The organism is Specibacter sp. NPDC057265 (assembly GCF_042668835.1).
Classification (GTDB): domain Bacteria; phylum Actinomycetota; class Actinomycetes; order Actinomycetales; family Micrococcaceae; genus Specibacter.
The window spans coordinates 1-44527 of the sequence record NZ_JBHUYE010000025.1 but is presented as its reverse complement, the minus strand read 5'-3'; the positions used below and the strand labels follow the sequence as shown (position 1 = coordinate 44527).

General features: G+C 56.9%; 37 protein-coding genes and 3 tRNA genes. 20 read left to right on the top strand and 20 right to left on the bottom strand.

Annotated features, from left to right (window positions below; genetic code table 11):
- Positions 1-1763: 1763 nt before the first annotated feature.
- From ACFUCV_RS13900 to rpmH, 10 genes are all read right to left on the bottom strand, one after another.
- Positions 1764-2006 (bottom strand): hypothetical protein, encoded by a 243-nt coding sequence (locus ACFUCV_RS13900; RefSeq protein ID WP_380816716.1) that lies wholly within the window; start codon positions 2004-2006, stop codon positions 1764-1766.
- Positions 2007-2274: 268 nt separating this feature from the next.
- A complete protein-coding gene (locus ACFUCV_RS13895) occupies positions 2275-2697 on the bottom strand; it encodes a hypothetical protein (protein ID WP_380816714.1) in 423 nt (140 codons plus the stop codon).
- 2248 nt (positions 2698-4945) lie between these two features.
- Positions 4946-5959 (bottom strand): ParB/RepB/Spo0J family partition protein, encoded by a 1014-nt coding sequence (locus ACFUCV_RS13890; RefSeq protein WP_380816722.1) that lies wholly within the window; start codon positions 5957-5959, stop codon positions 4946-4948.
- Between the two features lie 84 nt (positions 5960-6043).
- Positions 6044-7093 (bottom strand): ParA family protein, encoded by a 1050-nt coding sequence (locus ACFUCV_RS13885; RefSeq protein WP_380816712.1) that lies wholly within the window; start codon positions 7091-7093, stop codon positions 6044-6046.
- A gap of 73 nt (positions 7094-7166) precedes the next feature.
- Positions 7167-7805, bottom strand: coding sequence for a 16S rRNA (guanine(527)-N(7))-methyltransferase RsmG (gene rsmG, locus ACFUCV_RS13880; RefSeq protein ID WP_380816710.1), 639 nt, complete (start codon positions 7803-7805; stop codon positions 7167-7169).
- Between the two features lie 91 nt (positions 7806-7896).
- Complete coding sequence (locus tag ACFUCV_RS13875; RefSeq protein WP_380816708.1) at positions 7897-8427, bottom strand: protein jag; 531 nt, start codon at positions 8425-8427, stop codon at positions 7897-7899.
- Entirely contained in the window at positions 8427-9395 is a 969-nt protein-coding gene (yidC, locus tag ACFUCV_RS13870; RefSeq protein WP_380816705.1) for a membrane protein insertase YidC, read from the bottom strand. The genes ACFUCV_RS13875 and yidC overlap by 1 nt, the downstream gene beginning before the upstream one ends.
- Positions 9396-9413: 18 nt before the next feature.
- Entirely contained in the window at positions 9414-9944 is a 531-nt protein-coding gene (gene yidD, locus ACFUCV_RS13865) for a membrane protein insertion efficiency factor YidD (RefSeq protein ID WP_380816703.1), read from the bottom strand.
- Positions 9832-10230, bottom strand: coding sequence for a ribonuclease P protein component (rnpA, locus tag ACFUCV_RS13860; protein WP_380816701.1), 399 nt, complete (start codon positions 10228-10230; stop codon positions 9832-9834). The genes yidD and rnpA overlap by 113 nt, the downstream gene beginning before the upstream one ends.
- A 55-nt stretch (positions 10231-10285) precedes the next feature.
- Positions 10286-10423 carry a 50S ribosomal protein L34 gene (rpmH, locus tag ACFUCV_RS13855; RefSeq protein ID WP_011776797.1) on the bottom strand — a complete coding sequence of 46 codons (138 nt, stop codon included), beginning with the start codon at positions 10421-10423 and terminating at the stop codon, positions 10286-10288.
- Between the two features lie 574 nt (positions 10424-10997).
- On the opposite strand from rpmH, the gene dnaA reads away from it, so the two are divergent.
- The 12 genes from dnaA (at position 10998) to ACFUCV_RS13795 (ending at position 24051) form a co-directional block, all read left to right on the top strand.
- Positions 10998-12464, top strand: a complete 1467-nt coding sequence (gene dnaA / locus ACFUCV_RS13850; RefSeq protein WP_380816699.1) for a chromosomal replication initiator protein DnaA — start codon at positions 10998-11000, stop codon at positions 12462-12464.
- A 447-nt stretch (positions 12465-12911) separates the two neighbouring features.
- Positions 12912-14036 carry a DNA polymerase III subunit beta gene (gene dnaN / locus ACFUCV_RS13845; protein WP_380816697.1) on the top strand — a complete coding sequence of 375 codons (1125 nt, stop codon included), beginning with the start codon at positions 12912-12914 and terminating at the stop codon, positions 14034-14036.
- Between the two features lie 33 nt (positions 14037-14069).
- Positions 14070-14972, top strand: coding sequence for a phosphogluconate dehydrogenase (NAD(+)-dependent, decarboxylating) (gene gnd / locus ACFUCV_RS13840; RefSeq protein ID WP_380816695.1), 903 nt, complete (start codon positions 14070-14072; stop codon positions 14970-14972).
- Between the two features lie 22 nt (positions 14973-14994).
- Positions 14995-16236 carry a DNA replication/repair protein RecF gene (recF, locus tag ACFUCV_RS13835; protein ID WP_380816693.1) on the top strand — a complete coding sequence of 414 codons (1242 nt, stop codon included), beginning with the start codon at positions 14995-14997 and terminating at the stop codon, positions 16234-16236.
- A complete protein-coding gene (locus ACFUCV_RS13830; RefSeq protein WP_380816691.1) occupies positions 16229-16864 on the top strand; it encodes a DUF721 domain-containing protein in 636 nt (211 codons plus the stop codon). The genes recF and ACFUCV_RS13830 overlap by 8 nt, the downstream gene beginning before the upstream one ends.
- 379 nt (positions 16865-17243) lie before the next feature.
- Positions 17244-19280, top strand: a complete 2037-nt coding sequence (gyrB, locus tag ACFUCV_RS13825; protein WP_380816720.1) for a DNA topoisomerase (ATP-hydrolyzing) subunit B — start codon at positions 17244-17246, stop codon at positions 19278-19280.
- 73 nt (positions 19281-19353) lie between these two features.
- Positions 19354-21999 carry a DNA gyrase subunit A gene (gyrA, locus tag ACFUCV_RS13820; RefSeq protein ID WP_380816689.1) on the top strand — a complete coding sequence of 882 codons (2646 nt, stop codon included), beginning with the start codon at positions 19354-19356 and terminating at the stop codon, positions 21997-21999.
- Positions 21996-22613, top strand: coding sequence for a DUF3566 domain-containing protein (locus ACFUCV_RS13815; RefSeq protein ID WP_380816687.1), 618 nt, complete (start codon positions 21996-21998; stop codon positions 22611-22613). The genes gyrA and ACFUCV_RS13815 overlap by 4 nt, the downstream gene beginning before the upstream one ends.
- 117 nt (positions 22614-22730) lie before the next feature.
- Positions 22731-22804, top strand: a tRNA-Ile gene (locus tag ACFUCV_RS13810).
- 35 nt (positions 22805-22839) lie between these two features.
- Complete coding sequence (locus tag ACFUCV_RS13805) at positions 22840-22959, top strand: DLW-39 family protein (RefSeq protein ID WP_380816685.1); 120 nt, start codon at positions 22840-22842, stop codon at positions 22957-22959.
- Positions 22960-22999: 40 nt separating this feature from the next.
- Positions 23000-23075, top strand: a tRNA-Ala gene (locus ACFUCV_RS13800).
- Positions 23076-23184: 109 nt separating this feature from the next.
- Complete coding sequence (locus tag ACFUCV_RS13795; protein WP_380816683.1) at positions 23185-24051, top strand: DMT family transporter; 867 nt, start codon at positions 23185-23187, stop codon at positions 24049-24051.
- A gap of 92 nt (positions 24052-24143) precedes the next feature.
- Here the strand turns inward: ACFUCV_RS13795 and ACFUCV_RS13790 are convergent, their stop codons facing one another.
- Complete coding sequence (locus ACFUCV_RS13790) at positions 24144-25181, bottom strand: hypothetical protein (RefSeq protein ID WP_380816681.1); 1038 nt, start codon at positions 25179-25181, stop codon at positions 24144-24146.
- A 136-nt stretch (positions 25182-25317) separates the two neighbouring features.
- Between ACFUCV_RS13790 and ACFUCV_RS13785 the strand changes: the two genes are divergently transcribed.
- Positions 25318-25860 carry a peptidylprolyl isomerase gene (locus ACFUCV_RS13785; protein ID WP_380816679.1) on the top strand — a complete coding sequence of 181 codons (543 nt, stop codon included), beginning with the start codon at positions 25318-25320 and terminating at the stop codon, positions 25858-25860.
- Between the two features lie 92 nt (positions 25861-25952).
- Positions 25953-26810: a rhomboid family intramembrane serine protease gene (locus tag ACFUCV_RS13780; protein ID WP_380816677.1), complete on the top strand. Its 858-nt coding sequence runs from the start codon at positions 25953-25955 to the stop codon at positions 26808-26810.
- Here ACFUCV_RS13780 and ACFUCV_RS13775 read toward each other — a convergent pair.
- Complete coding sequence (locus ACFUCV_RS13775) at positions 26800-27351, bottom strand: flavin reductase family protein (protein ID WP_380816675.1); 552 nt, start codon at positions 27349-27351, stop codon at positions 26800-26802. The genes ACFUCV_RS13780 and ACFUCV_RS13775 overlap by 11 nt on opposite strands.
- Before the next feature lie 888 nt (positions 27352-28239).
- On the opposite strand from ACFUCV_RS13775, the gene ACFUCV_RS13770 reads away from it, so the two are divergent.
- Both ACFUCV_RS13770 and ACFUCV_RS13765 read left to right on the top strand, forming a co-directional pair.
- Positions 28240-30867, top strand: a complete 2628-nt coding sequence (locus tag ACFUCV_RS13770) for a LuxR C-terminal-related transcriptional regulator (RefSeq protein ID WP_380816674.1) — start codon at positions 28240-28242, stop codon at positions 30865-30867.
- Positions 30868-30982: 115 nt separating this feature from the next.
- Positions 30983-31315, top strand: coding sequence for a hypothetical protein (locus ACFUCV_RS13765; RefSeq protein WP_380816672.1), 333 nt, complete (start codon positions 30983-30985; stop codon positions 31313-31315).
- Here ACFUCV_RS13765 and ACFUCV_RS13760 read toward each other — a convergent pair.
- Positions 31312-31566 carry a cell division protein CrgA gene (locus ACFUCV_RS13760; protein WP_380816671.1) on the bottom strand — a complete coding sequence of 85 codons (255 nt, stop codon included), beginning with the start codon at positions 31564-31566 and terminating at the stop codon, positions 31312-31314. The genes ACFUCV_RS13765 and ACFUCV_RS13760 overlap by 4 nt on opposite strands.
- A gap of 333 nt (positions 31567-31899) precedes the next feature.
- On the opposite strand from ACFUCV_RS13760, the gene ACFUCV_RS13755 reads away from it, so the two are divergent.
- Entirely contained in the window at positions 31900-32610 is a 711-nt protein-coding gene (locus ACFUCV_RS13755) for a class E sortase (RefSeq protein WP_380816718.1), read from the top strand.
- 165 nt (positions 32611-32775) lie between these two features.
- Positions 32776-33414, top strand: coding sequence for an anthranilate synthase component II (locus tag ACFUCV_RS13750; RefSeq protein WP_380816669.1), 639 nt, complete (start codon positions 32776-32778; stop codon positions 33412-33414).
- Positions 33415-33426: 12 nt separating this feature from the next.
- Here ACFUCV_RS13750 and pknB read toward each other — a convergent pair whose 3' ends face one another.
- Genes pknB through ACFUCV_RS13715 form a run of 7 tightly spaced genes read right to left on the bottom strand, consistent with a single transcriptional unit; the run spans position 33427 to position 43123 of the window.
- The gene (pknB, locus tag ACFUCV_RS13745) at positions 33427-35394 is read right to left on the bottom strand and encodes a Stk1 family PASTA domain-containing Ser/Thr kinase (RefSeq protein WP_380816667.1); all 1968 of its coding nucleotides are present in this window, start codon (positions 35392-35394) and stop codon (positions 33427-33429) included.
- A 57-nt stretch (positions 35395-35451) separates the two neighbouring features.
- The gene (locus ACFUCV_RS13740) at positions 35452-37251 is read right to left on the bottom strand and encodes a protein kinase (protein WP_380816664.1); all 1800 of its coding nucleotides are present in this window, start codon (positions 37249-37251) and stop codon (positions 35452-35454) included.
- Complete coding sequence (locus ACFUCV_RS13735) at positions 37248-38720, bottom strand: penicillin-binding transpeptidase domain-containing protein (protein ID WP_380816662.1); 1473 nt, start codon at positions 38718-38720, stop codon at positions 37248-37250. The genes ACFUCV_RS13740 and ACFUCV_RS13735 overlap by 4 nt, the downstream gene beginning before the upstream one ends.
- Positions 38717-40123: an FtsW/RodA/SpoVE family cell cycle protein gene (locus ACFUCV_RS13730; RefSeq protein ID WP_380816660.1), complete on the bottom strand. Its 1407-nt coding sequence runs from the start codon at positions 40121-40123 to the stop codon at positions 38717-38719. The genes ACFUCV_RS13735 and ACFUCV_RS13730 overlap by 4 nt, the downstream gene beginning before the upstream one ends.
- The gene (locus ACFUCV_RS13725; RefSeq protein WP_380816657.1) at positions 40120-41829 is read right to left on the bottom strand and encodes a PP2C family protein-serine/threonine phosphatase; all 1710 of its coding nucleotides are present in this window, start codon (positions 41827-41829) and stop codon (positions 40120-40122) included. Before ACFUCV_RS13725 ends, ACFUCV_RS13730 begins: the two co-directional genes overlap by 4 nt.
- 2 nt (positions 41830-41831) lie before the next feature.
- Positions 41832-42317 (bottom strand): FHA domain-containing protein, encoded by a 486-nt coding sequence (locus ACFUCV_RS13720; RefSeq protein WP_380816655.1) that lies wholly within the window; start codon positions 42315-42317, stop codon positions 41832-41834.
- On the bottom strand, positions 42314-43123 hold the full coding sequence (locus ACFUCV_RS13715) for an FhaA domain-containing protein (RefSeq protein ID WP_380816653.1): 810 nt from the start codon (positions 43121-43123) through the stop codon (positions 42314-42316). Before ACFUCV_RS13715 ends, ACFUCV_RS13720 begins: the two co-directional genes overlap by 4 nt.
- Before the next feature lie 375 nt (positions 43124-43498).
- Between ACFUCV_RS13715 and ACFUCV_RS13710 the strand changes: the two genes are divergently transcribed.
- Both ACFUCV_RS13710 and ACFUCV_RS13705 read left to right on the top strand, forming a co-directional pair.
- A tRNA-Leu gene (locus tag ACFUCV_RS13710) sits at positions 43499-43581 on the top strand.
- A gap of 167 nt (positions 43582-43748) precedes the next feature.
- Positions 43749-44126 (top strand): hypothetical protein, encoded by a 378-nt coding sequence (locus tag ACFUCV_RS13705; RefSeq protein ID WP_380816651.1) that lies wholly within the window; start codon positions 43749-43751, stop codon positions 44124-44126.
- Positions 44127-44527: the final 401 nt, after the last annotated feature.

Below are 44527 nucleotides of genomic sequence, written 5' to 3'. Positions count from 1 at the left end.
TCAGCCCGGTCGCCTACGAAAACCAGGTCAAGCTCGACCAACTTCAGACGGCAAAAGCCGCCTGACCAACCGTCCACGATTTGCGGATAACCTCACCACGACCAAGAACACTGGCAGCACTGGGACGCGACCCACCCGTCCTGGGACATCCCACCCGAAGAACACATCCCACCCACCTGGACCCCAGACACCGTCCCCCAACCACCCCCAGGCATGTTCCCCGACGAAGAAGAACACGCCAGAGCGAGCGACCATTAACATGGTCATTCATTGTTGTTGGCGTTGCTAAGCTTCGAAGATATGCGTTGAGTTGCCTAAATGTTCTGTTTCACGTGAAACCCCTAGGTTCCCCATTCCGACGTCTATCTGGAACGGTTCCCTAACTAACTGACTAAGAAACGGATGATGGCTGGCACTCGTTACATTCGCTTCCTCGTCGCTCTCAGACATCAAAGAATCAATACATGCATTCATTTCTATGTCACAAATATTGCTGATCGACGCCGGCACAGCAGAGCTCTTCTTGAACGTCCACGGATCTAGGGCTGGGCTGATGGACATACTCCTCCGAGGTTCGTCCCCTGTGGCCAAGGGGGCAACGCTACGACAACTCCAGGTTGCGGTCTTCGTGCGAAGCGAGCCAAGAAGACATCGACAACTTTCTACATATATGAGTCCAACCAGGGTTGGTCACAACAGACGGTCTTAGCGGCCTTCGCCAGCACCATCCTCGCTCGATGAGTATTCGACGTCTTGGGAACCGTGCATTATTGCAATTGAAAACCACAGGTATTACCGCTGGGGGCCAGTACCGTTCAGCATGGGAGCCACCGTCGGCCTCCCGCGGGTCCAGTCTATTCTGGACCGCGGGGATTTTCTGATGGCACGTGTGTTTTCTGCTCAGCGCAGGATGGCGTAGGGGCGTCAGGAGCCCCGGCTCTCCTGTGCGTGGCCGCTGGGGCCGAACCTCTAACGTTGACCTTCTGCAGACGCAGCGTGCAGAACACATAGGGCCGGTCACCCGCGGCGTTCCCGAGGCGCGGACTGCCTACGGAGACGCATCCCATCAGGGCTCCAAGTGTAGGCTGCTCTATCCTCAGCCGGATGGAGTTCGTCGTGGGTTGTCCATGGTAGGCAATACCTGACTGCCTACAAGGGCGAGCGGTCCAGACAGGACCTACTCATGTCGCCGCGCCGGTCACCCCGCCGGCAGATCGGCTCCCGGCAATACCCCTGATGGCTCCCACGGACAATATTTGAGTTTTCCCGTGGTGGTCCTGCGAACAATATTGCGGGCCCCTAAACTGCCAAATATCCACTCGATCGTCCACATGGGTTGGTCATCCAACGAGTTAGCGCAGACGCCTTTCGAGTCAAGGCTAGGAGGATACAGCTAATTAACACCCAAATGTTCCAGTTGCTTAGCCGACAAAAATTCTGATTGCTATGGAAACCCGCATTAGGAATTCTCCCTTTTCACACAGTTAAATGTCGACGTATCGCTGGTTCTTCGTGCTGCCGAGCCGGAAGGAATCTGCTCCCGTGTCGATGACGATTCCTTTGAGTATGTGGCGGTCCACGTTGGCTGCACAGAGGTGTGGATCAGCAAATGCTTTCGTTCCACCGGTGAATGGCTTACCTGATGCAATGGCCGCTGAGCGAGCCGTGGCCAGGGTGTTGATCGTGGCCGGGTTGATGCTCGGATTCTCCTCATAGTCAAAGTCGTCTAACCATTTATCGTTGGGAAAGTTCGCTGTTTTCGCTCACCGGACGGAAGAGCGCCGGTCTCTGTCATCACACTCAGCCAGTAGCAGCCCGGCGATGAATCCCTGGCAGGAGAGTTGTTCCTTCCCGGCCGCGGCCAGGGCTTCCTTGAACACGGAACTGGTCGTGGAAAACCGCGACTGCCGGCGGGCGTGGTCAACGGCAGCAGTGGCAGCCTGCTCGGTCAGGCCACGGCACCGGCGAAGCGTTTGCGAGACAATGCCCGGGGCGCTGGGACTCATGAAATCTCCTACTTAGAAGATGGGTTTAGTGATGGTCGAGGACGGAGTCTGAGTGGTTCGTCGTAACCAGCCGCTCATGGCAACGGCCGTCTATTTGTCGGCAGTCCAGCGATGGTAGCTGCCGAGTCTGCCAGGCGGCGTTGCGTGAGACTGACAACCCGGTGCTCGGGGACTTGGACTTTTGCCTTGGGATGGTAGTCGTGGCGGGCCCACCCAGCATTCCCTTCGAACGCCACCCACTTGGCTTCAACAGCGACAACATCAGCACTTAACCCACCGACAATAAGCGCGGTAGTAATCCCGCCGGGTGGCATCGCAAGCTTCCATGCAACGGTGGAGCAGTAGGACTTCGATAAGCTCTTTTAGTTGCAGTGGTGTCCCCCATCGGTTCTTCGCGCAGCGGCCCAGAAAGCTTCATAAGTGGGAGTAAAGACCCCGGATTCTCGTGCTTGTGCCGGGGCCTGGATCCAGGCAAGGCGCCGGGTTTGATCTGCAGGACCTGCAGGTAGTGATCGACTTGCACGCACTGCCCGCCCCTGGCCGGGGTCCGTGGATGGATGGCGATCAACGTCCTGCCATCGAGGATCATTACCTCGGTAGCACGCAAAGACACCCGGACTTTCCGATTGACATACCGCACCGGCACCAAATACTTCGCTGAACGCACTGTAACCAGGGCGAACCGACCCATGGAATTAGCACCAGACCGGGATCTAACTCTCTACCGGTAATGGTGCCAACAAAGGTTGAGCGAATTTTTGCCCTACCGTGCGAAGTCGGTGGGAGGTCCGGCGCTGATCCTCACCCTAGTCCCAGACCCGCAGCTTTGCATTGGTCTCCACCAAGGAATCAACGATCGGAACCGGTTTGAGGAAGTTTCGGCGGGAATTGTCCCGCCTCCCTTCAACACCACCCATTTCATGGGCGCCCTTGATTCGTGGTTCGCAATAGAAAGAACTAAGACCATGACGAGAACGAAAGCGTACCCGCCGCTCATTCGACACCCGTTGCCTGCCAGCTTTTTACACAACTAGCATGACGGCGGATGGCGTTGTACACGTGGCGCATCCCAGCCCATAATCTACATCCGATCAATCATCGTCCGAAAATGGTTCATTTCCCGAGCTTGTCGGACAGGAAATACTGCCTGAAGCCTGGTCCGCCCGTGCGGGCCTACGAATCGGGTACCTAGTCCCGGGCGTCCTGACGGATGCCAGCGATTATCTCCACCCCCAACTCCATCATGGCCCTCCATCGTTTGAAACACTTGATGAAATCATGCCGGGGTGGACTCAGCCGGCAATGCGATTCGACGCCCTGGGGGCGCCCAGCGGGTCCCAGAGCTGTTAAGGAAGAGTCTCCCAGTAGGCGAGCACCATCAGTTACTAGGAGATTGGAGAGCTCCTGCCCGGCCATAGGCGCCTTATAGAGGGGTTGGGAAGCTACTGTAGTGCTGAGACGCCGTACCCAGCCCTTCTGGCGCCGTAGAGCCTGTCATGGGCCCACCAGGACTTTAGGAATAGTCGGCATAGTCCTGTTGATTTCCGGCCCAGTTTGGTCTTCTGCCCTTAACGCAAGGCTTGGAGTGCCCGACTACAATGCGGGCATGCAGTGGTCATTACAGCAGCTACTGATTCACGGACCAAAAAATGACAACATTGGTCGTTCCCAAGAAAACTGCACGCGAGCAGAGCGGGGTATCCCCTACCGCAAGCAGAAGACCATGCCTTTGATTCAACGACTGGTCCAACGGCCTTACTGCGATTGCATATTTGCTCGCAAGGCGCGCCATCATTGGAAATGAAACTCACCGTGGAATAACACTGAAATTCCCTGTCAGTGCCTAGTGACGATACCCGGAACCGCGTAACCTCAGAGCGCAGGTCTCTGTCGCCTGTGCCGGTCCGATCTGGATTGGCTACTTCCGCAGACTGCTGTAATTGGGGAAGCAAAGGAAGTGCAGGGCACCGGCACAGGCCAGCATCAAGGGGCTACTCTTTGCAGACCTTAACGAGAGCCTTCCACCCGGGTCCGCACGCGGGTTGCCCCGCTGCGGCAAAGTCTCTGCTTTCTTCACCAGCGGTATACGCAGAGGGATTGATACAGACGGATCGGCTCCGTACTGTACCTCGGGTTGGGACAGACAGGTCATTGACAGCGCGATTTTGGCTTTCGATCCGGAAGATGTTCCTAAGGCAGTAGATTGATGCCAGCGAGAATGGGTCAATCAATTGTGGTGGCGGCTCACATCCAGCAAGGTCCAGCGAGGTGACGCCCCCCCACCAATACTGTTCGTACCTTGAGTCATCGAATGCCCGCATAAAATCCATGGTGACTACGAAGCTCAGCAAGGTCGGTGTGTGGAGTATTCAACGGCTTTTAGTTCCACACCTACTGGGGATTCCATTCTCGGCCGCAGTTCACTTCGTCGACCTTTTAAGTTCTTGGTCGCCTTCCACTTCGAAGTTCTCCTCTTACATTGAACGTCCTGGACTTGGTTCCTGGATAGCATTCTTCAGTGACAGCCGTGGCCGTTGGAACAAAAGGAGCCAACAAGCTCTACCTGCATCCGGCGTAGTGGTACGCCTAGGCCGATGCTCCACGTAGTGCATAGGATCGGGACACAAAGCGGTTTGGGGCATACGGGCAATATGTGGTTCTGCCCTGTACAGATAATGATCCGGCGAACCAGGTTTTCAGTTGAACTCACGTTTCTTGGTAATCCCAATGAAGATCACCTGGCGCAACGGGCCATGTTCCACGTGAAACATTGTCGAGGCAGGGCTCGTTGCAGCGGTTTATGGGCCCAATTCCGAAGAAAAATCAGCTCACAGGGTGGCCCAACCAATGAGTCACTCGGACACCCCCCCTGCACGCGCATCAGCTTGGAAAAATCCCGAATGTGTTTCACGTGAAACAATAGTCGGCGAATTGCGGGCCTACGCCCCGTTGGGGCTCAAAACATCCATGATCCTATTCAGATCTTCCACTGACGCAAATTCAATGCTGACCTTACCCTTGCGAGCTCCCAAGGAGATTTTCACATTGGTGTCCAAGCGGTCGGACAAAGAACTGGCCAAAAAATCCAGCCGCTCATGCCGGGGGCTCGGTGTTTTGTTAGACTTGGAACTGCTCGTGGGAGCTTGGTAAAGCTGTACTGCCTCCTCTGTGGCTCTCACCGACATGCCTTCGGCAACGATTCTCTGGGCAAGCTGCTCCATCACGGCAGCTTCCGGCAACGACAACAAGGCACGCGCATGACCAGCCGACAAGACACCTGCTGCGACCCTTCGCTGAACAACCGGCGGCAGCTTCAAGAGACGCAAGGTATTGGACACCTGTGGTCGAGAACGTCCAATACGGTCCGCGAGCTGCTCATGCGTCGTACCAAAATCCTCCAACAACTGTTGGTACGCCGCAGCCTCCTCAAGGGGATTCAACTGGCTCCGGTGTAGATTTTCCAGAAGGGCATCTCGAAGCAAGTTATCGTCAGTGGTCTCACGAACAATAACTGGAATGGTTTCCATACCAGCAGCCTGGCTCGCCCGCCACCGGCGTTCACCCATAACCAGCTCGTAAGGCTGGTCGCCCTTTTCAGGGGACTTGCGCACTACTATCGGCTGCAAGACGCCTATTTCACGAATGGAATGAACCAGTTCGGCCATGTCGTCTTCGTCAAAAACGGTCCGGGGTTGTTTGCGATTTGGGTGAATCTGACCGACTGGAAGTTCCATGAACGTTGCGCCAGGGACAGTCACAAGTTCGCTTGTTTGGCCCCGGTCTTCTGCCCTGGTGGGTGTTCGAGGCTGAGCCGTAGACGTCTTGCGAGCCTTGGACTCGGGGAAAAAGAGATCCACAGGCCGTGTGGGCATCGAGGATGCAGCGTCATCACCTGAAGAACTCGGTATTAGGGCTCCCAAGCCACGGCCAAGACCCCTACGCTTGTCAGTCATAGTGACATCCTCCATTGAATGAACCTTATTGCCATCTGGTTCACATAGTGATCGTAAGTTGCTAAGTGTACATTCATGGTGAAGTTAGACCGAAGACCGTTCAGCCAACTCCGCCGCCGCTTCCAGGTAGGACAGCGCACCTGTGGATGAAGGGTCGTACGTCATGACCGTTTGCTGATAACTGGGGGCCTCGGAAATCCGAACGGACCTGGGAATGAGTGCTCGGAGGACTTGTCGAGGGAAGTGCTCCCGGACGTCAGCAGCTACGTGGGCGGCCAAGTTTGTACGGCCGTCATACATGGTGAGCAGAATAGTGGACACCACAAGATCCGAATTAAGGTGCTTCTGGATCATCTCAATGTTTTTCAATAGCTGGCTCAAACCCTCAAGTGCATAATACTCACACTGTATGGGAATCATTACTTCATTGGCAGCACAAAAAGCGTTGACCGTCAAAAGGCCTAGGCTGGGCGGACAGTCAATAAAAATGAAGTCCAAACGGGGAAGGCGGCTGCTGGCCCGGAACTTGACGTACTCCTCAATGGCGCGGCGCAGCCGCTGCTCTCGTGCAACGAGTGACACTAGTTCTATTTCTGCGCCAGCCAAGTGAATGGTTGCCGGTGCACAATATAGATTTGCTATATCCGGGCACTCGGCAATGACCTCGGCCATGGGAACGTCATTGATCAAAACGTCATAGATACTATCCACCTCGGCATGGTGTGGCACTCCCAATGCTGTGGACGCATTGCCCTGGGGATCAATGTCTATTACTAGGACTTGAAGGCCAGCCGAGGCCAAGGCTGCAGCCATATTGACGGTGGTCGTCGTTTTCCCGACACCACCCTTTTGGTTTGCCACGGTCAGTATGCGTGTCTTGCCGGGGCTGGGCAACCGCTTCCCCAGCAGCTTTTCTCGACGCTTGGTTTCGCTGACCAACTGGCTGGCAATCGGGCTATTGTGATCGAAGTCAATATCCAATGGACTGACAGCCGTTGACGTTGTTTCACGTGAAACGTCTGCTTTTACCCGAGAGGAATCAACCATTTTAGGCTGATTCGAGACGCCGGAACGTGCTGATCCCAAGGTCATGAACGGAGGGATCCGTTGCGAAGCCGCTTCGCTGCTGGTCACGCTGACACTCTCACTTTCTCTGGCATGGCTTGCCGCTCTCTAGCCTATCGGTTCCCGCGGTGGATTGAGTCCGTCAACGACGCGTCACCTGGACCCGAACCACTGTCGTGGGTTCTTCCAAAATGTCCTCGCCGGCCAATATTATCTCGGTCCTGACCCCGCCCAGCTTTTTCAGCACCTTCGCTGCCTTGTCAATTTCACCTTCCGCGCTGCGGCCCTTAATAGCCAGAAGTTGGCCCTGCCCTTTGAGTAAAGGGATGGTCAAAGGAGCCAAAGTATTCAGGGCGGAGACCGCGCGCGCAGTGACCACGGAACACTCGACCTTTCCTATGGCGGCTTCTGCCCGGGATCGAATGATTTCAACGTTGTTCAAACCAAGGTCTGTAATGACCTCTTCCAACCAGACAACGCGGCGTTCCAAAGGCTCTATGAGTGTCAAGTACAAATCAGGCCGTGCAATTGCCAAACAAAGGCCCGGCAGCCCCGCGCCGCTGCCTACGTCAGCCACCTTGGCGCCGTCTTCAATGAGATCTGCGACAACGGCACAGTTCAGCACGTGCCGGCTCCACAATCGCGGAACCTCTCGAGGTCCAATAAGGCCGCGCTCGATTCCGGAGGTGGCCAAGTGCTCGACGTATCGTTTGGCTAGTTCCAGCCGGTCCCCAAAGATGCGCCTTGCCGCAACGGCTTCCTGAACAGTCAATTCCACCAAAATTTGTATCCTCTAAACACATAAAGTTTTGATCCCGGCCACCAATATTCATAGCAGCCGGGATCACATGTAAATTCTTCTGAAGCCAGGGCTATTGCCCCGCGCTCACCACAATATGGCGCTGGGGTCCCTCACCCTCGGATTCCGAATTCAGCCCCAATTCCGCAATAACGTCGTGGACGATCTTACGCTCATAAGCTCCCATGGGCGGCAACGCAACGGACGCGCTGCCTGCTGCGATCTGCGCAGCGGCGTCCTTGGCAATCTCGGTCAATTCCGCATTGCGACGGTCGCGGTAACCGGAAATATCCAGCACCAGGCGCGAACGGGTTTCCGTGGCGGACAGGACACTCAGACGGGTCAATTCCTGCAAGGCATCCAAAACCTCACCGTCTTGGCCTACAAGGCTTTGCAGAGTGTCAGATTCCTCTTCGGTGACAACGGAGATATAGGTCCTGCCATTGCGTACCTCAATGTCAATGTCACCATCAATGTCGGCAATATCAAGCAACTCCTCGAGGTAATCGGCAGCAATGTCGCCTTCTTCCTCAAGTCGACTGACGCTGATTTCCTCGGCGGGAACCACTGCTTCGGCAGTCCCGATCTGAACTTCCTCAGACATTATCGCTTCTTCCTCTTTTTGCGCTGCGGCTGAACCCTTTGCCCCTTGGCTGCGGGAATTTCCACAACGGCCTTTTCTTCAGCAACAGCTTTCCTTGAAGCGCCCAAAACCGGCAAACCCTTGGCCTCGCGGCGCTGCTGGTATTCCTTGTAGGCAGGCGATCCCGGGGTGGGCATGCGCCGGATGACGAAGAACTGCTGTCCCATGGTCCACAGGTTGGTGGTGGTCCAGTAGATGAGCACGCCGATGGGGAAGTTCACGCCACCAATGCCGAATACGAGGGGCAGCACGTAAAGCATCATCTTCTGCTGGCGCATGAAGGGGCCCTGCATGGCTTCTTCCGACATGTTCTTGGACATGATCTGCTTTTGCGTAATGAACTGCGAGGCAATCATGGCAATGATCATCAGGATCGACAGAACCGCAATGGCCACCGTGAGGTTGCCGCCCTGGAGGGAGGGCAATAGCGCATCGGAGAGGCGGGCCCCAAAAATGGTTGCGGCATCAAACTGCGCCACCTGATCTCGGGTCATGGCGCCAATGCCCTCGTTGGAGGCATTTGCCTTCGCGATCTGCGACAACACCTGGAAGAGCGAGAAGAAGAACGGCATCTGAATCAGCATGGGCAAGCAGGCGGAGAACGGGTTCGTGCCGTGTTCCTTGTACAGGGCCATTTGTTCCTGGCCCATGGCTTGACGTGACAGTTGGTCCGTCTTGCCCTTGTACTTTGCCTGCAGCTTCTTCATTTCAGGCTGCAGTGCCTGCATGCCCCGCTGGGCCTTGATCTGCTTTACAAAAACAGGAATCAACGCCGCCCGGATCACCAACACCAAGCCAATGATGGACAGGGTCCATGTGACACCAGACGCCGCATCCATCCCGATCCACGTCAGGAGATCATGGAAGGAAACCATGATCCAGGAAACAACCCACTTAAAGGGGAACAGAATTGTGTCGAAGAAACCCATATTTCTTTATCTATCTCCTCAAGCCGTTTTGCGGCTTTGTGTTGCCTGTCGCTTGGCCAAAAAAACATGCGGATGATTCAGCTGGACAATAAGCGGCACGGTGGACGGGTCGTCCCAATCAACAATATCCGGGGAAGGGACCGGATCCAGACCACCCTCGCTCCACGGATGACAGCGCAGGACTCTACGCACAGCGTAGTAACAGCCTTTGACCGCCCCATGTACTGTCACGGCCTCCAGGGCATATGCAGAACATGATGGAAAAAACCGGCACACCTGTCCATAACTGGGAGAGATGAAGCGCCGGTAAAACTGTAAGAACAAGATGATGGCGTTGCGGGGCGCATGCCACAGGAAGCGTCCGACGGCGGCCAGCCGCCCGGGTGCCTTGCCGGTGGTTGAGGACGCACTCACAAGACATTTTCTCCTTTGGCCTTTATTCCCCAACTGCGCGTTGTTCCGGTACGGACTTCCCGGCAGATGCCGCCGCTGATCCTGTTCGGGAACACGCGGCGGAAAAAGCTTTTCGATAGTCCAAGCCAAGCTCATGGAAAGAGGCCACGGCCGCCGCCGGCAAGGCGCGAACCACAACATTGATCCCATAAGGAAGCTCTTTAACGGTGGGGAAAACTATTTCCCGCAGTCTCCTCTTAACGAGATTGCGGGTGACAGCGTTCCCAACAGTTTTCGCCACAATGAAACCAATTTGGGTAGGCTCATCCGGCGAGGTGGGTACCATATATAACACTAAGTTCCGGCGTCCATTTCGGACGCCGGAACGAACAGTATGTGAGAAGTGGGCGGAAGTCCGCATTCTATTCTTGGTGGCTAGCACCTTGCGATCAACTGCTACTTCACTAAGGCCTGGCAAAATGCCAAGCAGTTATTGTTTAGGCCGACAGCTCTACGCGACCCTTGCCACGGCGGGCGGCCAAAATGGCGCGGCCAGCGCGGGTGCGCATACGAAGGCGGAAGCCGTGCTTCTTGGCACGACGGCGGTTGTTCGGCTGAAAAGTCCGCTTGCTCACGGTAGTTACTCCAAGACAATCAAAGATGCGCCTTGCCCGTAGCTAACAGGTAAGAAGGGGTCGACGCTAAGTATATGGATGCCAGCTTCTTGAGCTTCTTTGTTTTACGCAGAAGCACACGCCGGAGCGCAAAGCAGACACACGGGACTTCACAACATTAGGCCACCAAGGCTTTGACAGTCAAACCAGTACCGGCAGAACAGCAGCGCATTGCTCCGCAGCCCGGCTTGGTGCTTCATTTTTTCCTGGCTGAGCCGCACGCACCAAGTCATCCACAGCTGTGCATAACCACTTGCGGAAAAGCTGTGGACGGAGTGGTTGGCAGGGGGGCCGTGTGATATTTATCCACAACCCTTTTCCTCAGCTATCTTCCGGGGATTTCATCCTTTAGGCTAGGCCCGTAGCAAGTTATCCACTGGTGTGCATAAGTCTGTGGATTACGCGTGGCACGCCCTTTTACATTGAGCAATTTCATCGCGGGCAACGCACAAGGAAATGTGGCACAAGACACCAATGGTCTGCGCATCACAATCAAGAATTCCGGGACCACCCGGCGGTAAGGAAGAAACAGCCAATGAGCACTGAGGACATCAATGACGTTGGAAGTTCCTGGCGCAGAGTCATTCGGATTTTGGAACGCGATGAGAGGGTTTCTCCGCGCCAGCGCGGGTTTGTTGTCCTGACTCAACCTCAAGGATTGATCGGCAATACCCTCCTGGTGGCTGTTCCCAATGAATTAACGCGGGAGGTTTTGCAAAACCAGCTCAGCACCGCTCTCAATGACGCACTAAGCCAGGTATTTACCGAGGACATCAGCTGTGCCTTCAGCGTCAACGCTGATCTTGTGCCTCCCGTGAAGGAAACAGCTGCCACTCCGCCTCCGGCGCCGGTCCGCAGCGAGCAGCCCATTCACAACCAAGCAGTCCATAACCAACATGGACATGCAGGGCAATCGGAACAACCACTAAAGCCTGGCCCCATGCCACCGAGCACTTCTCAGGAGTTTGGCCGGCTCAATCCCAAGTATGTGTTTGATTCATTTGTCATTGGTGCTTCCAACCGCTTTGCACATGCTGCTGCCGTTGCCGTGGCGGAGGCACCGGCAAAGGCCTATAACCCGCTTTTTATCTATGGCGATTCAGGTCTCGGAAAAACCCATCTGCTCCATGCAATCGGACACTATGCCCGCCGTCTCTACACTGGCATTCGTGTCCGCTATGTGAATTCCGAGGAGTTCACCAATGACTTCATCAACTCCATCAGGGATGACGAAGGTGCCAGTTTTAAGCAGCTCTACCGCAATGTCGACATCCTGCTTATTGATGACATTCAGTTTTTGGCCAATAAGGATGCCACCCAGGAGGAGTTTTTCCATACCTTCAACGCGCTCCACAACCACAACAAGCAGGTGGTCATCACCTCTGACCTACCACCCAAACGCCTGCAGGGCTTTGAGGAACGCATGCGCTCAAGGTTCGAGTGGGGCCTGCTGACTGATGTTCAGCCGCCGGAACTGGAAACGCGGATAGCGATTCTACGTAAAAAGGCCATTGGGGAAGGGCTTTCCGCTCCTGACGATGCACTGGAATACATTGCCTCGAAGATCTCCACCAATATTCGCGAGCTTGAGGGTGCCCTCATCCGCGTCACGGCGTTCGCCAGCCTGAACCGCCAAGCCGTGGACGTCGGGCTCGCAGAATTGGTGCTCAAAGACCTCATAACCGACGATGGTGCCCAAGAAATCACCTCGGCCGCCATCCTCGGACAAACAGCCCATTACTTCAACATTTCCTTGGAAGAACTTTGCAGCAAGTCCCGAACCAGAACCCTGGTGACGGCCCGCCAAATCGCCATGTACCTGTGTCGTGAACTGACCGACATGTCGTTGCCCAAGATTGGTCAGGAATTCGGTGGTCGTGACCACACCACGGTCATTCACGCCGATAGGAAAATACGGGAACTTATGGCGGAACGACGTGCCATTTACAACCAGGTCACTGAACTGACCAACAAGATCAAGCAGCAGCAGCGCGAGGGTTAAGCCGCGCAGCGAAAATTTTGAGAAATTAACAGTTGTGGATAAGCCTGTGGATTAAAGGGGGGTAACCACACATGGCTTGCGGATAACCTGCCACCTCCCTGTGGATCAGTAAATCGGCCCGGGAAGTTCTCCCCGGCAGCCCACAGGCAGCAACGGAATCTCCTCACAGACTGTACACAGGCAAGATCGGCGGCAATCCCTGTTCCACGGGAGTTATCCACAGTATCCACAGCACTTATTAACACTACTAACTACAAGAATTATTCGTTTCAAACAACATTTACCTTTTCTGATGCCCACAGCCAGGAACGCTGCGTTCCAATGAACAGCTGCTGAGTTTGAGGCGCTAAGCTGTCAGCAGGACTGTAATTCGTTGCAACAGGCATCTTGCTCCCGGAACGGATTGCACAGGCATTTTTTTCGCACCATGAAAGGCGGCACCCTTCCGTGAAGTTCCGAGTCGAACGGGATGTTCTGACCGAAGCAGTCAGCTGGGCCGCACGTTCATTGTCACCAAGGCCTCCCGTGCCAGTGCTTTCAGGCCTTCTGCTTAAAGCGGAAGCGGGCACACTGAGCCTGTCCAGTTTTGACTACGAAATTTCTGCACGCCTTCACATTCCTGCCGACATTGCCGAAGAAGGAACGATCCTTGTTTCGGGAAGACTTTTGGCTGATATCTGCCGAAGCCTTCCAGCAGCACCGGTTGATGTTGAAACAGATGGCAGTAAAGTCACGCTTACCTGCCGCAGCAGTCGTTTTCACTTGGCAACCATGCCCGTCAATGACTACCCGGAACTGCCCGCGCTTCCTGAGATCAGTGGAACCGTGGACGGAGACGCCTTTGCCCAAGCCGTTTCCCAGGTCATCATTGCCTCCAGCAAGGATGACACCCTGCCCATTCTCACAGGTGTGAAAATGGAAATTGAGGGTGATTTAATCACGCTTTTGGCAACAGACCGCTACCGCCTTGCCTTGCGGGAAATTCGTTGGAACCCCAGCACACCAAACATTTCTTCCGGGGCTTTGGTGAAGGCAAAAACACTCAGTGAAGTTGCCAAAACCTTGGGGGGTGCAGGAAACATCAACATTGCCCTCTCCGACAACCGGGAACTTATTGGCTTTGAAAGTGGTGGCCGCCGCACCACCTCGTTGCTGGTTGACGGTGATTACCCCAAAATCCGTTCCCTTTTCCCCGACACCACGCCCATTCATGCAACTGTGGAAACCCATGCATTGGCAGAGGCGGTCCGCCGAGTATCGTTGGTGGCCGAACGCAACACCCCCGTCCGCCTGATGTTTACCGATGGTCAGCTCACTTTGGATGCCGGCACCGGCGAAGATGCCCAAGCTTCGGAAAATTTGGAAGCAACCTTGGTGGGTGAAGAAATCACCGTGGCCTTCAACCCCCATTATTTAAGCGAAGGCCTCAATGCCTTCGACAGCAAATACGTCCGATTTTCCTTCACCTCAGCCCCGAAACCAGCCATGCTCAGTGCCCAGGACGACATTGATGGCGAACGCCGGGATGAATACAGGTACTTGGTCATGCCCGTAAGGCTGCCCAACCAGTAGGAGACACCAGCACCACCACACCCAAGCAAAGGATTGAGGGCTCGTACCATGCATATTGGACTCGTTGGACTTGGAAAAATGGGCTTCAACATGAGGGCACGGTTGCGTGCCTCCCATATTGAAGTAACTGGTTTTGACAGAAATCCCGAGGTGAGCGACGTTGGCTCACTGGCCGAGCTTGTGGAAGCCTTGCCTACGCCCCGGCTGCTATGGGTGATGGTGCCCTCCGGTAATGCAACGACCGCTGTGGTAACGGAACTGGCTCAGTTGTTGGAAGCTGGGGACTTGATAGTTGACGGCGGAAATTCACGTTTCACCGAGGACCAAAAACACGCGGAAATGCTCGCCGCCGCCAATATTCGTTTTATGGATGTAGGCGTTTCCGGTGGTGTATGGGGTTTGGAAAATGGTTACGGTCTCATGGCCGGCGGCGATGCTGCAGATGTTGCACGCGCCATGCCGGTACTGGATGCCCTCCGCCCCGAAGGCGAGCGGGCAGACAGCTTCGTTCATGTTGGTGCAGTCGGTGCAGGCCATTATGCAAAAATGGTGCACAACGGAATTGAATATGGACTGATGCAGGCCTATGCCGAAGGTTATGAGCTGCTAAGCAAAAAAGACATCATTGAAGATGTGCCGGGAACCTTCCGGGCTTGGCAAAAGGGCACCGTTGTCAGGTCCTGGCTTTTGGATTTGTTGGTGACGGCGCTGGCTGAAGACCCCGAATTGAAATCAATTGATGGCTATGTGGAGGATTCCGGAGAAGGCCGCTGGACGGTTGAGGAAGCCATAGCCAGTGCTGTTCCCGCCCCGGCCATCACTGCAGCATTGTTTGCCAGGTTTGCTTCCCGGGAGGAGAACTCCCCCGCAAATAAAATGGTCTCAGCGCTGCGCCACCAATTTGGCGGACACGCCACCAGGCCTGTCGGATCTTGAGGTTTGGACGCGCCCAAATCATATGTACCTTGAACATCTTTCGCTGACGGATTTCCGTAGCTACGCACAGGTTGACCTGACGCTTGGCCCAGGGATCACTGTGCTTATTGGTGCAAATGGTTTAGGAAAAACCAATTTGGTGGAGTCCATTGGCTACCTCTCAAGCCTGTCTTCGCACCGGGTGAGCCATGATGGCCCCTTATTGCGGTTCGGAACGGACAGGGCCCTGATCAGGGCCCAATTGGTGCGCGCTGAACAAAAAGTCATGGTTGAAATTGAGCTTAATGCCAACCGCGCCAACCGGGCCAGGATCAACCGCGCCAACCCAGTGCGGGCGCGGGACATTCTGGGCATCTGCCGCACGGTGCTTTTTGCGCCTGAAGACCTTGCCTTGGTCAAAGGGGATCCCGGCAACCGCCGTCGCTTCCTGGATGATCTATTGGTCGTTTTGATGCCACGTCATGCCGGGACACGCAGTGATTATGAAAAAGTTCTAAAGCAGCGAAACGCCCTTTTGAAGTCGGCCCGGGCGCAATATTTTTCGCGCGCCGGCATCCCTGAATCCCAGCTGGCCACCTTGGATGTCTGGGATCAACATTTGGCTGGGGCCGCCGCCAACTTATTGGCGGCCAGACTGGAGCTGCTGGGCCGTCTACGCCCCCACATGGCTGAGGCCTATGCGCAACTTACCGATGGTTCAAAGCTCTTGCGCGCAGAGTATCGCAGTGACCTCGATGACTCTGTCGCCACGAATTCACCATTAACCCACGACGACGGTGCCTCCTTGGTGGCCGACACGGACGCAGGTGAGCAGCCGGTTTTTGCCGGTGACGACCTGGCTCTGTTGGATGTCGCTGAACTGACACGACGGTACAGTGCCGCACTGGCAGCCTCCAGGAACCGCGAATTGGAAAGAGGCATGACCCAGGTGGGCCCCCATCGGGACGAGTTGGAACTGCTTTTGGGCCAGGCTCCGGCCCGTGGCTACGCATCACATGGCGAATCCTGGTCGATAGCCTTGGCCCTGCGCCTGGCGTCTTTCCATGTTTTGGATGAAGATAGGCATGTGGCAGGTAATCAGCCCATCTTGATCCTTGATGATGTTTTTGCGGAGTTGGATGTGCAGCGGCGCCGCAAGCTTGCCGCCATGGTTGCCTCTGCCGAGCAGGTATTGGTCACGGCGGCCGTGGGCGGTGACATTCCCCCGGAGCTAGCAGGCTCCAAAATCCAGGTGATACCTGGTGGCGTGGTCACCCATGAATGAGCAACAGCCCGATCCCCGTCAAGGGGAACCCTTCTTCAACGACGATTTTGGCACGGGCAAAGTCCCCCGTGATCCAACTGGCCGCGGCCATCAGTTGGAGGCTGCCGCGCGGGACCACACCACGGAGGTTGATGCTGCCCAGGCAGCCTTAAACCGAATGCGTCGGATTGCCAAAAGCCGGGGAGAATTGCGCATTCCCCGCAGTAAATTAGGGCAAAAAAGTGGTGCGGGAAAATTACGCACCCCTTTTTTGGACGTCAAGTACGGAAAAGGACGCGATCCCGAAGGCCTGGGGAATGTGGTGAGTAAATTGGTGGCGGACCGGGGATGGAGTTCACCCTTGGCGGTGGGATCGGTCATGACGCACTGGGATACCTTGGTCGGTGCCAATATTGCAGCACATTGCCAGCCGGAAAGTTTTGATGAGACCACCTTGCACGTTAGATGTGATTCCACGAGCTGGGCCACCCAACTCAGATTGTTGACGGCATCGCTTCTGGCCAAGTTCGATGAGGAGCTTGGCCAAGGGGTGGTCACCAAAATTACGGTGTTGGGCCCGGCAGCCCCCAACTGGCGAAAGGGTTTTAGAACTGTCAAGGGCCGCGGCCCGAGGGACACTTACGGCTGATCGGCGACGGCCACTTGACCAATCGGCCAAAGCCGGACAGGGCCTTTGAAACCTCCCAGAGCACATAGCCCCCTGGAGAAGGAAGAACGGGACCATTCTAAGCGGCTTTTCTCGCCATTGAGGGCACGTTCTGCTCCCATTTAGGGTCTCTGCAAGGTAGAATTATCAATGGACCGCCCATCTACGGCGCTGTGACAACTTTCCCAGTGGCGTCGAAAGCGGTATTTATCTGCCTCCTACAGCAATCAACGCACGGGCACGTCAGCTGTGCGTAGTTTCCGATGGTGGCCATCGAGCTGAACAACAAAAGGGGTCGAACGCGCCTGTGACGACGAACAATTCCGAGAGTGCCGTGAATCCAGGATCGGAAGAAACCCAACTGGAGGCGCCGGCATCCACACAGGCCGGCACCCAGGTGGAGAACCATTATGATGCCAGTGACATCACGGTCCTGGAGGGTCTCGAAGCCGTCCGCAAACGGCCAGGCATGTACATCGGATCCACAGGTCCACGCGGATTGCACCACTTGGTGTACGAGGTTGTTGACAACTCCGTGGATGAGGCGCTGGCCGGATACTGCGACCACATTGAAATCACGTTGACCGCCGACGGCGGCGTAAAAGTTGTGGACAACGGCCGCGGCATTCCGGTGGACATCCACCCCACCGAGGGTAAGCCAACTGTGGAAGTCGTTATGACAATCCTGCACGCAGGTGGCAAGTTTGGTGGCAGCGGTTATGCCGTGTCCGGCGGTCTGCACGGCGTAGGCATTTCTGTGGTCAATGCCCTTTCCCGGAAGGTGGAAACTGAAATCCGCCGGAAGGGCCACGTGTGGCGGATGAGCTTTGCCGACGGCGGCAAGCCGCAGGGCACCTTGGTCCAGGGCGAGGTCACCACTGAAACCGGCACCACTCAAACTTTCTATCCGGACCCCAGCATCTTTGAGTCCATCGACTTCGATTTTGAAACCCTCAGGGCCCGCTTTCAGCAAATGTCATTCCTCAACAAGGGTTTGAAGATAACCCTTACGGATGAGCGTGTGGGGCCGGAAGTCAATGATGAGGATCCGGATCTCGATGCAATTCCTGAGGGCAAGGATGTTGCCACGGGCAAGCGCGTTGTTGTTTATCAATACAACGATGGCCTGTTGGACTATGTAAAACACCTGAACACCTCCAAGAAGTACGAGCCTGTCCATGAGGACGTCATTGCCTTTGAAACCGAGGACTCCTCCCGCAGCATGGCTGTGGAAATTGCCATGCAGTGGACAACGTCCTTCTCGGAGAGCGTCCACACCTATGCGAACACCATCAACACCCACGAGGGGGGCACGCACGAGGAGGGTTTTCGCGCAGCCATGACCTCGTTGATCAATCGCTATGCGCGTGAGAAAAACATCATTAAGGAAAAGGACGACAACCTCACCGGTGACGACATCCGCGAAGGTCTTACGGCAGTCATTTCCGTAAAACTTTCCGAACCGCAGTTTGAGGGCCAGACCAAGACCAAACTGGGCAACTCGGAAGTCAAGGGTTTTGTCCAGCGTGTGGTGACCGATGGTCTGGGCGATTGGCTCGAGCGCAATCCCGGGCCCGCCCGCGATGTCATTCGTAAATCCATTCAAGCCTCCATGGCCCGGCTTGCTGCTCGAAAGGCCCGGGAAAACACCCGTCGCAAGGGCCTGTTGGAATCCGGCGGCATGCCAGGAAAACTAAAGGATTGCCAGTCCAAGGATCCTTCCTTGTCCGAAATTTACATTGTGGAGGGTGACTCTGCAGGTGGTTCCGCTGTGCGTGGACGCAACCCAACAACGCAGGCCATTTTGCCCCTGCGCGGCAAGATCCTCAATGTTGAGCGTGCACGTTTGGACCGGGCGCTGGGCAATGCCGAAGTCCAGGCAATGATCACTGCCTTTGGAGCGGGAATTGGTGAGGACTTCGACGTTGCCAAGGCTCGCTACCACAAGATTGTGCTCATGGCCGACGCTGATGTCGATGGCCAGCACATCACCACACTGCTGTTGACGTTGTTGTTCCGCTACATGCGCCCCCTCATTGAGAACGGCTACGTATATTTGGCGCAGCCGCCGTTGTACCGCATTAAATGGTCCAATGCCCCCCATGATTATGTGTTTAGCGACAAGCAGCGGGATGCAGCACTGGCAGCGGGCACTGCTGCGGGGCGCCGTATCCCCAAGGACAACGGCATCCAGCGTTACAAGGGTTTGGGCGAGATGGATTATACGGAGCTGTGGGACACCACCATGGATCCCGAACACCGCACCCTTCTCCAAGTCACCATGGAAGATGCGGCAGAAGCCGATCAAATCTTCTCCATCCTCATGGGTGAAGATGTGGAATCACGACGAAACTTCATTCAGCAAAACGCCAAAGACGTCAGATTCCTTGATATCTAAGGCAAGGGAACCTAAGTTCCTCACCTTGCATATTAAGAATCGGATATATATTGGGATTGGAATATAAAAGAGCATGAGCGATGAAACCCCTCAGGGGCCTGATGTCACTGGGCCTGACGCTGGTGAAGAAGTAGTGGTTGTGGGAGATGTTCTGCACGATCGCGTGGAACAGATTGACCTGCAGGAGGAAATGAAAAGGTCCTATCTTGACTACGCCATGGCAGTCATTGTGGGCCGTGCGCTTCCCGATGTCAGGGACGGATTGAAGCCTGTCCACCGCCGCGTGCTGTACGCCATGTTTGATGGCGGTTACCGCCCGGAGCGTTCCTTCAACAAGTGTGCCCGCGTTGTGGGTGAAGTCATGGGTCAATACCATCCCCACGGCGACAGCGCCATTTACGATGCCTTGGTGCGGCTTATCCAGGACTGGACCATGCGTTATCCGCTGGCCCTGGGCCAGGGGAACTTCGGCTCTCCGGGCAATGACGGTGCCGCGGCACCCCGTTACACGGAAACCAAAATGGCGCCGCTGTCCATGGAAATGGTCCGCGACATCGATGAAGAAACAGTCGACTTCCAAGACAACTATGACGGCAAGAACCAAGAACCCACAGTGCTGCCGGCACGCTTCCCGAACCTTCTGGTCAACGGATCCTCCGGCATTGCAGTGGGTATGGCCACCAATATTCCTCCGCATAATTTGCGGGAGGTGGCCGATGGCGTGCAGTGGTACCTGGCCAACCCCCAAGTCAACCGTGAGGAATTGCTCGAAGAGCTGATTCTGCGCATCAAGGGCCCGGATTTCCCCACCGGAGCCCAGATCCTAGGACGCAAGGGCATTGAGGATGCCTACCGGACCGGGCGTGGTTCCATCACCATGCGGGCCGTGGTCAATGTCGAGGAGATTCAGGGACGCACTTGCTTGGTGGTGACCGAGCTGCCTTACCAAGCGAACCCGGATAATTTGGCAATCAAAATTGCCGAGTTGGTCAAAGACGGCAAGATTTCAGGTATCGCCGATCTCCGTGATGAGACCTCCGGCCGCACGGGCCAGCGCCTGGTGGTGGTGCTCAAGCGCGACGCCGTCGCAAAGGTTGTTCTAAACAACCTGTACAAGCACACCCAACTGCAGGAAAACTTCAGCGCCAACATGCTGGCCATTGTTGATGGCGTGCCGCGCACCCTGCCCCTGGATGCGTTCATTAGGCACTGGGTGACGCACCAGATGGACGTGATTGTTCGACGTACGCGCTTCCGCCTTCGCAAAGCCGAAGAGGAAGCCCACATTCAACGCGCCCTTTTGAAGGCTTTGGATGCATTGGATGAGGTCATTGCTTTGATCCGCAGATCCAGCACCACTGAGGAGGCCCGCGATGGCTTGATTCAATTGTTGGACATTGACGAGATCCAGGCCAAAGCGATTTTGGACATGCAACTGCGCCGGCTGGCCGCACTGGAACACCAAAAAATTCTGGACCGCGCCAACGCCCTGGAAACCATGATCACTGAATTCAACCGCATTTTGGCTGATCCGGATGTCCAACGAGGCATCGTAAGCGATGAGCTGGCTGAAATCACTGCACGGTTCGGCGACGATCGACGGACCGAGATCATGATGGGCTACGACCCCAACATGAGCATGGAAGACCTCATTCCCGAAGAGGAAATGGTGGTCACCATCACCCGGGGCGGATATGTCAAACGCACCCGCAGCGACAACTACCGGACCCAGCATCGCGGCGGCAAGGGTGTCAAGGGTGCACAACTGCGCGGGGACGACGTCGTCGAGCACTTCTTTGTGACAACCACGCACCACTGGTTGTTGTTCTTCACAAACCTTGGACGCGTCTACCGCGCCAAAGCCTATGAATTGGTTGAAGCCGGCCGTGATGCCAAGGGCCAGCACGTGGCAAACCTCCTGGCGTTCCAGCCTGAGGAAAAAATTGCGCAGGTGATGGAACTCAAGGACTACAAACAGTCGCCGTATCTTGTGTTGGCCACCAAAAATGGTTTGGTCAAAAAGACCTCCCTGGAGGACTACGACACCAACCGTTCGGCTGGTGTCATCGCCATCAACCTGCGCGACGGCGATGAACTGGTTTCCGCGCAGCTGGTCTCGGATACAGACGACCTGCTTCTGGTTTCGCGCAAGGGGCAGTCCATCCGTTTTACCGCCACCAATGAGGCACTGCGTCCCATGGGCCGGGCAACGTCAGGCGTCACCGGAATGAAGTTCCGCGACTTTGATGAACTGCTGGCCGCGGCGGTGGTTACGAACGAATCCTACGTTTTCATCGTCACTGAAGGTGGCTATGCCAAGCGCACGGCCGTGGAGGAATACCGCCTGCAGGGGCGCGGTGGTTTGGGTATCAAGGTTGCAAAGCTGGTGGAGGACCGTGGAGACCTCATTGGTGCCCTCATTGTGCAGGAAGATGACGAGGTGCTGGTAGTCATGAGCGGGGGCAAAGTGGTGCGTTCGGATGTTTCGGAGGTTCCCGCCAAGGGCCGTGACACCATGGGCGTGATCTTCGCCAAGCCAGACAAGAACGACCGCATCATTGGCATTGCGCGAAACAGTGAGCGTGGTCTGGACGAAGACGAAGATCTTGACGGCCAGGAAACCGCCGTGGTGGAGATTCTTGAGGAACGGGAAGAAAAGCCTCAGGTGGATGAAGTACCGTTAAAAAATAACGACGTCATAACTGGAGGTACCGATTGAGCACCAATAACCCGATTCCGCGGCCTGGATCCGCACCAAGGGTAGGTGCCCCGGCACGCCCAACCCAGCGTCCGGCCCAGCGTCCAGCAGCTGCGCCCACCGCCAGTGGAGCCACCAAGCGACCCGCCACTGGATCCACCCAGCGGCCCACCACAACGGCCGCGGCCGCGAAGCGGCCAGTTGAGGCGAGCAAGCGTCCAGCGCCGAAATCACCGCCGTCGCTGGTCAAACCGGCCCCGAAGGCCAAGGCCCGGCGGGCACGGCTTCTGGTCAGCAAGGTTGACCCGTGGTCCGTGTTGAAGATGGCCTTTCTGCTCTCCGTCGCACTGGGGATTGTGACTGTTGTTGCTGCGATTGTCCTATGGTCGGTCTTGGATACCATTGGTCTGTTTGACAAGGTCAATGCTTTTATCAATGATATTCAAGGCTCCGAAGGTGGAGAGCCGTTCGATCTGCTCAGCATTGCCTCCCTTGGCCAAGTGGCATCGTTCTCCACCATAGTGGCCGTGGTCAATGTTGTGTTGTTGACCACATTGTCGGTGTTGTCTGCTTGGTTGTACAACATCTCAGCCACCCTTGTTGGTGGAATTGGCGTGACTTTGACGGATGATTAGCAGCTTCGAAGCCCAAGATCGCTGAATTGGCGGGCCTGCCGGTTGGCAGGCCCGCCAATTTTGGACTTTGGTAATCTGTGGGGTAAAGTTTTATCTCGGCCCGGTGAGGGTCAATGAGGGCGTATAGCTCAGGCGGTTAGAGCGCTTCGCTGATAACGAAGAGGTCCCTGGTTCAAGTCCAGGTACGCCCACGGAACCACTTGGTTACTGCTAAGGATGGTGTGCAGTGAAGAAGTTGCTGGTCATAGCCGCGACTGCAGCTGCTGCCGTTGTCCTGAACAGGAAATGGCGTGAGTCCAAAGTTGTGAAGACAACATGGAGCAAGGCAACTGATCCAATCAATTGAATCCGTTGAAAAGTTTTCATATATACTGAATCAGCCTCATGGGGGCATGGCGCAATTGGTAGCGCACCTGCTTTGCAAGCAGGGGGTTCGGGGTTCGAGTCCCCGTGCCTCCACCATGGGAACAACCCCGGTCAATTGACCGGGGTTGTTTTGTTTAACTGAAACTTTTTGGCCCCGCGTTTTGTTCACGGCGCACCCGGCCCAGGCGTGCAATACGCTTAGTCGGTGATTGTTCTTTTGGCCGTGGTTGGCATCCTTGGAGTTTCCGCATCGGGGCCCATCATGGCCGCCACGGCCGCGCCGGCCCTTACCATTGCACTGTGGCGCAATTTACTTGGTGCATTGTCACTGGGTGTGCCTACTTTTCTTGCAAAACCCAAGCTGCTCGCCACGATGACCCGCACGGAATGGAAATTCACCTCGCTGGCAGCGGCAGCCCTTGCCCTGCATTTTGCCTGCTTTATAACTTCCGTGAAGTTGACCAGCGTGGCCGCTGCCACGGCGCTGGTGTGCCTGCAGGCGGCGTGGATTGCCCTGTTCCAGTGGATCAGGGGCCAGAAGCCGGCCCGCCCCGTCGTGTTGGGGCTGGGGACGGCGCTGGTGGGCGTCATGGTCATCACGGGATTCGATCTGCAATATTCGCGAGAAGCGCTGATGGGCGACTTGTTGGCAGTGGCGGGCGGTGTTTTGGCTGCCATTTATACAATGGCCGGGTCAGTTGCCCGGCGCAGCCTCTCCCTCGGGGCCTACACCAGCATCTGCTACGGCCTTTGTTCCGTAATTTTGCTGGTCATGTGTTTGGTTTTTAAGGAACCATTGCTCAATATCCCGGCAGAGGCATGGTGGGGCATTATTGGTGTGACAGTTGCAGCCCAGCTTTTTGGCCACACCATTTTCAATTACCTGTTGGCCACCATTTCGCCCCTGGTGGTGTCCATGATGATCCTGGTGGAAATTCCCGGAGCTGCCATTTTGGCGTTCGTTTTTCTGCACCAGCAGTTGCCACCTGGCACCTACGCCGGCTTGGTGCTGATACTGCTGGGATTGGCCGTGGTGATCCTCCGGCAAGGCCGCAGCGGGCTCAAGGAGTAACACCCCACTCTGGACCGTGGATGAGCCTTGCAGGGACGCATAAAAAAACAGCTGTCGCATCCGAGGCGGATGCGACAGCTGCCTTTTATTTGTTACAGATTGAGCTCACTTGGCTTGGGAACCGCCGTCGAAGATTTTGAATCGTCTTGTTCGGGGCTGGTCTTTTCAGAATTGACCTCCTCCACAGCTTCCACCGAAGCGTCAACTGCTGCATGTTTGGCATTTGACACCGCATCCTTGGCCTTGACAGCAGCGTCCTGGACTGCTGCCGCGGCATCCTTGGCATGCTCGGTTGCGGATGCGGCACTTTCCTTCACCGCTTCCGCAGCCTCCTTTGCCTTCTGCGGCACTGCTTCGGCAGCAGGGGACTCTGTCTTGCTGGAGTCCCCTGGCGCCGGGGCCGGGGTGGCCGCCGCGGGAGCCACGGGTGCCGGGGTTTTCCAGGGATCAGCTACGGGCTTGGAAGCCTTCCATGCCGCTATGCCGGCAGCCGACGCCGCGGCAATGATTCCCACCACTATCCAACCCTTGCCGGACTTCTTGTCTTTCTTGGCGTTTTTCTTCAACTGCTCAGCAAGATTCTTTGCCGCTTTAGCGGCGGCCTTTTGAGCTTTTGCCGCGGCCTTCTTGTTGCCTGTCAGTTTCGCTGCAGCCAATTCCAGCTGAGGGGAGACCTTTGATTTATCCAAGACCACCGTGACGGCGGCTGCGGCGTCACCGAGTTTGTCCGAGACCAAAGGCAGAAAGTCGCCGACAACCCTGTCCTTTGCGGAGGTAATGGCCGGCCCTGTTTTGCTCAGGGCGTCTTGGATATGCGGAGTGGCTCCATCAACTGCATCGGATATTCTGGGGGCCAGTTTCTCAAGACCCTCCTGAATCATGGGTGTCACTGCGGCCACACCGCCAGCGGTGTACTCCGCGGCCTTGCGAAGTCCATCCTGGACCTTGGGTGACGCCTGCTCAAGACCACGCTCGATGCGAGGTACAGCCCATCCCATTGCGGCCTCCACACGTGGTGCAGTCCAATCCTTGGCGATTTCCACGCGCGGCGCTGCCCATTCCAATGCGGTGTCCACGCCCGAACTTAGTGAATCTTCCAAACCATGGGTCAAGCGGTCAACATTCTTCACATTTCCTCCAGATGTAGGCAGTTTCATCTTTTAGCCTACGTGCACCGGGGCCGGGTTTCCATATTTGCCAGTTCGCCAGCCGCGGAATGCATGGTCCATGCAGAGTTTTCCCACCTTTGCGTGGCAGAATATCGCCATGACTGCTATCCCAACTGCACAAGCGACCATCAGCACCACTCTGGGCGATATCAAGGTGGACCTCTTCGGAAACCACGCGCCCAAGACCGTGGCCAACTTTGTTGGCCTTGCCACCGGAACCATTGAGTGGACACATCCGGCGACTGGCGAGAAGACGAACGCGCCGCTGTACAACGGAACCATTTTTCACCGCATCATCAAAGATTTCATGATTCAAGGCGGAGACCCCCTGGGCCGTGGAATTGGTGGTCCCGGCTTCCAGTTCGATGACGAAATCAACCCTGATTTGAACTTCAATGACCCTTACAAATTCGCCATGGCCAACGCTGGCATTCAGGGTGGACGTGGAACCAATGGTTCACAGTTCTTCATCACCACCGTCAATACCAGCTGGCTCCAGGGCAAGCACAGCATCTTCGGCGAGGTCAGCGATGAAGCCTCCCGCGCAGTCGTTGACGCCATTGAGTCAGTGCCCACAGGAGCCGGCGACAAGCCGCGTGAAGATGTCGTCATTAACTCGATTACCGTCGAACAACTTTAATACTTTTTTGCTTTAGCGGCTTTGGCCGCCGGATCCTTTGGGATGCGGTGGCCAAAGCCTTCCTTTTATATCTCCCCGCGAGGAACCGTGTCATGAGCTCTGCTACCCCGGCCCAGGGGCCCACCGTTGCCCCGGTTTGTCCGCGCCACACTGACCGCATCTCCTATGTGAGCTGTCAGAGGTGCGGGAGGCCCGCTTGTCCGCAGTGTCAGCGCAGTGCATCGGTGGGAGTCCAGTGTGTGGACTGTGTAAAAGCTTCAAGCAAGGCGGCACCGGTCAACCGCACAGCATTCGGTGGTGCCACTCGGGCAGGCCGGCCGAAGGTGACCATCACCCTCATGGGCATTTGTGTGGCGATGTTTGCCGCCAGTTGGGTGCTCCCCAATGATTATATTTTTCGAACTTTTGCCTATGCGCCATTTTTGACGGAATCCCAGCCTTGGCGCATGGTCACTTCCGCATTCCTGCATTCGGCCAGTCCGCTTCACATTGCCTTTAACATGTATGCATTGTGGATTTTGGGAAATGCCTTGGAACCGGCTTTTGGCCGGATCCGTTTCTTGGCCGTGTACCTAATCAGCGCCTTGGCAGGCTCCGTGGGCGTGCTGTTGCTTTCACCCTTGGACACCGCAGTGGTGGGCGCCTCCGGAGCAGTTTTTGGACTCTTTGGCGCTCTCTTTGTGGTCCAACGCAAGCGCGGCGGAGATTTACGGCAAATCGTGGTGCTGCTGTTGATCAACGCCGCCATTGGGTTCCTCATTCCCGGCATTGCCTGGCAAGCACACTTGGGAGGTCTACTGGCCGGTGCCTTGTGCACTGCCGCGATTGTTTATGCCCCGAGGAAGAACCGCAATATTCTCCAGTGGGGCGCCATGGCCGCCGTGTTGGTCTTGGCCGCCGCTCTCGCCGTGTACAAAGTGGGCACCTTCCCGGATTTCATCATCGGCTAAGACGGCGGTACTCCTGGCCGTAGTGAACGAGCGGGGAAGCCAGCTGGGCAGGTTCAATGTCCTCTCCCATCGCCACGACGCTGCCAACCACCAAAGAGTGCGTGGCTGCCTCATGAATGGCACTGGTTTCAGCTTCGAAGAAAGCCAGGCACCCTGCCAGCACCACATTTCCCGTAGCTGGTCCGCGCCTAAAATCAATTTGATTTAAGAGCCCCTCAAGAGGGGTCCCCGGGCTGGCCAGCCAATTGGCCTGCGCCTTTTGATGCGTGGACAACAATGACAACGCCCACGTCCCCGACTGCATTATGGCTTGGGCGATTCTCGATTCCGTGTACAGACTCAGCAAGAGTGTGGGTGGGTCATAGGACACTGAGAGAAATGAACTCACAGTGGCTGTGTAGTCACGGTTGTTGACTCTGGTGCTGACCACCCCCACTCCCCCTGCTTGTTCGGCACTGAGCCGTCGGTACTCCTGGATCTGCTCGGCAGAGGGCAGCTGTGGGAAAACCCGGTAAATGTCCATCGGATCGTGAAGTTCCATGTCCATATCCTCGCATATATCCACAGTTATCCACACGGATATCCACATGTGGGCATAACTTACAAGTGTGTAGTTCTAGTAGGTTAGAAATTAGTCGAACATCTTCTATCCACAACGATGTCCACAGTGGGTATAAGTTACACACATGTAATTCCACAGCTGTGGATGAGCCGGGCGCTTGTGAACGATGGGAATAGGCTCTAAATCAAGAAAGTTATCCACGTCTGTGGGTAACTTTGTGTACAACCACCCACAGAGGCTCTTTCGAAGACCCTCTGTGGACAGTTTGCAGAAGTTGTCCACGGAAGTGCATAAGTCTGTGGGTTGTGGGAAAAAGTTATCCACAATGTGGAGAACCATGGGGACAGTCACTAAAAAACCGCTGCCCGGGCTCGTTTGTAGCTTTCGGTTCCAAACGTCACCAATCCACCGTTGATCACAGGCTGCATACTCCAGGCGTGGCAGCAACCCAAGGTCACGATGCTGCTTTGCGTTGCCACTGTCTCAGTTGTGCCGGCTGTCCCAGCAAAATGAGGTCCACCCGTTCATGACTGGACGCTCGATGCCTGGACATGTGTCGATGGTTTTTGCATGCAGGCTGCCAGCAAACCAGGAAGCTGCCTGCCAAGAAATCCGGCCATTGGGCCCGTAGTTAAGGCTGTAGTATTCCCGTCAGAGGCAGCGGGGGTTCACTTCCATGTCCCTTTTCCGCGGGAAAGGGATCCGACATCGACACAGATGCCGCTACGTCCGTAGACTGAGGACAATTCTGGTCCATCCGGATTTAGCCATCCATGGAAGCTGGGTGACGGAAGCCGGGCCTTGTCGTTGGAATTTCATTTGGGGAAATGAGGTCGTGTGGCCCGCCGCGCGAGTGTAAAGAAAATCGTGGAGCAGTTATTAGGGAGCTCCACCCGGGGCGTGCTCATTGTGGGCTCGCCCGGTACGGGAAAGACCTGGATGCTGGGTCAAATCATCTCCGCACTTGGCCCCGATGCATTCACCCTCCGTTTGACCGCCAGCAAGGCTTTGGCGGCCATTCCGTTCGGGACGGTCAATGCCAGGGTCGGTTCGAATCTACTGCGCAGCAGTCAATACTATGAAGTCCTCAACGGACTGCTGGAACAAATTGAGGAAGCAAACCACAGCTCACGTTCCGTTTATCTTCTGGTGGACAACGCCCAGTATTTGGATGACGAGAGTGCTGCCGTCATCTTGCAGGTGGTCTTGTCCACTGAGGCAAAATTAATTCTGGTGGATCAGCCAGGGAACTACCAGGGCAGTCTTCGGCAGTTGTGGCGGGACGGTTATTTGACCCGCTTTGAGTTGTCACCCCTGCAGACCCATGACGTGCGTTTATACCTAGAGGAATTTCTTGGTGGCAGGGTTGCAGGTGCCACCATTGAATACTTGACGAGCAGATCGGCCGGAAACCCCCTGGTGCTCCAAGGCTTAATTGAGGGTGCACGCGAAGAGGGATCGCTGCAGGAAATCAACGGTGTCTGGGTTCTGAATCATCCCGCGGACAGCTTGAGCCAAGAGTCACAGGAACTTCTACGCATGGAGTTGGAGCATTTACCCCCCGAATCCCGCATGGTGGTTGAGATTCTGGCCTTGGCCGGACCGCTGCCCGTAGATGTTGTGCTGGGCCTTTCCGGCCCCCAGACCATCGACGATCTGCAGAAACGGGATGTGGTGGCCTTGATTCCGGGAACCCACTTGACCATCCAATTGGCGCGTGCGGCAACGGCGCCACCCATCCGGGCCATGGTCCCGGTGGGGCGCAGCCGGCAATTTTTTGCCCAAGTGAATCATCTGGTTCCCGAGGACGTCCAGCAACTTCCCAACAGCCTTATCAACTTCACGCGCTGGTCATTGGGTTGTGGTCTACCTGTGACGGAAGAACGTCTTCTGCAGGCAGCGGTATGGGCCAACAGGCTGATGCGCCCACATGAAGCACTGCGGCTCACCGTCAACAAGCCAAGCCAGGAAAAGGCCTCCTTCTTCCTGACCCAGCGTGCAATTGCCCACTTGAATTGCAACCTACCGGCTGAAGCGCAGCGGCTTGCTCAAAGAGCCCTGGAGGCGGCTGCGACGCCTGCAGCCGGGGCGCAGGCCCTCCATGCCATTCATTTGAGCTACTCATCCGACCCGAACTACGAGGCTCACTTCGCGAAATCCCGGTCCGAATATGCCAACCGATTTGGACTGGCTGAGGTGGACAACATATTTGACCGGGTGGACATTGACGTCCACACTGTTCTGGCACTGAGTGAAGTTTCGGTGGGCAATATTGCCGGTACCTGCGAAAAAATCGAGACACTGCTAAGACATCCGCTGGCCGAAAGCGTCACCGATCAAGTTTTATTAAAGTCCCTTTTGTGCGAAATTTACCGGGCCACAGGTCAAATGAGCAAAGCTGTCAAGCTTGCGGATGAAGTCATAGGCGGTTTGGAGCGCCCCGGAGGCTTTCCCCGGCCGGACATTGCCATTCTTGCTTATTCCCGGGCCGTGGCAGCGTACATTTACGACGGCGCGTGGGAACACGTGCGCTTGGCCCTGGACCCTGCAACATTCGTCAATCCTGATTTGCTGCTTTACGCCGGGGGACTTCGGGACCTTGCAGCGGCCATGATGCATTGCCGGCGCGGCCATATTGAACAGGCCCTTTCAGCCCTGGAATCCGCCGTGGGGGCACTCAATGACTACGACCCCTGGTCGGTGATGTCCACAGCGTTAAGTTTGAAGGCCTATTGTCAGGTTATGCGCGGCGATGTAGTGGGATCGCAAAGTTCCCTTGCCCTGTTGGAGAACCTCACCCGCCGCAGTGCAAAATTTTACGCCTTGGAAGCGGCTGCCTATGCCGCCGCCGCACAATTCATGACAGGACAATCAGAACAGGGCATGACGCGGCTGCGTGCCTTGCAACGGCAATGTCTGAGCAACGGCTACCTAGGCATTGAGCTGACAGTGCTGTCCTTAATGGTGCGTGTGGGCGATGTTGCGGCAATGGGCAGACTCGCCGAGGTCGCACAGTTGTTGGATTCCTCGGGCAAGGAATTCTTTGTCCATTGGTCCGCTGCCCTGCGGACGCAGGATCCGGCCGAACTTGACCACGCCAGTGGAATGGCCATGGATTACGGTTTTGAACTTCTCGCCGTGGAGCTGGCCACACATGCGCTGAAAAAGTTTCATGCTGGCGGGAAGGTGCAAAAAAGCCGCAGGACCGCCAGCAAGGTTGAGGCCATGCGTGATCGCATGCCAGGACTGGTGTCGCCGGTTTTTCACTCCATTGACCAGCCCAAAATGACCAGGCGCGAACATCAAATTGCCCTGCTGGTCGCCCAGGGCGAATCCAACAACTCCATTGCGGCAAGACTGCAGGTCTCCCTGCGGACAGTGGAAGGCCACCTGTACCGCACCTTCATCAAGTTGGACATCCAATCGCGGGAGCAGCTTGCAGCCCTGATGGACCAGGAAGCAACAAAAATCACCGCTTCCGCTGATTTGTCTTAGCCCAAACCCCACCGCTGTTCCCTATCCCGCGGGCTGAGCTGGACCTAGACTGGAAAGCGGCGCGGCAGCCCCCAAAAAACTGTCGGCCGCGAACAAGAGGAAGGCAGCACATACTATGACAAGTCACGAAAACCCCGGGACGCAGGCACAGGAACACGTAGCCGGCGAGGCAGTGGAAAACGAACGGGGGCAATATGTTGAAGGCCAGTACGGCAAGGCCGGCACTGAGGATTCACGGGAGCAAACGGATCCAGAAGGACAATTTACGGAAGGGGACTATGGTTCTGTAGGTGTGGTCCCGGCCCGGGAGGATGACGACGAAGGAAGCTTCGTGCAAGCGGACTATGGCCGGGCGGGAGCAGCCTCGGGACACCATGCATCAGAGCCGCACGGCAGTTACGTGGACAAAGACCAGGGCACGGCAGGAAAAGAAACCTTGGAAGACTAGCTTCGCCAGCGGGTGGTCATCATGAAGCCGGCCAGGGCAATGCCAAAGCCAATGCCGATGTTCCAATTGCCAATGTCCGGGATGGGGAAGGCGCCGTCGGAGATGTAATACGTAATGATCCAGGCCAAACCCAACAGCATCAAGGTGACCATCACGGGAACAAACCATGCCGCGTTGGGCTTTTGAACCTGGCTGACGGGAACTTCGGCAGGAACCTTGGTGGGGCGGCGACGCGACTTTGACTCGGGCACAGGAGCTCCTAGATTGCGGCCGCGCGAGCGGCCAATTTGATGGCGGACCGGCCATCTGTTGCCAGTGGTTAAGCAGGGCAAATTGTTCTGGGCCGGTAAACTGCCGGTACTGTTGACGTAATTCTAGCTGCATTTGATCCAGCCATAGATTGCATGACATGACCGCCCCACTTCAGTCAGGAGAACCGCGTGGTTCAATCGCGAGATCAGCTCGATTCTGCCACTGGCGTTGATGAACTGCTCTCCCCTGACGAGGCGTTGCGTGCACCTCGCCGGCGGTCTGAACGGGGACGCACCACACAGCGGCCCAAACAAGGCTTTTTACGCACGGTAATTCAGGTTTTTGGTGAACTGCTTATTACTGCCGGGATTGTTCTGCTGCTTTTTGTGGCATGGGAGCTGTGGTGGACCAATATTGAGTCCAACAACGCCCAACAAGAAGCCGTCTCACAATTTGCACAAGAGTTTCAAGGTCCGGTGACCCCCCAAACACCCGCAGAGCCCGCTGATTACGGGGACCCTGTTGTGATGGCTGCTCCTGAAGCACCCAGCACGGTCTTTGGTGTGGCCTTCATTCCCCGCTTTGGTGCGCAATACAGCCGCCCCTTGGTTGAGGGTGTTGGGCAGGCGCAGTTGGATACGCTGGGCCTTGGCAGGTATGACAGTTCCACAATGCCTGGAGGGGTTGGAAACTTTGCTGTTGCCGGCCACCGGCAAACCCACGGTGCCGTTTTGGATTCAATCCACACCTTGGTCCCCGGCGATAAAATCTACATTCAAACCAAAGACGGCTATTACACCTATGTGTTCCGCAACAATCAAATAGTTCTGCCAAATCGGGCGGATGTCCTGTTGCCGGTGCCAACCCAGGAAGACGCTGTCCCGACCGAACGGTTCCTCACCTTGACCAGTTGCAACCCGCGCTTTGGGGCGGAAGAGCGCATCATTGCCTATTCCGTTTTGGAATCCTGGCAACCGGCGAGTGCTGGACCGCCGGCGGCCATTGCCGAGCAGGTTGCCGCCAACCAGAACCAGAAGGGCTGAGTATGTACGGCTGGATTTTTAGACACTTGCCCGGACCCCTGTGGCTGCGGGTCATGACAGCGGTTTTATTCATTGCCGCAGCCATAGTGGTGCTGATGCAGTTTGTTTTCCCCTGGCTCTCCCAATTCAACCCACTCAATGACTCCACGATTGGCGGTTCCTGACATGGCCACACGAATTCTTGTCATCGACAACTACGACAGTTTTGTCTATACCTTGGTGGGTTATCTGCAGCAGCTCGGCGCGGAAACGACTGTGGTGCGCAATGACGATGTCACTTTGACTGAGGCCATTGAGCTCGCCGAGGCGAGGGATGGGGTTTTGATCTCTCCCGGTCCGGGCACGCCGGCGGAGGCCGGAGTATGCATTGACCTCATCAAGTGGTGCGGTGGGAACAGTAAACACATGTTGGGCGTCTGTCTGGGGCACCAAGCGTTGGCCGAGGCCTACGGCGGGATCGTGACCCATGCCGAGGAGCTGATGCATGGGAAAACCAGTGAAGTGCTCCACCATGGGGGGAGCGTGTTCGCGGGACTGCCCAGCCCTCTCACTGCCACCCGCTACCATTCGCTTTCGGCGGTTCCGGTAAGCATTCCCGCAGTGCTTGAGGTGACGGCTGAAACGTCCGACGGCGTCGTCATGGGTCTTGCGCATAGGACCGCACCACTGTGCGGGGTTCAATTCCACCCGGAGTCCGTTCTCACCGAGGGTGGGTACACCATGTTGGGCAACTGGCTTGAATCCCTTGGCCTCAGCGGCGCGGCTGCCCATGCAGCGACCTTAAGCCCGCTTATCAACAGCTAGGCAACCGGCGCGCTAATCTTTATTGCGGCCCGGGTTTTGGGCAGGCTGGTTTTTGGCTGAGTTGTTTCCCTGGTTTTTGCTTTTTTCCTCCGAAGGATTGCTCGCCGGGCTTTCATTGTCCTCTTCGTTGGGGGTGGGAGATACGGTGCTGACCGGAGGCGCCTTCGCCAAGGTCACCACCACCGTTGACCCCTGAGGCACTGCCGAACCGGCAGGGATGGACTGCGCGGTGACGGTCCCCGGGGCGACCACAGAGTTTTCGGTCTCTTCAAAGGTGACGCTAAGAGAAGGGGAAAGCTCCTTCAAGGCCGCAGTCACGGTTTGCTTCACTTGGCTGGGGTCCTCGGTCAGATCGAACAGCGACGGCATCTCCACTTGGCCGGTGGAGATGCGCAGGGTCACGCTTGTGCCCACCGCAACCTTTTCCCCGGGGGCCGGGTCTGTGCTCACTACCCGGTTGGCGGGCACGTTGCCATCATTGACCATGCTGTTGGGACTGCTGATCAGCAGTCCCAGGTCCAGGAGGTCCTGGCGTACCTCCGCTTCAGTCCGGCCCGCCAAATTGGCCGGAATCAGCACCTCGGAAGAGCCTTTTGAGACAAACAAATGCACGGTGGTGCCACGTTCCGCGGGTGAACCCGAGGGCGGATCGGAACGGATGACCATCCCCTCGGCCACGGTCTCCGAGAACTCCTCGGTGCTGCTGTGCAATAAGCCGGCCGCCTCGAGCCGGGTCAGGGCAAGTTGATGCGCCAAACCGGCCACTTCCGGAACGGGTTCACTTTGAACCACCTCGGCCGGGGCATTCATCAAGTTGTAGGCAATAAGCGCCCCGCCACCGAGGATCAAGCCGACAAGGACAAACAAGGTTGTCATCCAGGCGCGTCTGCGCCGCTTGACAGCGGGAAGCACCTCCCCCGGTTGTTCCCTGTGGTCGTAGCTGTCCTCAGTGGTCAGCGCACCTCCGGCCATGACCTTGGCCATCGCGCGGGTGGCCGGGCCGCCGTCGGGAATGGGCGTCCCGGTCAGTGGCGAGGCAGCTGCGGTGACAGGTACCAGCGTGGTTGCATCCACGTCCTGTTCCGCATCACGTGCCCCACCCGCAGATGGGGCAATGCCGACTCCTGCCGCGCGGACAGCCCGACGGAACGACAGGGCATCCTGGAAGCGGTGGTTGCGGTCCTTTTGCAGGGCGCGCAGCAGCAGGGAATCCAGGGCAGGGTCCAAAGTCGGGTTGAAGGTGCTTGGTGGCGGGGGCAGCTCACGAACATGCTGGTAGGCCACGGAAACGGGTGAGTCGCCGACAAAGGGTGGCCTGCCAGCCAGCATTTCGTACAGCAGGCATGCGGCGGAGTACAGATCACTGCGCGCGTCCACGCTTTCGCCCCGCGCCTGCTCGGGAGACAGGTATTGGGCGGTCCCCATGACTGTTTGGGTTTGGGTCATGGTTGCCGCAGAGTCGGCAATGGAACGGGCTATGCCAAAGTCCATGACTTTGATTTGACTCAAAACGCCGTCAGCGTCCTCCGTCACCATGACATTGGCGGGCTTAATGTCGCGGTGGACTATTCCTGCCCGGTGGCTGTAGTCCAAGGCGGCCAGGACGCCCATGGAATACTCAATGGCCTGCTCGGTGGAGATTGACTTGGCACGGATCAATTCACGCAGGGTCTTGCCATGGACGTACTCCATGACGATGTAGGGCAGGTGCGCATAATCCCGGCCGGGATCACCCGAGATGTGCTCACCGGTATCGTAGACAGCCACAATGGAGGGGAAGTTCAATCCAGCGACGGCTTGTGCCTCACGGCGAAAACGGGCCTGCAGATGCGAGTCACGGGCCACATCTGCGCGCAGCAGCTTGATCGCGACCGTCCGGCCCAGGCGGATGTCATGGGCCTTGTAGACGTCGGCCATGCCGCCGCGGCCCAACAGATCACCAATCTCATACCTGTCATTAAGGACACGCGGGACACTCATGGTTACCTGTTGTCCTTTCAGCGGTGGATGAGTCAAATGGGGAATGAAAACGAGCTTTTACGGTGTCACGACCGCTGCCGGAGGCGCTGTTGTTGCCTGCACCTCCGGGCCCAGGGAGACGACATAGCTGACGACGCTGCTCTTTTCCAGCTGCGTGCCAGCGGTTGGATTGGTCCGTATCACTTGGCCCTCGGGAACTGTCGAGGACGGTTCTTCAACCCTGGCGGGAATGAACCCCGCCGCCACCAGTGCCGCGTCATAGGCATTGCCTTCCTGGCCCGCCGAAGAGGGAACGGCTGCCGTTGGGGCTTCAGTGACTTCGGGCCCCTGGGAAACAGTGACGGTGATGGTGGAACCAACTTCCTGTTCCCCCGTGGGACTGACCGAGATGACGCTTCCTGCCGGAACGCTGTCACTAAATTCATCCACGCGGTTGGGCACCAAACCCAATTCCACCAACCTGGCACTGACGAACTCAAAGGTTTGGCCGTTTAGTTCGCTGCCAATGACGCTGACGGTTTCCGGCTCCACCGGCGTGGGTTCCGGAGCCGGGGTTGTGGGCACCGGGGCCTGCGTGGTGGTGGGTGGGGGCGACGATGTCCGGCTCGCGGTGACGGGGGCCTTGCTTTCCGTGGGTGAATCATCCCCACCAAAGAATCCGGTGTTTTGCAGCAGCAGGGCGGCCAGCGCGAAAAGCAGGAGCACAATTAGACCCACCAGAGGCCACGTCCAGGGACTGCGGCGTTTCCGGGCGGGAGACTGCCCATCCTCCTCCACGTACTCGCTGTCTTCGGCGTCCGCACCGTCCTGCTCGGCATGCCATGCCCTTTCGGCACCAAGGATCTCCGAGCGGGTCTGTCCGGCAGCTTCGGCCTGGGTCTCGTTGATCACCGTGGGCAGCGCCGTGGTGCTGGGCTCCGAGACGTGTCCCACCACGGACGTGGGAGCGGTGGCGTTGATGTCCACTGGTGCCGTAATGGGTCCGGTGGTGGCCTCGAACAACAGCATTCCGGGCACGGCTGCATGGGCGGCCTTGGTGTCACCGGCACGAATGGCCTCGGCTGCCTCAGCAAGCTTCAAAGCATTGGCCGGCCGGTTGATGGGTTCCTTCGCCAACATCGACATCAGCAGTGCGCGAACGGGCGTGGGCAGGGTGTCCGGCAGCGGCGGTGGCGCGTCATTGACCTGGGCCAAGGCGATGGCTATCTGTGACTCGCCGGAGAAGGGCCGGTGGCCGGTAATGCACTCATAGCCGATGACGCCCAAGGCATATATGTCACTGGAGCCGGTGGCGACCTGACCGGTGGCCTGCTCAGGGGCCAGGTATTGTGCTGTGCCCATGACCTGGCCTGTTTGCGTCAGTGGAACCTGATCCGCCAACCGGGCAATGCCAAAATCGGTGATTTTTACTTTACCGGTGGGCGTGATCAGCAAATTTCCAGGCTTGACGTCCCGGTGGACCAAACCTTGTGCGTGGGCCACCGCCAAGGCCCGGGCGGTTTGGGCGATCATGGACAGCGTCCAATCAGCGGACAGCACGTGCTCGCGTTCAATCTTGGCTGACAAAGGTTCCCCAGGAACCAACTCCATGACCAGATAGGCCGAGCCGTCCTCCTCGCCGTAATCAAAAACGTTGGCGATCCCCTCATGGTTCAACAGGGCAGTGTGTTTGGCCTCAGCACGGAAACGGGCACGGAAGCCCGGATCTCCTGTGTATTCATCCTTGAGGATTTTAATGGCTACAATTCGGCCCAGGACCAAATCCTGCGCCTTCCACACCTCGCCCATGCCGCCAATGGCAATGCGTGATGTGAGTTTGTATCTGCCGCCTAAGGTGATTCCAGAAATAGGCCTCACTTGTTCAACACCGCCTTGAAGAGTTTGCTTGCATTGGGACTGGTAAGTTGTGCGCCCGTGGCCACATCAACCTTTGGCATCACTATGGTGATCACTACCTCTGGATCGTCCGCCGGTGCGAAACCGGTAAACCACGAATTGTTCAAGCTGTTGCCAAAATCGTCGAGTTGCCCGAGTTCCGCAGTTCCAGTCTTGGCAGCAACCTTGACTCCGGGCACGGCTGCGGCGGACCCAATGCCGTTGTCCACCACGCTGACCATCCAGTCCGTGATTTGTGCCGCCACTTCCGGCGTCGTCGACTGGCGCAGGATTTCAGGTTCCAAGGTGGAAACCGTCTTCAGCTCAGCGGAGCGTACAGTTTCCACAAGGTTCGGTGCCATTTGGACACCGTCATTGGCAATGGCCGCCGTCATCATCGCCACCTGCAGGGGGGTGGCCAAAACGTCACGTTGACCAATGGCGCTTTGAGCCAAGGCCGGATCATCCAGCACCCCTTGGCTGCCAGGGAAGCGGCTGTCCTCCACCACATCAGGGAAACGCAGCGAGGAATCATTGAACCCAAATTTCTCCGCCGCGGCAGTAAGGGAATCCTGCCCGAGGTCCAAGGCAATGCTGGCAAAGGGTGTGTTGCAGGAATTCTCCAGAGCAAAGGCAAAAGACGCTTCGTTGCGCGTGTAGCACTGGCCATAAGCGTAGTTCGGCAGCGTGTAACTTATTCCCGGGAAGGAAAGCTCCGCAGGGTTTGGCAGCACACTGTCCTTATTGTACTTTCCGGACTCGAGGGCGGCTGCGGTATCAATGATTTTGAAAACCGAACCCGGGGCATAGAGCTGCGTGTAGGCCGCGGAGCCGCGTAGGTTAATGCCCGGCATCGCCGCAATGTCCGTCATTGAGGCGTTGAAAACGTCCGGGTCATGGGTAGCCAGCAAGTTGGTGTCATACGAGGGCTTGGAGGCCATGGCTATGATGGCGCCGGTCTTGGGGTTCATGGCCACGATGGAGCCACCCACGCCGTCGGGAATCATGTCATAGGCCATCTGCTGCACCGTCGAGTCCAAGGTCAGCTCCACCGACCGGCCCTGGGATTTGGCACCGGTGAAGGTCTGGGCAATGCGGTCAAAGAGCGCGTCATCGGAGTTGCCGGTCAATTCATCGCGCATAATGGCTTCGAGCCCGTACTGCCCCCCGAATTTACTGAAGAATCCAGTAAGCCCGGCGTAGAGCTGCGGATCGTTGTACGTCCGCAGGTATTTGCAATCGGTGGTGGAGGGCACGGACTCGGCGATGGCCTTGCCATCGACAAGAATTGCCCCGCGCTCGGCACAAAAGGTCGCGAGCAGCTGGCGCTTGTTCTGCGGATTGTCATTGAGCGATTCGGCGGCAAAGAACTGCACGTAGCTGACGGAACCGAAAAGCAACGCGAACAGGGCAATGGCAACCAACCAAGAATTGCGGATGGCTTGGTTCACTGTACTGCCTCCTTCTGCGTGGGGGACGTCTCCGCCTCTTCGGCCGAAACTTCAGGGTTGGAAGGTGCGGAGGTCTGCGAGACGTCAAGGGGGCGCCGGGCGGCGTCGGAAATCTTCAGCAGCAAAGCCACGATGATCCAGTTGGCCAACAGCGAGGAGCCGCCCGCGGCCAAAAAGGGCGTTGTCAGGCCAGTGAGCGGAATAAGGCGGGTAACCCCGCCAATGATCACAAAGCACTGCAGCGCAATGGCGAATGCCAAACCCACTGCCAACAATTTGCCGAAGGCATCCCGCGTGCCAAGTGCGGCGCGGAAACCGCGGGCCACCAGCAAGGCATAAAGGCACAGCACAGCGAACAGCCCCACCAGACCAATTTCCTCGCCAATGACGGCAACAATCATGTCACTGTTGGCTACCGGCAGGGCGTCCGGTGAGCCTTGGCCGAGCCCCGTACCCATCAGTCCACCGTTGGCCAGGCCAAACAATCCCTCCACCACTTGAAAGCTGCCAAAGGGCGCCCCAATGTACTCAGGATCAAAGGCATTGACCCAAACATCAATGCGGCGGGATACGTGGGGGAAGATTTGGTAGGCGGCCACACCACCGACGGCAATAAGTCCGATTCCAATCAAGATCCAGCTGACGCGGCTGGTGGCCACGTAGATCATGACCATGAACAGGCCAAAAAACAAGATGGAAGAGCCCAAATCGCGCTGGAAGATCAGCACCCCCACACTCGCCAGCCAAGCAACGATCATGGGTGCCAAATCCCTGCTGCGCGGCAACTGCAGCCGGCCAATGCGCTTGCCAGCCAACAGAATCAAGTCGCGATTCGAGGAAAGGTAACCGGCAAAGAAGATGGCCAGGGTGATTTTTGCAATTTCACCTGGCTGGAAAGTGAAGGGACCCAGAGCAATCCAGACCGTGGCGCCATTGACATTGCCGGCGGAGATGCCCGGGACCAGTGGAAGCACCAACAGCACAACAGAGACCAGGAGCGATATGTATGTGTAGCGACGCAGGATGCGGTGGTCCCGAAGGAACCACAACACAACAACCGCTGCGAGCACGGCCAGGCTGGTCCACATCCACTGCCGGGTGGCAGCAGTATCCCCTGAGGAAATGTCCAAGCGATGGATGACAGTCAAACCCAAACCGTTCAAGGCCACCACCACGGGAAGTATTACCGGATCGGCATGTTTGGCTTTGAGGCGCAGGACAACATGCACTGCCACGGACAACCCGGCCAATATGGCAATTTGGGTATAAAAGTCATTGTCGAACTCCCGGCCCAGGGTCAAGTTCACGAGGGCATTGGCCAGCACTGAAAGGCCCAGGGCCAAAACCAGAAGCACCAACTCGGTATTGCGACGTGGTTTGGCCACCGTCAACAGCTGACTCATCTTCCACCTCCGGGAACGCAGCTTGCCTGGGCTGGTGAACTTGCCACCGCGGATGGGCTTGCGGTGGCGCTGGAACGTGCGCTGGGAGCTGCGCTCGGGGACGGACTGGCACCCGCTGAACCTGAGGGAGCTGTTGTTTCAAGCAACTCGCAAGGAGGCAGGCTGGTTCCGGTGCCCAATTGCAGGTCACTGATGATTTGCTCGGCGTCGCCCAGAGACGCAGCAGCCATGGTGCCGGCAACAAGCTGTTGCGAGTAGTCCGGCAGGGACGAGACCTTCACATCGGTCTCCCTATGCAGTGTGGAGAGGGATATGGGTCCCAACGACTGGGAGACTCCTTGATAGATCGCCACATGGCCATTTGTCGTCCCCACGTAATACTGTGTCTGGGTCCAGGCATACGCGGCCCAGGAAGCTGCAAATATGACCAATGCCGCGAGTATGCCAATAAGGGTCAGCACCCATGGACGCTGACGACGCCGAGGCAGCGACACCTCGGCGTCGTCGGATTCCGTGGTCATTGCCGGGCTTGAGGGTTTGTGCGTTAAAACAGTGGCTGCCCGCTGGGTTGCCTTGCGCTGTGCCAACTGCGGTATCTTACCTTCGGCATTGGCTGTCAGGGCAGCTCCCACAAGTTCATGCTTCCGCCCAGCCAACTCCTTGTTCACCGCGTCTTGACGTATATGGGCATCCAGCGCATCGGGGTCAGGATCGTCAGTGGCAGAAGTGGCATCGCCGTCGCTGTTGCCGCCCTCAGTGGCGGAGTCTGCCTGCGTCAAAGAGGCCGCCGAAGGGGAGGCAATGGCTGTGACTTTCTTCAATTCCGCCTTTTTGCCGTTCCCTTCCGCGGACATTGCGGCCATCTGAGGAGAGCCGGTGCCGTCACTGCGCGGCTGCTCCAGTGGTGGCAGCTCGGGTTCATCCGAGGGATCAACCGACACCGTTTCCAGGGCCGCAGTGGACGTTTCATCAGGCTTCGATTCGGCCACATCAAAGACCACCACCGTGACATTGTCAGGCGAGCCGGCTGCGAGGGTTAGATCAATAAGGGTGTCTGCCGCCTTCGCCAAGGATTTGGTATTGCGGATGACCTCCTCAATCATCGTTGGACGAACGAAATTCAAACCGTCCGAACAAAGAAGCCACCGCTCTCCCGGGCTGGCGTCAAAGTACTGCAAATCGAGTTCCGGTGAAGCGTCAACATCACCCAACACACGCATCAGGACGTTTTTATGCGGATGGACCTCGGCCTCGGCCTCGGTCATGCGGCCCTCTTCGATCATGCGCTGAACAAAGGTGTGGTCAGTGCTGAGTTGCTCGAAGATCCCGTCCTTGAGTCGGTACGCCCGCGAGTCACCAATATGCGCGAAAGCCAAGCGATTTCCCGAGAGCAACAATGCGGTGACCGTGGTGCCCATTCCAGCTAGTTTGGGATTGACATGCACCAACTCCGAGAGCAGCGAGTTGGCGCTTTGAATTTCATCAGCCAAATCGGTTCCGGCGTCGCCGTCGTGGTGGTTGTGATCCAGGTGAACCAGGTCCAGGACAGTGGAGGCACTTGCCACGTCGCCGCCGGCGTGTCCGCCCATGCCGTCGGCAACCACTGCCAGATACTCGCCTGCATAGGCGGAGTCGTCATTCTTGGCACGCACCATGCCCACATGGGACCTGGCCGCATAGCGCAGTACCAACGGGAACTCAGCCATGATTACGGCCTCAATTCGATGACCGTTTTGCCGATCCGCACTGGAACCCCGAGCTCCACCGGCAAAGCCCGCGTCAGTGCGGCCCCGCCGAGGAACGTCCCATTGGTGGAGCCCAAATCTTCAATGAACCAACGTGTGCCTTGGGGAAATAGACGTGCATGGCGGCCGGACGCATAATCATCTTCCAGAACCAGGGTGGCTTCCTGGGCTCGGCCAAGCAGTATTGGAGTACCAGCCAGGTCCAAGGTGGTGCCGGCCAAAGGGCCTTCAGTCACCAGCAACTGACGCGCCTGCACCTTTGCCGGCGGCGCCTCGTCCACGAGTTCGGGGTGCTTGCGGGCCTGACGGGCTGTGGGTACCCCCACCTTTGCCTTGCGCCCTATGACCAGATCCCGGCGCATGGCAGCCACCACGCTAAAGACCATGATCCAAATAAGCACAAGGAACCCAAAACGCAGGATGGTAACTACCAAGCTCATGTCATTCATCGGCGTCCACTCCCGCGTGTGGGCAAAATCCGGAAGGTTATTTGGGTGCGCCCCATGGTGATGCTTGATCCGTCATGCAGCTCAGCGGTGCCCTGGACACGATGGCCGTCAACATAACTGCCGTTGGTGGAGCCAAGATCCACTGCGGTGCTGACACCGTCAACGCTGCGGATTTCCAAATGTTTGCGGGAAACGCCAGTGTCATCAATAAGAATATCCGCCTCCGAGGACCGGCCCAGCACAATGGACTCCGCGTTCAAGGAATAGCGCTGACCATCAATATCCAACACCGCCTGCCCCTGCTCTGATGGAGCGGGTGCGGTCCGACGCTTGTAAACGGGAGTGGGTGCCTGCTGGGCTGCAGCATTCACCTCGGGGCCATGTCCTGGCCGTCCAGATGGCCGGGGCGGCGCTTGGTGGGCGGCTTGCGAACTCATCTCCCGTTCCGTGGAAGAGTTCACCTCAAATTGACCCGGACGAAGGACCTCGTGGTGGTTGAAGGCAACGCGAACCGGCCCCTGCAAAACGTAACCTTGGCTGCGCGCATGGTTTATCACCACATCGCACAATTCCTCAGCCAGGGTAACGCCCCAGGAACGGGCGCGTTCAAAATCGGTGTCCCCCAATTCAATGCTGAAGACATTGGGTGCAAGGGTCCGCCCGGCATCCAACGTCATGGCCTTGTCGTCGAGTTCCCTGCGCAAAGCGTTTGCCATCTCCACAGGCTGGAGCGTTTTGGATCCAAGGGAGAAGGCGCCGCGTACCGCTTTCTCGATGCCTTTTTCAACATTGTCAAACAATCCCACGTGCGCACCTCTCTTTCTGGATTCCGCTGCTGCGAATCTGCAGCTCCGTGCGTTCCCGGCTGCAATTTGTTGGGTCTAGACGGCGGCCACTCCAGGCGCTGAATTATCCCGTTCAAGCTCGATACTACTGCCGGCGGCTTTGAATTCAGCTATTGATCCCCTCTGTGGTGGCAAATTTCCTACCTTGGTAGGGTCTGGTGTCTGTTTCCAACATAGGGTCGAAAACCTTGATATTCCGCGGAATTACCGCATCTCAGGAAGGATCTGGAGGGCTTGGAGTGTCCCGTTTAGGCAAAACCGGCTGTTGTCCTATATGCTTGATCTCGCTGTTCCACTGGAAGATGAAACTTACGCTTCCAAGGGACGAGCAAAAACGCGCGAGTGGCGGAACGGCAGACGCGCTGGCTTCAGGTGCCAGTGTCCGAAAGGGCGTGGGGGTTCAAATCCCCCCTCGCGCACGTTGTAAAAATCCCCGGTGAAACTTATGTTTCTCCGGGGATTTTGTTTTTCCGGATTGTATCCAAGTGCCCAACCAGATGGCACGTACTGGACCGCTCCCTATATACCCGCTGTTTACAAGTGCAGGTGCCCAGCTAAATCCAGGGCGGAGGAATAGAATCCAGCCATGAAGAAACTCTTGATGCGTGTTGGTGTCCAGCTGGGCAGTTCCGCAGTGGCGATCCTGCTCGCGGACATCCTGTTGTCCCGGTTCAGTCTGCACATTGGGGGGTTCCTCACAGCCATAGTGGTATTTACCGCGGCACAATTGCTGCTGGAGCGGTTCGTTGCCAAATGGGCGGGCAGACACGTGCCAGCGTTGGCGGGCCTGGCGTCACTGGTTTCGACCTGGCTGGCGCTGGTTGTAGCGGCTGTCCCCGTTGGTGGGATCCGGGTTGATGGATTCCTGACTTGGATCTACGGGACCGTCATTATTTGGGCAATCGCCGGCCTCTGCGAATTTCTCATGCGGAAGTACAGTCTGAAAGGTTCGCTCCGCCAATAAGTCAGGCTCCGGACCGGGGTATGAATAACAGGAGCCCGTGGATCTCAGGGGCTTGTGGTGGATTTGCGTGTGTTGGTTTTTGTGTGTATTGTTTTCCGAGTTGCCTTCCTTGTTGGGGGCGCGAAACCCCCTGATCTTTGTGCCGGTTTTGCCGGTGTTTTGTGGTGTGTTTGATGGTTGGTTCGCTGTTTGGTGGATTTGCTTTTTGAATGCGGGGCGGGTAAGCTTGAAAAGTTGCTCCGGCACTGATCGTCATGGAATGTTCGCTGGTTTTTAGCGGGTTGTGTGGTGTGTTGGCTGGGTGTGGTTGTTGTTTGAGAACTCAATAGTGTGCCAAGTTTTATTGATACCAATTTATTGTTTTATGGATTGGTTATTTGGTTGGTTGTTGCCGCCCCTGT

What these genes read in the sequence shown, in the direction of transcription:
- ACFUCV_RS13900 (WP_380816716.1), bottom strand. Translation starts at nt 2,006, where the DNA reads ATGAGTCCCAGCGCCCCGGGCATTGTCTCGCAAACGCTTCGCCGGTGC.
- ACFUCV_RS13895 (WP_380816714.1), bottom strand. Translation starts at nt 2,697, where the DNA reads ATGGGTCGGTTCGCCCTGGTTACAGTGCGTTCAGCGAAGTATTTGGTG.
- ACFUCV_RS13890 (WP_380816722.1), bottom strand. Translation starts at nt 5,959, where the DNA reads ATGACTGACAAGCGTAGGGGTCTTGGCCGTGGCTTGGGAGCCCTAATA.
- ACFUCV_RS13875 (WP_380816708.1), bottom strand. Translation starts at nt 8,427, where the DNA reads ATGTCTGAGGAAGTTCAGATCGGGACTGCCGAAGCAGTGGTTCCCGCC.
- yidC (WP_380816705.1), bottom strand. Translation starts at nt 9,395, where the DNA reads ATGGGTTTCTTCGACACAATTCTGTTCCCCTTTAAGTGGGTTGTTTCC.
- yidD (WP_380816703.1), bottom strand. Translation starts at nt 9,944, where the DNA reads ATGAGCTTGGCTTGGACTATCGAAAAGCTTTTTCCGCCGCGTGTTCCC.
- dnaA (WP_380816699.1), top strand. Translation starts at nt 10,998, where the DNA reads ATGAGCACTGAGGACATCAATGACGTTGGAAGTTCCTGGCGCAGAGTC.
- recF (WP_380816693.1), top strand. Translation starts at nt 14,995, where the DNA reads ATGTACCTTGAACATCTTTCGCTGACGGATTTCCGTAGCTACGCACAG.
- ACFUCV_RS13830 (WP_380816691.1), top strand. Translation starts at nt 16,229, where the DNA reads ATGAATGAGCAACAGCCCGATCCCCGTCAAGGGGAACCCTTCTTCAAC.
- gyrA (WP_380816689.1), top strand. Translation starts at nt 19,354, where the DNA reads ATGAGCGATGAAACCCCTCAGGGGCCTGATGTCACTGGGCCTGACGCT.
- ACFUCV_RS13785 (WP_380816679.1), top strand. Translation starts at nt 25,318, where the DNA reads ATGACTGCTATCCCAACTGCACAAGCGACCATCAGCACCACTCTGGGC.
- ACFUCV_RS13780 (WP_380816677.1), top strand. Translation starts at nt 25,953, where the DNA reads ATGAGCTCTGCTACCCCGGCCCAGGGGCCCACCGTTGCCCCGGTTTGT.
- ACFUCV_RS13775 (WP_380816675.1), bottom strand. Translation starts at nt 27,351, where the DNA reads ATGGAACTTCACGATCCGATGGACATTTACCGGGTTTTCCCACAGCTG.
- ACFUCV_RS13765 (WP_380816672.1), top strand. Translation starts at nt 30,983, where the DNA reads ATGACAAGTCACGAAAACCCCGGGACGCAGGCACAGGAACACGTAGCC.
- ACFUCV_RS13750 (WP_380816669.1), top strand. Translation starts at nt 32,776, where the DNA reads ATGGCCACACGAATTCTTGTCATCGACAACTACGACAGTTTTGTCTAT.
- pknB (WP_380816667.1), bottom strand. Translation starts at nt 35,394, where the DNA reads ATGAGTGTCCCGCGTGTCCTTAATGACAGGTATGAGATTGGTGATCTG.
- ACFUCV_RS13730 (WP_380816660.1), bottom strand. Translation starts at nt 40,123, where the DNA reads ATGAGTCAGCTGTTGACGGTGGCCAAACCACGTCGCAATACCGAGTTG.
- ACFUCV_RS13725 (WP_380816657.1), bottom strand. Translation starts at nt 41,829, where the DNA reads ATGGCTGAGTTCCCGTTGGTACTGCGCTATGCGGCCAGGTCCCATGTG.
- ACFUCV_RS13720 (WP_380816655.1), bottom strand. Translation starts at nt 42,317, where the DNA reads ATGAATGACATGAGCTTGGTAGTTACCATCCTGCGTTTTGGGTTCCTT.
- ACFUCV_RS13705 (WP_380816651.1), top strand. Translation starts at nt 43,749, where the DNA reads ATGAAGAAACTCTTGATGCGTGTTGGTGTCCAGCTGGGCAGTTCCGCA.